This window comes from Massiliimalia timonensis (assembly GCF_900186585.1).
GTDB classification, from domain to species: Bacteria; Bacillota; Clostridia; order Oscillospirales; family Ruminococcaceae; genus Massiliimalia; species Massiliimalia timonensis.
Genome location: NZ_FYDD01000002.1, coordinates 346029 through 393683, shown reverse-complemented (window position 1 = coordinate 393683; position 47655 = coordinate 346029). Strand labels below are relative to the sequence as shown.

Sequence of the window (47655 nt, the reverse complement as noted above, 5' to 3'; positions counted from 1 at the left end):
AGCTCTCTCTTATTAAAATATTCTCTTATTTTCCTGTTCTTCTCTTTTTATTGAGAATGATTGTACCAACTAATCCAAGTGCGGAAATAGCTGCCAGGCTGATCCATAAGGTCATGCCGCTGTCTCCTATTTTAGGGTTATCTGTAGATTCATTTTCTTTAGATTGTCCAAGTGCTGGGATCATAGTATCATCTCTGCTGATTTCTTTAGTTAGAGTGGCATCGCTGAAGTATTTGCCGTAGTCGGCACAATACCAGTAAACGATATTACCATCTTCTGTGCAAGTTGGTTCCTGAGCCTTTACCTCAACAGAATCATTCACTCACAAGGCTGCAGACCAAGGGATGTATTGATTCTGCTATTTTTATAGAGCGAAGCAACCGTAACAACCAAAAAATCGAAGAATTGCGGCGGGAACTGCGGCAACTTCAAGGACCGGACGAGGTTAGTCGTGTCATTGACAGCATCAAACTGCTGCTGGAAGAAGCCCAGCCTATGCTGAAGTTTGAACCTTCCGTGTTCAAAAGCATGGTGCAAAAAATCGTCGTTTATCCTGAAAGGTTTTCTTTTCACCGTATCAACGGGCTGGAATTCGCCTAGCCTTAAAGCCCCCCTCCACACTGCTATACTGAAAGCCATCCGTTCTTTGATTCATAGGCAGCGGCGCTGCAGGATACCCTGATATACTGCATTGCCGGAGAAAAGGAAGAAACCAGCCCCATTGTGTTAGAGAACAAAATCAAGAAACTGGAAACAGAATTTGACCGGCTGCCGGTTCTGGTGGTTGACGAAAATGACATCATCAACCATAAACTGAAACAGATCAGCGAAACCACCTTCAAGTTGAAACAGCAGGAAAGCGAATCGAATACGCCGCAGAGCGTTCCGATTCATCGGCGGATTTGAAATCACACAGCTTCTTAGCATTGCATTTTATATAGACTTGTAATATTCTATTATTATATAATATTTGAAAAGGAGGACTACCTATCCTCAAAAGATATTTTCTTTTAAAAAATTACATATCTCATGCAACCAAAGTCTAAAAAATCTGTCTTATATTATAGATGGTAACTTGCTAACAGAAAGGAGCGTAGGTATATGGACGATCAAAAAATCGTCGATCTTTATTGGAGGCGAGACGAACAGGCCATCAAAGAAACCGCCGACAAATATGGTGCATATTGTTTCAAAATTTCAATGAATATTCTATCCGATCTTCCTGAAAGTGAAGAAAATGTCAACGACACCTACATGCAAACCTGGAATTCCATACCACCAAATTTCCCTAGTTTATTGGCGGCATTTGTAGCCAAAATCGCTCGCAACCTCGCATTAAATAAATATCAAGCAAAACATGCTCAAAAACGCTTAACGAACGAATTTACTCAATCACTCAGTGAACTGGATATTTATATTCCCTCAAAAATATCAGTTGAAGATGAAATCGAAATCAAAAAACTCAGCCAGTCGATTAGTAATTTTTTATATACTGAAAGCTTGGAAGCCCGTAATATATTTATTCGGCGATATTTTTATTGTGATTCAATCAAAGACATTTCCACTCATTGTCAATATAGCCAGAGTAAAATAAAATCAATGTTGATGAGAACGAGAAAACGTCTAAAATTATATTTAGAAAAGGAGGGGTACTATGAACCATGAGGTGTTTTTGAAAGCAATGACACAGATAGATGACGAACTGATTGTTTCGGCATCTGATATGATGCAAAAACCGAAAAAGAAAAATCCTTTTCTGATTTTCAGCATAGCAGCCTGCCTTACTTTGATTTGTGGCATCGCCCTATTCTCACGGTTTTCTGCAACAGTAGAGATCTCAATCTATGACAGCATTCTTTCCAACCAGACTATTCGTGTTGATCTTCCTGCTCCCGCAGAATCTGATATCCGAGTATCTACCCCTGAGCTTATCTCTATTCCTATTCAAATCAATGCCGATCGGATAGTACATATGAGCACGAAAGACGGGACAATAGAAGTGTATTCTCCAGACTACAGTGAGTTGTTGTATACTGGGCAAAGTTATCAAAGTAAAGAACTCGTATATATTCAATGGAAAATTGAGCAACCTAATATTGGAAAGACATATACTCTTATCATCAATAACAATATCGATATCTCGCTTTTTTATGACGAAACCCAAAAATGTTGGACAATCCAAAAACAATAATCGGAGGTTTTATATTATGAAAAAATTAACAGCTATTCTTTTAGTGGCAGTCTTATCATTTTCTTTCACCGCTTGTTCTAAAAACTCTGGCAGTGACTTTTCTTCCAATCCAGAATCAAATAACAGCCAACAGATAACAGCCAAAGATGCTGTAGAGCTTCTGACTGCAGTTTGGAAGGGCTATCCTGAGGACAATAAATTTGCCGCTATGGGTGGGGATCTGTCTGAGGAAAATGCCACCACAGATGCTCCCGGAAAATTTGATCTTTCTGACCCTACTGCATTGGATTCGACACTCGGATTTCCATCTGCTTTAGTAGATAAAATTGATGATGCTGCTTCACTTATTCATATGATGAATGCAAATATTTTCACCTGCGGAACTTACCATGTAAAAAGTTCTGATGATATCAACAATCTTGCCAAAGCAATAAAAGACAATATTCTTCAGAAACAATGGATGTGCGGATTTCCTGATAAACTTATCATTGTTTCTGTTGGAGACTACATTGTTTCTTTTTACGGAAATAATGAAGTATTAGGCACTTTTCAAGCACAGTTAACTTCTACCTACCCATCCTCCAAAGTAATTTTGGAAGAACCTATTGCATAACAGGTACTGAGTTATGTTATTTTCTAGCATCCCTTTCTTATATTATTTTCTGCCCTGTGTGTTAACGTTATATTTTATCGTTCCCAAACAGATGAAAAATGGTGTCTTGTTTTTATCTAGTCTGGTTTTCTATGGTTGGGGGGAACCAAAATACCTTATCTTTATGCTGATTTCCATTACACAGGGATACTTTTTTGGAATCTTGATTGAAAAATATCGAGGGACAAAACGGTCAAAACTCTTTTTGGCCGTTTCTGTGATTTTGAGTTTATTTATGCTGGGATATTTTAAATATACGGATTTTTTTATCAGCAATTTCAATGCTGTTACTGGACTATCTATCCCACTGCTTAAGGTAACTCTTCCAATCGGCATCAGCTTCTATACCTTCCAGATTTTGAGTTATTCTGTAGACGTTTACCGAAACGAAGTTAAAGCTCAAAAAAATTACTTAGATCTTGCCACCTACATTGCGATGTTTCCACAGTTGGTTGCGGGTCCAATCGTACGGTATTCAGAGATAGAAAAACAGCTGAAATCAAGAACTCATACCGTCGAAAATACTGCAAAAGGAATCCGCAGATTTCTAATTGGATTGGCAAAAAAAATATTGATTGCCAATCTTTTAGGACAAGGTATTGCATCATTTCAGGCTTCAGATAGCAAATCTGTGCTGTTTTGCTGGCTTTATGCCATTTCTTATATGCTCCATATTTACTTTGACTTTTCAGGCTACAGCGATATGGCCATTGGACTCGGACAGATATTGGGATTTCATTTTCCGGAAAATTTCGATTATCCCTATATATCCAAAAGTATTACCGAGTTTTGGCGAAGATGGCACATTTCTCTGGGATCATGGTTTCGGGATTATTTATATATCCCATTAGGAGGAAATCGGGTCGGTAAAGCAAGATGGTTTTTAAATATTTTTCTCGTTTGGGCGGCTACCGGTTTTTGGCACGGCGCTCAATGGACCTTTATTTTATGGGGAATTCTGTTTGCAGTATTACTGATTATTGAAAAAATGTGGCTTCTTCCATTTTTGAAAAAAGCAAAAGTTTTCAACCACCTATATGTTTTATTAATAGTTGCAATCAGTTTTGTAATCTTTGACGCGCCCAGTATTACCCAAGCATTCTCATTGATTGCAGATATGTTCGGCGTAGGCGGATTGCCTTTTATTTCCTTAGAATCCGTATACTATCTCCAAAACTATGCGGTTATTTTGATTTTAGCAGCAATAGGTGCTACCCCTATCGTGAAAAAACTTTTGAATTCAGCGAAAAAAAAGAAATTTCTAAACGTGATACTTCAAATTGTTGAACCTGTCTTTTTAGTCATTCTTTTGGCATTGTGTACTGCATTTTTAGTGGACGGTTCATTTAATCCATTTTTGTATTTCAGATTTTAGGAGGGGAATCTTATGTCGGAAAAAATCAAAAATTTCACAATAATTTTGCTGACCGGTTCTTTTCTTGTCTTATTCCCCCTATGGGGTATCATCCAGTCGGATCAAAAGGAATCTATAAGTGAACGAAGACCACTCGCCCAGCTTCCAGAAATAACGAAAGAATCTGTCTTATCCGGAAAATTTATGACCGATTTTGAAAAATATACCTTAGACCAATTTCCCCTCAGAGAAAATTTCAGAACAATAAAAGCATTTGCAACTCTGAAACTTTTCTCCCAAAAAGACAATAACCATCTTTATCTTGAAAATGGTTTTATCTCTAAGCTGGATTATCCAATCAACATCGAGTCGATCGAATATGCAACCAATCGATTTCGATTTATCTACAACAATTATATTTCTGGAAAAGATATAAACGTCTATCTCTCCCTAATTCCTGACAAAAACTACTTTTTGGCTTCAGAATTTGGATACCCATCTATCAATTATCAACAATTCTTTGACTATGTAACAGAAAAAATGGATTATTCTCAATATATCGATATTGTGCATCTTTTAGAAGTTCATGACTATTATCGTACCGATACTCATTGGAGACAAGAAAGAATTGTTGACGTTGCAAAATATCTGGCAGAAAAAATGGGTACCAAAGTAACCGGTGTATACCAGAAAAATAAGGTTCCCCTTCCTTTCTATGGTGTTTATTACGGGCATCTCGCTTTACCTCTCCCGGCAGATGAATTATACTACCTAAATAATCCGGAAATAGAGGGAGGTACGGTATATGACTATGAAACAGATACTCATATCCCAATCTACGACTTTCAAAAAGTTTATGGAAAAGATCCCTATGAACTTTTTTTATCCGGTTCTAAATCCCTGCTTAAAATAAACAATCCCAATGCCGCAAGCGAAAAAGAGCTGATTGTTTTCCGAGATTCTTTCGCAAGCAGTCTCGCACCTCTTCTCATGGAGGGATATTCCACGATTACTCTCGTCGATATCCGCTACATCTCTCCAAATATTCTAAAAAAATTTATTTCTTTTGAGCATCAGGATGTTCTGTTTCTATACAGTACCTCTGTACTAAATAATAGCAATACATTAAAATAAATCATTTTAAAAGCTGGACTTCGATCTGTGGATAACATGTATTTTGATTCGTTCATTTCAATTCCTATAAAACTATAAAAAACGAAAAGGTTTTTGAACTTCTTTCACGTTTACCGCCCGAGGCTATACGCCTTCTTTTACATTTAAGGCCCCAGTCGTACCGGCAGCCTTGCCAATATTGGATCTATACTAAAAAAGTGGACACGAAAATGCATTCTTTTTTCGTGTCTCCTTCCTTGACTATAGTTCAGACCGAAATTCTGTGGGGATTCGCCTAGCCTTAAAGAAACCATCCTCCACACCGCTATATTGAAGGCCATCCGTTCTTTGATTCATGGGCAGCGGGAAGAAATGGCTGCGGCGCTGCAGGATACCCTGATATACTGCATTGCCGGAGAAAAGGAAGAAGCCAGCCCCATTGTGATAGAGAACAAAATTAAGGAACTGAAAACAGAATTTGACCGGCTGCTGGTTCTGGCGGTTGACAAAAATGACATCATCGACCATAAACTGAAACAGATCAACGAAACCACCTTCAAATTGAAACAGCAGAAAAAGTGGATCGAATACACCGCAGAATGTTCCGAGGTAATGGAATTCAAAGCTAAAGAAGTCATGGGGCTAATTTCCGCAGAGGACCTCGCCCAACAGAATACTCCGATACCTTAGTGTACCGCATCATTGAAAGAATCACCGTACTTTCCAAAGAAAAAATCTGCCTCCGTTTCATCGGCGGATTTGAAATCACACAGCTTCTTAGCATTGCATTTTATATAGACTTGTAATATTCAAATATTATATAAATATAATATTTGAAAAGGAGGGTTGCGCGTCCCGAAAAAATATTTTTCTTTTCAAACAAGAGGGTATCTTTTTGTAGCGTAAACCAAAAAAGGTTGAATCTGCTCGCAATTCGCGTTCTGGGTTCAGCCTTTTTATTTTGCTTCTACACTTACGCTGATTGCACTTTCATTTTTGTTTCTAAATTCAAAAAGGTCTAGGGATATTCCTTAGACCTTTTTATATATAAAATCATTCTCGAGGAAAATTAAAGTCATTTTTCCCTTTCGTGTGCTTTTCAATAAATTTTTTGGGCGATAATCCAAAGTAGCGCTTAAAGCATTTGCTAAAATACCCAACATCTTCATATCCGCAATGATATGCCACAACGGTGATACTTTCTGCCCCATTCAATAATTCTTTCTGTGCATTTTCCATCCGAACTTCTAAAATGTAATTTCCAATCGTAGTGTTTCGATGTTTTTTAAAAATCAGGCATAAATACTGGATATTGATATAAAATTCTCCCGCAATGATCTCCAGCTTTAAATTTGGATTCCCAAAATTAGAATCAATATATTCCGCCACCTTCTGTGCCAATTTTGCCTGAGAATCGATATCCTTTTGATTGATCTGCATCATGATTCGATCCACGGCATCTATTACAAACTCTTGAAGCTGATCTAAACTGGGGGCAGACATAATATAGGAAAACAAACCCGCGTTTTCATTTGGTTTTTGTAGTTTAGTTTTATATTCTGCGGCAAATTCAAGAACAACTGAAAAGAGTTCTGCAACGTGCATGTAAACCATATCCGGATCCAGATTGCCTTCCATCATCTTAATAAATATTTTGCGGATCAGTCCATGTACCTCATCGTGGTCATTTGCACGCATAAAGGACAGCAGAGATTTCCGCTCTTCACGAGAGAAAAATTCTTTAGACCATGATTGCTTCGTTTGAACAGCCGAATAAAAATATACGCCTTTTTTATCATGAAATAGCTGGTACTTTTTTAACGCCAACGCTTCTTGGTATGATTCACATACCTCACCGAGCGAGCCCCTTACATCCCCAAAGTATGCGGTAACCACTAAACCAAGGTATTCTTCTGCCATAACGCAGACCTGCTCCATCCGTTCCCGAAGCTGAATTTCTATTTCTGTTTCCCTAAATGGACGAAACACTATACAGACCATACCCTCCTCGTTGATGCAGGCGCCGTAACTCATTCCATCCTTAAAAATATCTCCTATTATATTACAGACTGCATAATGGCATAATTTTTTATCTTCCTGGTTCCAAATCTCCGGACTTTTAATATAAATATCCAGCACAGCCGCTACATATTTACAATCATTTTTGGGGAAACTAAAGTTTTTCATCAGCTCCGCTTCATCATATAGCCCATTTAACAGCAGCTTACTGATCAAACTTTCCTTATAAGCGGAGAATACACGCTGTTTTGTTCTTAAAATCAAGTTCAGTGTGTTTTCTGTTTCCCGTTCCTGATCGATTATCTTACCTGCCTTTTGAAGGCTTTGATAAAGCTCTTCGCTCTGAAGCGGCTTTAAAAGATAGTCCTGGACCCCTAACTGGATGGCTTTTTTTGCATACTCAAATTCTCCGTATCCAGTTAAGATGATCACTTTTGTATTAGAGTGTGCTTCCTTCGCCTTTTTGATTACAGTAATCCCATCCATAATCGGCATAGTAATATCCACCAATGCGATATCTGGCTTCAGTTCTAGTATTTTTTCCAATCCGTCTTGTCCGTTTCTCGCCTCTCCGCATACTTCAAATTCTTCATCATAAGAAGTGATATATTTCTTCAATGCCTGTCGAAAATAAAACTCATCCTCAATAATGAGAATTGACTTACTCACCCTCGTACTCCCCTTTCTGATCCTTCTGCAAATCTTCAGGAATATTTTTAGGAATAAGAATTGTTACTTTAGTAAATTCCCCGTACTCGCTCTCAATAACAAAGGAATAGTTTTCCCCGTAAAGTAATTTTAACCGTCGGTTAACACTGGCCATCCCAAATGATTTTGGAGATTCTGACTCTTCTAAATCACTGGATGACTTTATCGTCTGCTGAAGATGGGACAGCATTTCTTTTGTCATTCCAATCCCATTGTCCACTATTACAAAGCGAAGGGAGTCCCCGTGTTCCGTAAGTTCAATTTCCACGATCCCTTCTTCTTGTTTTTCTTTGATCCCATGATAAATCGAATTTTCTAAGATCGGCTGCAATGTCATTTTGGGAAGTTGATATTTTGTCAGCTCTTCCGGGATGTTGAAGCGATAATCCAGATATTCAATATACCGTAATTTTTGTAAATACATATACTGCTGTGACAGCTTTATCTCATCATAAACGGAGATAATATCATTGCCCCTATTAAGGGACAAACGGTAAAATGAGGCCATTGCAGAAATGCATTGACTGGCAGTTTCTCCTTTTTCCAAATCAATCAAGGATTTGATCATTTCCAGCGTATTATAAAGAAAATGGGGTTTAATCTGAGCTTGTATCAAGTGGAACTGATATTCACTTTTTTCTTCCTGTTCCTGATACACCCTCCTTAATAGCCGATTGACCGCGTTCATTAAGTTATTAAATCCCTCATAAAGAATCTCGATCTCACCGGCAGACTGACGGTTTGCTTTCTGACTCAAGTTACCCTCTGCCGCATCATGGATCGTACTGGCCAGTTCCATGATCGGGCGGGAAAGAGATCTTGCTATGATATAAGAAATAAATAATGCCACCAAACAGGCAACTGTACCAATTACCAGAATCCATTTATTCAAGATTTTTTGTCCTATTAAAAGGCTGTCCAATGGCTGACAGCTGATCACGGTCCATTGAACAGGATCTTTTAATTCCTGTGAAATCGTATACAGCATCTCTTGTCCCCCAACGTTTTTCGTCAAAGAACCTTTTCCGTAAAGCACTTTGAGTTCCGCTTCACTAAAGGTACCAATTTTTTGAATGTTTTGGGTAATGATCGTTTTGTCAGAGGAGGAAATAACAATTTCCTCCTCATTAAGGATATAAAAAGAAGATTCCACATTTTGAGGCATATTATTTTCAAAAATAGAAGCAAAATTAGATTCCTTGATCACAAACATCACATAGCCATAAACTGTTCTTGAATCTAAATCAACAACTGGTTTTGTAACCAGGAATACCGGTGTAGTACGCTCCCCTTTGTTATGGAGCTGATATGGACCCGAAATAGATACTCCCCAGTTTTTCCGTACTTGTGTAAAATATTCGTCGCTGAGCAATGCCTCTATTTCAGACATGTCATATCCGCTTACCCCGAAAAAGCTATTATCGGCAGCAACTAAATCCCACATATAAACATTTCGGTTAAGGCCCATAATACTGCCGATGATCTTATTCAGTTCCAGCCGCAGTTTATACCTTTTCGCCTCTTCCACCGGGGGAGATGGATGCTCCTTGGCCTCGGCAATCACACGCGGGTCCACCGCAACAGAAACTGCATAGTCCTGAATATGGGTGATTTTGGTGTTGAGGTTATTAATAATCAGCGCTTGCTCCCTGCGTGCAGAACCGAGCGCATTGTTCACATTGACTGTTGTTGATACTGTATTGATCAGAATCGCTGTAACGATCAAGGATATCAGAATCAATAGAGAACTCCAGCAAAAAATTTTATTTTGCATAGATATACCAAATTTTTTCTTTTTTTGTTTGATCATTTTTTTACCTTTCGTTGAGTTCGCAGGTCAATTTTGGATGTTAGTCAGAGTGGTTATTTGAAAGAATTGGCAGACTTTTCCGTTCTGTATAATAAAGGTTTATTTTAAGCCCTTTCATGGGCTTTTTTCATATTATTTTTGATGAACGGAAAAGTCTAACATACCTCTCAAATTGTATAGATCATATTCCGCAAAACACCATGTGTTTTCTATGTCTAAATTATACACAAAAGTGACAGCAAAACCTATAACAAATCGACAACTAACGAAGATTTTACCACTTTAGCGATGATTTTCTATATACCTTCTACATATTTTAATTTATAATCATGTACATCTTAGATAAATCCAACAATATCAAAAACAAATTAGGAAAGGAATAGTATTATGAAGAACACGAAAAAATTATTGTCCACTGCTTTGTGCGCTGCATTGTGTACTGCTATGTTGGCAGGATGCGGCGATTCTAAAAACAATGGAAACAATTCTGCAGCCGGAGGAGATAATTCCCAAAGCGGTTCCTTGACCATCAACTATCTGTCTTCCCGCAATACTACCAGCGAGGCTGTTATGCTTGCTCTCCAAGATGTGGCAGATAATTATGCCAAAGAAAATCCGGATCTGGATTTTTCTTATGAAGTGGAAAGCATTACCGACCGTGCTTCCTACCTGCAAAAGCTGAAGATCCTGGCATCCAGCAATGAATTGCCAGAATGGTTTGAATCTGACCCAGATACATTTTTCGCCAGTCTCGTGGAAAATGATCAAGTTTACAATATGGGTGACCTGTATGATGAATTAGGGGTAAGTGATAAATTTTTTAATATCGCAAAGGAATATGTGAAATTGCCCGGCTCGGATGAGATCTATTTAACTGCATGGCAGGCAAACGCAGAATATTTCTTCTATAATAAAGACCTGTTTGCACAGGCTGGCATCACAGAAGTTCCCAAAACCATGGATGAATTGTTGGATACCTGTAAAGCCCTGAAAGATGCGGGGATCACCCCAATTACTACTCTTGGTTCGGACTGGCCGGTACTCCGTTACTTTGCCATGATCCCATTCCGTCAGTCAGGCAACGACTATCTGGAAAAAGCTTGTGCTGGAACGGAATCATGGGGTACGGAACTTGGAATTGAAAATGCAGCATATATGCAGGAGTTGGCTCAATATTTCCAGACAGGCTTTTCCTCCGGGGACACCGATACTATGGAAGACCTGTTTGTCGGAAACAAAGCCGCTATGCTGTATGACGGTACATGGGTACTGCCAAAACTGATTGACGAATCCACCGGGGATCTGAGAAGTGACTTTTCTTATTTCACCATGCCGACCTACAAAGATAACGATACCACCGGTGCTTCTGATTACTTTGCAAATTGCGGGATCGGTATGGCGATCCGTAAAGATGCTATGACACAGGAAATGAAAGACTATATGAAATACGTGTTTGACAATTATGCGGATATTACTTTAAATGATTACAAACAGCTCCCGTCTATCCAGCCTTCTTCTACCGAAGGGCTTCCTGCCGTTTATCAAGATATTCTGGAGGATGTCACCAACGTTAATACTTTTGCAAAATGCTGGGATGTTGTGATCGATTCCGCCTCTTTGGAAACACTTCACAAATCTTCTACAGAGCTATTAATCGGCGAAATGACCCCGCAGGAATGGGCCGACTCTCTGGACAAGGCTGTTGCAGCCAACAATAAATAATCCCATAAACGGGTAGAGATCTCCCTTCTGCGGGATGATCGAAAGCAAGCTTCGGCAACTGCTTTTGCGGTTGCCGAAACCTGCTTCATGAAGAAATTGATCCGGGGATACTATTTTTCCCCAGCAAACGGAGGGTAAACAATGAAACCAAGAAACAAATGGGAGCCGTGGCTCTTTTCTGCTCCGGCGTTGATCGTATATATTTGTATTGTATTGATCCCGGTAGTCTGGTCAATCGTATATAGCGTTTTCGATTGGAATGGGATTGGGGATATGAAATTTACAGGCCTGCAAAACTATACACGCATGTTTGGGGATGAAGTTTTTATTACGTCCTTTTTCAATAACCTATTTTTTATGGCGGTCGGGACAATATATCAAGTATTTACCGGCTTGATCATGGCCATTATCCTGACTAATATCACAAAAGGCAATAATATCCTGCGGGTTATTTATTTTATTCCCTGTATTATTTCCTCCATGGCGATCTGCAAAATCTTTGAAAAGCTGCTTTCCGTTGAGCCGCAGGGCGTTCTTGCTGCCGTGATGGAAGGACTCGGGATGGAACCGATCGCGCTGCTTTCTGAGCCAAAATGGGCGCTACTTGTCGTCACCCTAGTTGACGGCTATAAATTTTGCGGGCTTTATATGGTGATTTTTTATTCTGCATTTATGGCAATCTCCAATGATGTCGTAGAAGCCGCCTATATTGACGGGTGCACATGGGGACAGCAATACCGCTATATTAAGCTTCCAATGATCAAAAATATCTTCTTTGTTGTACTGGTGATCGTAATCAACGGTACTCTAAAAAGCTTTGATGTATCTTATATTCTGACCAGCGGTGGTCCGGGAAGTGCAAGCGAGCTAGTTGCCACCTATACTTACAAAACCGCGTTTAGTTCTGCACAGTTTGGCTATGGCAGCGCATTATCGGTATTTCTTCTGGCCGAGTCATTGATAGCAGTGGGTATCATACGGTTATTCCAGCAGCGTGCTGCGAAGCGAGATTAACATCGGGAAAGGAGAAATTGTTTATGCAGCGTCTTACCACCAGCAAATGGCTGAGAATTTTATTTTATATCTTCCTGATCGTCGTTCTGGTAATTCAAACCTATCCCATGTTCTGGGTATTGATGTCCAGCTTTAAAACCAAAGACGATATGGCTTTTTTAGAAGCATACAGTATGCCGTCAAGCCTCTATCTCGGCAACTATATCACTGCGCTATTTGAATCCAACTTGATCCGCTATTTTTTAAATAGTGTGATCGTAGCAGTTGGCACCTTAGTGGGGATCGTGATTTTAAGCGCGCCTGCAGCTTATGCGATCAGCAAGATCCAATTTAAACAGAACGAAAGGCTTTTATCCTTTTTCCTGCTTGGAATGATGATCCCGATTTTCGCATGTCTGATACCTATGTTCCAAATCTACAATGCGGTAGGTTTGCGCAACACCTACCTTTCCCTTATTTTACCGCAAATCGGTTTCAGTTTGCCCATGGCGATCTACCTTTATACTGGATTTATGAAGTTTGTTCCCAATTCGTTATTGGAAGCGGCCACCATCGACGGCGCAAACAGCTTCCAAATATTTTCAAAAATCATGTTTCCTATGGCGAAAAACTCTACTATCACAATTATTATCTACAATTTCGTCAACATCTGGAACGAATTTACTTATGCCAATACCTTTATGACAAAAGGGATCATGAAGACCCTGCCAGTTGGATTAAACGATTTTGTCGGTGAAATGGGACGCCGCGACTGGGGCGGGACTTTTGCCGCGATTGTGCTGGCGATTTTACCGACACTCATCATCTACTTCTTCCTCAATAAAAATGTTATGGAAGGGATGGCAGCAGGTGCAATTAAAGATTAAAGGGGATTTATGCTGCTAAGATCCTTACCAAAATAAATGCAAATTCCAAATAACTGATGAAAGGAATGACTACCAAAATGAAGCTGAATTTAAAACAAGGCTGGAAGGTCATGCAGGATGTACATAATACTGCGGAAAATCTCAAATTATATCAAGATGAAACGGTCCTGTACTCTATGGGGGCCCAGCTCTCCGAATGGGAAGATCTTGAGGAGTTAAAACATCTGCAACTGATTTTTTCGGATCAGCCGTACTGGGGACGTGAATTGCGTTATTTTAACCAGGCCCCATGGTGGTATAAAAATGAATTTGAAGTGCCGGAACATGCAGGCAGCCATTGCGTAATTAGGTTCTCCAACGTCGACTATTACTGCAAAGTATGGTTTAACGGCGTCCTGCTTGGTGAGCACGAAGGTTATTCGATCCCATTTGAATTCTGCGTTGATGATCTTTTAAAAAAAGGGGAAGCAAATACCTTGATGGTAAAGGTTTGGTCCCCGTGGGATGATACCGTGGACGGGGACAAACAGGAGCGCCGCACATTTCTCATTCTGCGCAACATGGTAAAGGGGACTTATGAACACTCGGATACTTTTATCCAGCGTGATGTCAATCCCATTGGGATTTATGGGGATGTCACGGTGGAAGTAACTGAAAAGGCATCCTTTCAAGGGCGGCCGGAAATCACCTATACACTGGATGAAACCTTAAAAAACGTGTCGCTCAATGCAAAAGTCAGGGTGACCAACGTATCAGAAAAATACAACCTACGATTAGTTTGTGTAGATAAACTCACAAAAGAGATCATCTGCAGCGAAACTGTTCCGGTCAGCAAAAATGGCGAGGTAAGCATCTCCGCTGCGGCAAAAAATATCCACTTGTGGAATACATGGGATCGCGGAGGGCAATGGTTATATGACTTGATCACTGTCTTAGAGGACCAAAACGGGAATGAAGTCTACCGGTATCATGAGGTGACTGGTTTTAGAAAAATCGAAATGGTCCGAAATGAAAAAGAAACCACCTTCTATCTTAACAATAAAAAGCTGTATATCCGCGGTACTTCTTATTTTCCAGATGTTTACGTTTCCGCAATGAACAAGGAGCGCTATAAACGAGACCTGCTTTCCATAAAAGCCTGTGGATTTAATCTTGTCAGAGTACACGTCCATGTGGAATTCGAGTTATTCTACGAGTTATGCACAGAAATTGGAATTGCCGTTATTCAGGATTCTGAATATAACTGGGCGCATCCGGATAACGATATTTTTGCGGATCGTTTTATTGACGTATTTTTACAGACTGTTGACTTGTTAAAACGACACCCGGCTATTATTTGCTGGATCTGTATGAATGAGCCGGGACTTCTTGACGCAGAACAGGCAAAAGAAGCCGAGGGCGATGCCGCCGCTGGAATGCGCGGACATAGCCGCTCTATGGATGTCAATCCCGGACCAGCTCTTTACAAGGCAACCTGCGAACACGATCCTTCCCGCCCGGTTATTAAAGGGTCTTTCTGTGAAAGCGACCCATTCAGCGGAGATAGCCATAATTATATTGGTTCCCTACATGGAGACGGCACCCACTATCGGGAAATTTACGGTACCATAGAAAAATTTAATACAGAATATGGCTTTGATGCCCCGCCATGTGCAGATAGTCTCAAAAAAATGCCGAAACTCTACCGCCGTTTAAACGGACTTGTAGACCGCCTCGATGAAATTGGACATTATCAATATCTCCTTTTAAAATACTACACCGAACATTATCGGATCCAAAAATATTCACCGAATTCCGGGTATGTTCAATTTTTGTATAACGATATCGGCCCGCAGAGCTTTTATGGAATATTTGATTGGTGGGGACTCCCAAAAGACGGATTAGACGCGATGTTAGAAAGCAATATGCCCACTGGGATATTCCTAAAATTTAACGAAAAACTTGACGGTATCTATGCCGTCAATGATTTGCTCACCCCTATCGGCAGCTGTACTGTAAAATGGGTCATTACCGATGGCAAAGGAAACGTGATCCAGAAAGAGGAAAAGCAGATCGAAATTGGCGCAGATGATATTGTGAAAGTCTGCGATCTAAATGTTGACACCTCCTCTTTTGACCGAGTCGATGTTGCGCTCGTTGTCCTAAAAGATGGTGAAGCAGTTTGCTCCAACCATTATGAAGATCTCTTCAATATGCCAGAGCACACCCATGGGCATCCTTCCCGAATCACCCACGAAATGGGCATGCGGCTTTATTTTGCTTAAATCAATTTTACCGGGCAGTCCAAAAAGGGCTGCCCGGTAAGTTTTTGGCATAGAAGTGAAGAATATTCTTAAGCTTCCCTTCTATGCTTTTCCATATTTATCTTAGAAGCGCTTGACGTCATATTCAAGATAATTGGCCAGCGCTTCTTCTGCCGCGTCGCAAATGTGTTCTGGCACCACCGCCATATGATGACGGTAACCGTTCTTCCCGATATAATCCAAAATACCGTCTAATCCTTTTGAATACAATACAGAACCCGTCCCAAAAAACTCTGGTTCGATCGGTTCCTTTGTTAATTCTCCACAGCCAAGGTAGGCGCAAATTTTCCCATCTTCTGTTTTCATGCTTCCAAAGGTGATTTTTCCCTTTCGCAGTTTCCCTTGGTTTACGCCTACGCCGGAGCCTTCCCCATAACTTTTGACAAACATTTTATGTTCTACAGTGGTCCCTTTTCCTTCCATCAACGAGATCGGGATCGGGCCACAATGGAATAAAATACATTTGTCCGGATTATCCCGGTAATTATTGTTAATGTCCAAAAGCATCGACGGCATATTCCCTGCTAGAGCCAAGGCCTGCATCATAAGGGTATTGGTAATATCGACTTCACAGGAGGCGGCGATTCCACGTTCATTTAATTCCCCCAACACCATACAAGGGGCGATGCCAAACTCCAACTGAAATTCATTCCAGCATCGCAGAGCTATCCCATTTAGATGATACTCCAAAATAAGATCATCCACTACAGCCCCTAATCGTGCGATATTATGTAGTTTTTCGATCGGAAAGTCAAAATGGGTTATTTTCAGATATGCAGCCATTTTCTCCTCGATCCGATCAGATGAAACGTCACGCATCCGGCGAAATATTTCTCCAAGGTCAAAAGTTTCAATGTTCACGCCCGATCTTTGCAGTCCAATCTCGTCGACCCGGACTGTTTTGAAAGCAGTTGTTCGGGCGCCTATCGCTCCAAGGTTATACCGTTTCAAACCGTTTACGATCCGGCATACCCCGGCAAAAGTTTCGATCTGTGCCTGAAATTCATCGGAAGAAGGATGAACGGTAAATGGTTTAAGCAAGGTATATTTGATTCCGCACTGCCGCAGTACATTGCACATGGCAATCTTTCCGCACAGCGCATCACGGCGGTGGGCAAAATCCATCTTTCCCACTTCATCCGGATATGCCTGTACTAAAATTGGCACGCCGGCATCCTTTAATGCAACACAAGCCCCATTTTCATCTCCAAAATTTGGCAGACACAGGATGATTCCCTGATACTTTCCACGGTTCCCGGCCAGAAAACGGGCAAATTTTTCTCCTTCCTCAATGGTTTCCACCGCGCCGTATCGGGTTTCGGTTTCTTCCATCATTATGGAATGATAACCGGCTTTCTCCACAGCCTCTGTCAATTCCTTTCTTGCATCTGCAATCAGCTCCCCAGGAAAAAAGCCGCGGTTTCCAAAAAACAAAGCAAAGGTAATATCGGGCATATTCATAACCTCTTTTCTATTGCTATATCAGCAGTTCCATACGTTTGATGATCTGATCCTGATACACGTCGTCAAGCTCCACAAAATATCCGCTCCAACCCCAAACACGGACGATCAAATTTCGGTATTTTTCCGGATGTTTTTTGGCATCCAACATCTTTTCCCGGTTAACTGCATTGATCTGCATTTGGTGTCCGCCCAAATCAAAAAATGTTTTTACAAACATGGCAACTTTCCGGATGCTGTCATCATTTCTAAATAAGGTGTCATGCAATTCGATTGTCAGCGGACCGCCGTTGCAGACCCGCACAAGATCGGGTTTTGTAAAAGATTTCATGATCGAAAACGGCCCATTGCACCGTGCAAGCAGACTCGGAGAATAATTGCAGGCAAATTCCTCCCCGTATTTTCTGCCGTCTGGTGTTGCCATTAGGTGCTTCGATTGCCACACATAGTACATGGCAGAGCCGGTACCGGGGCGGAAAATCCCGCCTCGTTCATTCTGTTTCCCGTCTAGTGAATCAGCAAACCAGTCCAAAAGCCTAACCGCGATCTCGTCAACTTCATCCTTGTCATTTCCCATTTTATCAGCGCTGAAACGAAGCTTGGCACAGAACTCCTCATAACCGGAAAAATTATTTTTTAGCATTCTCAGCAGTTCTTCTTTTGACACTGCGTCATCGTCATAAACATATTTCCGTATCATTGCAAGGGAATCCACAGCAGTGGAAAGCCCACTTCCGTGCAATCCAAAGTTATTGTACCGTCCGCCTAGGGAGATGTCTTTCCCTTTTTGGGTACAATCAAGCATCATCAGCGATAAGAACGGCGCAGGTTCCATATACAAGTTGTGAACACTGGCGCAAAGGCGTTCTGATTCTTTGAAAATATTCTCCTTTACCGCCTCCATGCATTCCTCAAAGGTATTGAACTCCTCCAAACGCTCTATTGTTTCACTAACAACCATTGGGAAAGACAATCCATTGATATTTGGCAAATCCATCCCAGCCCCTGGAACAATAAATTCCCAACAGGCCGCGACAACATAATCATAGGCATCATCGTCAGAATATCCCCAGCGTTTTAACGCCTCGATCACAATGTCGTCATTCGCATATTGCGGGAATCCCAGCCCTTGTTTTGTTAGATGAGTCCCGCGTTCATAAGAAGAGAGCGGTGTTTTTTTGTGAACTCTCAAATTGATTTTTGGGTCGATCAGCTTCAGCTCCAGGCTCGCCTGCATGCAAAGCTCAGAAAGATCATTATAGGTTTCGTTTCCGTTTTTGTCCATTCCTCCCAGCACCATGCTCTGACCATTATCACCCTGCTGCATCCCGGTATAAAGATCACTGTCCTTATTAAAACTGATAAAAAATTCTTCCAGCAGTTCTAAAGCTGAATCTTTTGTGAGAGTCCCATTTTTTATATCTTTATCATAATATGTAAACATATATTGGTCGAATCGCCCCACCGTATTGTGATAGTTAAAACTCGCCCAAAGACAATAATGGATCAATCGGAAAAATTGTAGCGCCTGGGCAAAGGTTTTTGGCGGCTGCCGCGGTATGCGGGCAAATGCTTCCGCCACAGTCTGATTGCCAGCCCGCTGCGCTTCTTTTCGATAGCGTTCAGCAAATTCTTCTATCGCTTCCAGCAGTTGTATACAACAAGTTAAAAATTCGACTGCCTCACGATTTTGACCACTCTGATATTCCTCAATAAGGACCAAAATCTGTTCTTTTTTTCGGTCAAAGCCAACATCGATCAACTGGCTGTACAGTGGGTTCACATTACATACTTTTCCCTGTTCATGAATATAGTGCTCCTGTTGGATCGCCTCAAACTCCTCCTCGGTAAAAATTTCAGGAATAACCGATACTGTCCGAAGCAAGGCAATCTTTTCTTCCGGCAGGACCACCGGCTGTTCTTGATCCAGCATCCAAATCAGCCGTTTCGTTGCCCTTTGAAGGTCAGAAAGGCCTTGTTCTTTCCAGATTTTCGCCATCTCCCGGCATCCTATTTCGGGCTGACGGAATTGATGATGTTTCTGTTCTGCAATAAAATAGTTCCGTAAACGAGAAATATATTCTGTCATCTTCACACACCTTTCCTTTTATAATACGGTGCAAGAAATTCCCAAAGACTCAAAACAGGACTTCCTTGTATTTACTCCGCGCAACGGATCAAATTCCGGAGAATACTCTCTCCCAAGCATTTCGTATTTAGCTCCTGCTGTTTGGTGATAGGGTAGCAGTTCTACCTTTTGCAAAGATTCAGCCCCTATCAGCAGTTTGGCAGTTGCTGTCAGGTTTTCTTCGGTATCATTTATCCCGGGGATCAGCGGAATGCGAACCACAAAAGGTTTCCTAGACTGCTTCAGCCATTCCAGATTCCTTAAAATTAGCTGGTTATCCACACCGGTAAAATGTCGGTGACGCTCTGAATCGATCAGTTTCAAATCCATCATAATAAAGTCCAAACGATCGGCTACCTGGACAAAAACCTCCTCCTTGCAGTAGCCGCTGGTTTCTATTGCCGTATGCAAGCCTCCCAGCCTGTCAATAACATCCAATAAAAATTTTGCCTGCATAAGCGGCTCTCCACCCGAAAAGGTGATTCCCCCGTCATTCATCTCCAGAATCTCTCGATCCTTCAGTAAAATTTTCGCAAGTGCCTCATCTGTATAAACAGTCCCCGCGATTTTCCTAAGACGCAGAGGACACATTTCCACACAGTCAAAACAATTCTCGCATCCATCCGGGTGCTGGCAAACCATTTTACATCTGCCGCAATGAATACAGGCGTGATAACTTACCATTAGCTGCGGATAAACCTCCAGCCCCTCCGGATTATGGCACCATTGGCAGCGCAGAGGACATCCTTTTAAAAAAACTGTCGTCCTGATCCCGGGGCCGTCAAAGACAGCCATTTGTTTTACATCAAATACAATCCCCTTGCTCATAGGAAAGCCCCCTGCCACACAATTATAATGCTTTCATATAGAATTGGAAGCGATAGGTTTTTCCGGCAGGCATCCGGTATGGATCATGCGCTATGCCGCCCCAACTGTCATCCCCACCGACACCCATTTGATGCCAATTTACTCTGACATAAGTTCCGTCTGGCTCCGGAAGCTTATATGGATGGTCTGCTGCTTCGATCTGATCCGGCGAATATGGCAGCGCGCAAATCTCCAGCAGATCACGTCCCCAGAATTTTAGTCCTTTTTGTTCCCCATCTGTCACAGTCAGCCATCGTACATCAGTGATGTTTCCGCATTCCTGCGGCCGTACATATTGGATAAAGCGGTTTTCTACCGTATCTTTCCAAATCCCGGCATAGGTTCCGTCCTTGCGGTCCCAGTAGCTGTCGATCGGGCCGTTTCCATACCATTCCAGACGGTTCATGTTGGGGCTTAACTGCAGCATATAACCCAGCGATGGCAGTTCCGGGAGCCCTTCCGGCACCTCAAAATTCATTTCCACTGAAATTGTGCTGTCTCCCAGAATAGAATAAATAGTAATCAGCTTTGCGGCTGGGTCTGTTAGTAAATCATAACATGCTGTCACCAGCACACGGTCCTCATCCCTAACAAATTCAAAGCTTGTTAAGACAGGCTTCTTTGCTGCATATTTCCATGGCGCACAGCGGATCTGCGTCCCATTTCCCAAGTCGATATCAGTCATTGCCCTCCAAAAATTCGGTTTCATATCCTTTTGAAGATATTCCATCCCATTTTTTTGATAGGAGGCAAGGGTTCCCCAGACGCGGGCCGCAAAGACTATCTTAAAATCTTTCCCCTCTACAAAAAGGGAACCGAAGGTACGGGTCACCTTTAATTCTCCGCTCTTTTTAGCGCTGACCGTGTAAGCTGGATACGGATGGTTCAAGCTCATCTGATGTACGCAGTCAATAAATCCAATGTCCGAAAAATTGGTTTTCTTTTTCGCAGTCACAGAAACAGTCAACAGGTATTCGTGGCCGTCTGTTACATCTACGGGGCTTGTTTTCCAGAGATTGATACGTCCCTTTTTCAGCGGTTCCAAATCCATACAGGCTTCTCCCTGTGCGCAGGTAACGCCATCCCTCAATATTTCCCAAACAAGGCCGTATTCATTTAAATTAGTAAACAGAAATTTATTATATATTTCGATCCGTCCGGTCGCCGCATGGACCAACCGGATATTGACATTGCGATAAGCATGCTTCACAGCCAGCACTTTCGGCGTATCTGAACTGTCAGGCAAAAGCATCCCATTGCAGCAGAAAATGTCATCGTGCAAACGCTCGCCAAAATCACCGCCATATGCTGCGTAAGGTCTTCCGTCCGGGGCATAATTCAACAGTCCGCTGTCCCTCCAGCTCCACATATAAGCGCCTTGTAATTCTGGATAAGTGTCAAAAAGATCAATATATTCATCAATATTACCAAGACTGGTACCCGGGCAAACTTCGTATTCACAGGAGATAAAAGGCTTTTTCGGATCATTCTTGGTATATTCCAACATTTCCCACGGGCGCATGTACATCTGGTTTTCAAATTCGGTTACAAAGTCATATTCCCGGCAGTGAAAAGTTCCTTCATAAAAGGTTGGACGGGTTGGGTCATTTTCTTTAAAGTAACGGTACATAGAAGCAAGTACTTCCCCGCCAAAAGATTCATTTCCCAGTGACCAAAATACCACGCTTGGGGAATTCTTATCCCGTTCAAATAGGTTTGCGCACCGATCCAGCAAAACATCTTCCCAAATCATTTCATTGCCCGGCTGGGTGATTCCGATTTCCTTCTGATCGTTAAACCATGTCCCATGGGATTCCAAATTCACTTCATCGGCTACATACATCCCATATTCATCACAAAGGTCCTGCCACTCTTTCTGATAAGGATAATGACTGGTGCGGACAGCATTGATATTGCAGGCTTTCATCCGCTTAATATCAGACACCAGACGCTCATAAGGAACTGCCCGGCCGCGGTGCATGTCAATTTCATGCTTGCACATCCCCTTAATAATGATCCGCCGGCCATTGATATAGTAAACATTGTCCTTGATTTCCAGCTTTCGGAATCCGATCCTGCCGGAAACCGCTTCCTTGACTCTGCCCTCTGCCGTTTTAGTCAACAGGACGACCGTATAAAGATGTGGCTTTTCTGCGCTCCATTTCAATGGGTCAGCCAGCGCAAAAGGAATCTCTGCATTTTTATTTCCGCTGCCGCCTTTTGGGATCTCTGTTTCAAAAACCAAAACCCCATCAGGAGCAAAAATTCGCAGTGCAGTTGCCGGATGCTGCTGAGAAAGATAAGTAAGCCTGCAAACACCTTCCACCTCCCGGTAGCCGGGGTCTAAATCATAATCGATACGATAATCAATGATATGGTCCGGTTCTACAGCATAAAGGTACACATCCCGGAAAATCCCGCCAAGCCGCCACATATCCTGATCTTCCAGCCAACTTCCGGTACACCACTGGTGTACCCGCAGCGCAATTTTGTTTCTGCCGTTTTTTAAGTAATCGGTAATATTAAACTCCGAAGGGGTGTAGGTGTCCTCCGCATAACCGGCAAATTCTCCGTTTACCCAAAGATAAAATGCACTTTCTACTCCCTGCAAAGACAGGATCACCTGTTTTCCTATAAAATTTTCAGGCAATTCAAATTCGGTCACATAAGAACCTGTTTCATTATAATTTTGCGGTGCAAAAGGAGGCATTACCTCTTCTTCCTGCTCCCATGGGTACGCGGTGTTTGTATATTGTTTTCTTCCATATCCCGCCATCTGCCAGGACAGTGGCACCTCGATTTCATCCCAAGCGGATACATCATAACCCTCTTGATAGAATTCTTGCGGTGCCTCTTTTGGGCAGGTAACGTGCAAAAACTTCCAATTGCCATTTAAAGAATAATAATACGCAGAGTCTTTTATAATGTATCGCTTCGCAGTTTCCTCCGAATCATACGGAACAGTAACAGTATGGGCATCCATGCGGTTGATCTGATAAACCTCAGGGTTTTGCTGCCATTCAGAAAACGTACAATTTAGTTTATTCATAAGTGTCACCATGCTTTGTAAGGACAAAGCTTTCCTTTCTTTTAAAATCTCATTTCAAACGATAAAAAACATCCATAATATGATCTAGGTATCCCTTCATAGTGTCAACGGCAACTTTAGACAGCTCCTGAAACAAGCGGCTGTTTTCTGGATGTTCCCGCCCATATTCTAGGGCTTTTTGATAAGCACCGGCCCCCATATAAGAATAGTAATTGATCTTTCGTATCCCCTGCTTGATCGCCTTGACATAATCTTTATCATCAACACCAGAACCGCCGTGCATCACCAACGGAAGATCTGCGGCTTTTTTCACCTGATTGATAATATCAAAATTCAGCACAGGAGCCTGGGGATAAATCCCATGCGCAGTCCCGAATGCTATTGCTAAAGCATCTATCCCTGTTTCCGAAACAAAGTCAACAGCAAGCGCAGGGTCGGTGTAGTTTCCTTGCCTGCTTCCTGCCGTTGCCATACAACCCAATTCTGCTTCCAAGGAAACCCCATGCTGATGCACATACTCCACTGCCTTTTTCGTCTGTTTTTTATTTTCCCCATAAGAAAGTGCAGAACCGTCAAACATGACGGAAGTAAACCCCAGTTCTACTGCCTGTTCTAATACTCTCATAGAGGTACCGTGATCTAAATGAACACAAACCGGCACCTTTGCGCGCCTTGCAAAATCAACCATTGCCGGACCGATTTGATCAAGCGGGCCGCATGGGAAATGAACCTCTGCGTGTTCGATAATGACCGGTATTTTTTTATATTCGGCCATTTCGATCACTGCGCAAAGGCTTTCAAAACATGGCGTGTTAAACGCTCCAATCGCAATTTCCTTTTCCTCTGCAAATTTCATAATTTCCTGCAAATTAACCAGCATCTTTTTTCCTCCCATTATTGACCATATTTTTGCTCCAGCTGAACGATTTGCTCCAACCCGGTCAATCCGTTGATGGAATTATCCCCTGAAAGGGAGGCAGCTGCCGCGCCGTTCCCAATTTTTAAAACTTCCTGTGGGGATAGTTCGTGGTACAAACCGTACAGCGCGCCTGCGCAAAAGGCGTCTCCTGCGCCGACACTATTGACAATAAATCCCTCTGGGAGCGAAAGCGATTTTTGCATATAAAAGCTGCCGCTTCGCGACATATAATACCCCGCCTCCGGACAATGGATCACGACACACTCCCCTACTCCATAAGAAAGTAATTCCCTGCAAATTTTGGGAATCACTTGTTCCCGAAGCGTCCCATCTTGTTCTCTGGCAGGGATCCCCGCTATCATTCCCGCTTCAATTTCATTGACGATCAAATAGGAACAATATTTCAATGATGGAATAACCACTTTCTGGAAACGTGCCCCGGCCTCACTGACAACGTCAATAGATGTTTTGATACCTCTTGCCTGTAGATCATGTAAAACATGAGCCATTACTGTACCATATTCCGGTTCTTCCCGGTCCATGGCATCTAAAAGCAGAGCATATCCCAAATGCGCTATTTTAACGTTAATGGAAAAAGTCGGTATATCCTTTACGCCAAAGTCAGCGTTTGCCCCCTGTAAGTTAAAAAAGGTACGAGTATGTTTCTTCTGCGAAACAATCGCATCCGTAAACCCGGTTGCTTGATCTTCTCTGACAAAAATATAGTCTGTATTCACTCCATATTTGCGCAGCACACTGATCAGATAGCTTCCGTCCTGATCCTTTCCTACGCATCCTACCGCATAAAGCGGGGCTTCTGTTTCCAATCGGGACAAATTGATGATCGTATTGCTGACACATCCACCGACACAACAATCCTGTCCACGGATATTAGCCAGCATCCCTTCTTCTGGAAAGGTATCAACCATTTTGACATGGTCAATAAAAATATTACCGCAGACCGCAATTCCATTTTTCATAACAATCACCTTCTTAACAATAACATTAACGTTAATGTTATTGTACGAAAAAATAAGCCAGCTGTCAAGAGCTGACCTATTTTTTGTCACTATGTTCTAAAGATCATTCTCTAGTTTTGGTGGTTTCTCTGATCTTGATTTCTGCTGGAAGCACCAAGCGAATCGGTTCTTGCTGCCGGTGTTTGATCTGATCGATCAACAGATCAACTGATTTTTTTACCATCAACGATTTTGAGCTGCTGACTGTTGTCAGTTGGGTCGGCAGCAGATAATTGGATTGGATATTGTCGAAGCCAACCACTGAAACATCTTCCGGAACAGAAATATGTTTTTCCTGCAGCAAGGATATGACCTCTAAAGCGATCATATCGCTGAACGCTACCACAGCAGTATAATCGTATTCTTCAAATAGAGCTTTTCGAAGCTGTCCTAGCCTTTGATCTGGCGCTAAGGTAACAGTAGCTGTCTGCACTTGCTGGATCCCGGCTTCTGAAAGAGCTTCAAGGTGCCCGTTTAACCGTTCCTGCGCACTAGAAACAGAAAGCGGCGCATTGATAAACAAGATTTTCCGATGCCCCTCCTGCAAGAGATGGCGGGTCGCTAAATAACCGCATCGTTGATCATCATACAGCACAGCGCTGGTATCCATATCCCGAAAATATCGCCCATGCAATACAAACGGAACCCCACATTGCTGTAAAAATGCAACATTTTCCCGCCCTTTTGGAGATGGGCAGAGGATAATACCATCCACATTTTTCTCCAGTGCCATTTCCAATGCTCTGCGTTCTGTTTCCTTATTTTCCTCGGTATTGATGACAAAGGAGACATAACCCTTTTCCTTTAGCCGTACCTCCAGTCCCTTTACCATAATGGCAAACAGGGGATTTGAAAGGTCTCCTAATACAATGGCGATAGATTTACTGATACCGGAGCGCAAAAATACAGCAGAAGAATTGCGGATATATCCCATCTTCTGTGCTGTTTTTTGAATCAGACGTTTCGTTTTATCAGAGATGTCTGGCTGGTCTTTCAAGGCATGGGAAACAGTATTGACTGAAAAACCTGTTTCTGCCGCAATATCCCGCAATGTGACCCGTTTCTTCTTTTTATCCAGTTCCATCTCATCACCCTTCCTTCATTTTATGATATCCACTTTCGTCAAAGTTGTCAATCAAGATTCTTAAAAGGTGAAAATTGAAAGCAGAAAATACCGCAAGCTCCAAATAAAAGCTAGTGCTAAAATCATATCAGCAAAAAGGCGAAGCATCCCCCTAAAAACACGGAATAAGCTTCACCTGTAAGTTTCCTGGCTGCAATTACGAAAGAAGATAAGCCAAAATCTATTTTTTATAATGAGTTGCAGGATTCAACTTTTATGAAAAATCCTTAGTTTAGAACCACGATCAAGTTCTTTTGAACGGACTGAGCCATAGAGAGTAATTTTACGATTCCCTTTATCCGATCCAATGAATTGGATCAGATGAAGGGAAAATTTGTTTTGCCGCCTTGCTATGTCTTCCTTGTTTATGGAATCGCTTGAAAATCTACGTCACGAACCCGGTACAGCCTTGTCAATTCAGAAGTCTCCCCTATAGAATAACAAGCCTTTTGGGCTTTATCAAGATAATAATAAGCTGTAGAAGAATAGCAGTATGGCTTTAGACGCTCTTTTTTCCATGGATTGATAAAAGCCATACGAAAACCGGAACGAAAAAGAATGCGGTCTTCATCATGAAAACGATACATCGACACCATAGATCTCAATGGATCTTTTAACGGAACGCCGTGGGTCTGTGCGCAAAATTCTCCATTGCGGAAATACCAGCCTCCGTTAAAATAGTCCTCCAGTCCGGTTCCAACAATCGTTGGTTCTGTTTCGTGATCAAGATAAATGTATTCCGGCGCCTCTAAAAAAGAAAGCTCGTTGAGGTCCTTTCCCTGAATAGAAACAGCACATCCGGCAAAGTGCCCCTTTCCGTTAATATCTGCGATTTCCAAAGGATCTCCCCCCAGATGTTCGCCGTGACAAAACGCGCAGTGAAATCTCCCTATATCCTCCGGAAGCTTGTCTAATTGGGTCCAGTTAAGATTGAAGAAAACTTCTGCCGTTTCTGTTGCATGCAGGTTTTCCAGTTCTAACCGAAAGCCATGTTCAAACGGCATCGGAAAATAACTGTAAAACCCCCCGCTGCTCATTCCTAAATAACGCGATGTAAAATGGCGGTATTCACAGTGTCCCACCCCAAAAAAATCACCGATCGGCGCTTCTACAGATGGATATTCACAGCCGTCAAAATAAATCCTCATGATCGTGAGCCGAAGTACAGTGGGATCTACCGGAGCATCTGTATCCCAATGACGCCAAAACCATCCGGGCATTGTCATCCAAAGCCGGGTGACGATCCCAGTGTCCCGACATTGCGCTATGGTGATTCGTTTCCCCGGAGGGATTAAAACTGTCTTGTTCCCGGTATCCGGCTCAAATGTGGTAAACTGCCTGGAAGATCCCGAAGTAATGGTGCAAATGCTTTGTAAATCCATATGATTTCTCCTTTTACTGCTGTGTGGAATTCTATCATGTTGGGCCTATGTCTTAGTCATCATAGTGAACCAGTCCTTGAAGTCTGGGGATCAGCCGAAGAGCATTTTTATAATAAATCTTCTTCAGCACCCCGTCGGGCAGATAAACCCCATAAATATTCCAACGACCCTGGTTATGCTCGTCAAAGGAATTATAAGGGAAGAATTCATCCTTAGTTTCAAAGAAACGATAATTTCCACTGATATTGGCTGGCTTGGGAAGTAGATCTGTCCCGTAAACGATCCGGTCCTGATATTTCAAAATAAAGTCTCTGGCTGTGTAGGGTTGGCGCCCCAGCTCAGAGATCCGTTCAGCGGTATCTACATTCATATTGGGATAAGCGTCCAGCATGCGGGACACCTCTTTCAGATTTTCAGCATAAGAGCCGACATGCGCCACAATAAAGGTCGTATCCGGATTCTGCTGAAGCAGGTTTTCCTGTGCCTCCATTAGTTCCAGAAAGCGGGGACAAGGCCGTTTGCCATAAGACCAATGCGGGTGAGCCGCCAATTCCTCATACCGCTCATGAGTATGGTCAATGACGCAGTCGAAGAACGAGGGCGGGTCCGCAATATGGATGGTCACCGGCAGGCGATATTCTGCCGCAGTGGCCCAAATCACCTGAAGCCTGGGATCATCCGGTGTTAAATAGGAGCCGTTTCTGTCTGTGAGCTTTACCCCCAATGATTTGGAAAATTTCAGGCCGGCAGCGCCGCGTTCTACGCATTCGATCACCCTGTTTCGAGCTTGCCGTTCAAAATCAGGAGCGTCAATGTTAGAAACATCCACTCTTCCAAAAATTGAAAATTTTCCCGGATATCTTTCTACATAGTTCCTGATTTGAAAGTCCATGCGTTCATCCCAAAAGCCATCTAGATCAATGATATGCTTGATATGAAATCTCTCCATATCCTCTACCAACTTGGCCGAATCCTTGGTTCGGGTCAAATGATTATGGGCGTCGATCACCGGAAATTTCGGGATGAGGCGTTCCTGTTGGGGAATCTCTAATCGGCAAACCGGCCGAAATTCATTTAACGGGATCATAAAGCCAGTTCCTCCTTTGCAGCATTCCAAAGTTATCCTTTTGTTCTTCCTTCATTGGTATCTAGCCTTGTTGATCAGTTTATTATACCATTCTCGATCCTTTATGTCTACCATCTAAAAAAGAGCCCCCTTTTTACATTTGGACTGGTGGGTTCCAACTCCAGCGATTTCACTACACATTGATCAAGACATAAAAAGATGATAAGATAAATAAAATGGGGGGCTAGAAAATGGATAAACGAACAAAAATCAAAGCGATTACAACTATCATTTGCCTATTATTCAGCGTGTTTGCTTTGTATACTTTTATTTTTGTTTTAGATATTTCTAAAAGCTGGAAAGTAGTTTTAATTATCGTTGCACTATCTTGGATAATTTCTGGAATAAGTAATCTGACAGAGTATTTTGGAAAACGAAAATAATACAACTTCCAGTTTATTGGACGGTTGTTATCAGTGAATACGCCTCTCTTCGTCATTTTGACGAAGGGAAGTTTTATATATAACGGTCCAAAGGGTAAAAGTGTTTACACTGCAAGCCAAACAAACTCTGAAATCCATATTCCCATCCATTTAGCCGCTATGGAAAAATATTTTTTCCATAGCGGCTAAATGGATAACAGTTCGTCTACACGACCCTTTTTATAGATTGCGGCTATCTTTTCCCGTTATCCTATTTTTCCTTTACAAACTGGTCAAACAAGAATTTTTCGGAACAAGTTCCGGACTTCACTTTTTGGCATAGGATAAAGGGAAGCTCCCCTCTCACTATTAGGAGGAAACCGAATGGGTATTACAAACTCGAATAAACAGATCAACGTAGACCGCATTGACTGCGACGGAACGCTTAGAGTGACCCTCGCACTTTCTGCTTCTCCGGACATTTCAACCAACCCAACAGACATCGTTCTGGTACTAGACCGTTCCGGAAGTATGGCAGGCAGCCCGCTTGCCAATATGAAGGCTGGAGCCAAGACCTTTATTGATATCATTGATGAGGCTACAGACAGCGCCCAGGATGGTAATATTGGATCTGGCAGCCGGATCGGTATCGTAAGCTTTTCAGATACTGCTGTCGCTAACACACAGTTGATCACTTCTGTTGACACACTAAAGGCTGCTGTCGACAGTTTAACCGCAGGTGGCTCCACAAACCATGCAGACGCTTTTCAGCAGGCGACACAATTATTCGACCCGCTTTCTGCAAACGCCAAGGTAATCGTTATGTTTACCGATGGAAAAACAACTTCCGGCGTGCCGCCTGCTCCTATCGCCGCAGCGGCAAGAGCTTCGGGGGTGATCATTTACTGCATCGGCTTAATTGGGCTTGATGGGATCGACGTAAATGTCCTCAATGATTGGGCGACCGACCCGGATGCCTCGCATGTGGCAGTCACACCCAATGACGAGGACTTAGAGCAATTGTTCAAGGATCTGGCTGCCAACATCTCTAAAACAGGCGCTACCGATATTGTGATCGATGAGATCGTAAATTCCGATTTTACTATTACAAGCCTAACCCCGCCTACAAAGGGCACGGCTATGATGACCGATTCGCATACCATTCAATGGAAAATCCCAGAGCTTGGCGTCACCGCAAATGAAGGGGCTTCCTTGGAATTCTTAATTCGTCATACGGCACAGGACTCCGGGGAAAAACTGGTAAACCAATCCATTTCTTATTCGGATAACGAAGGAAATGTCGTTGTGTTCCCTGCGCCTTCTGTATTGGTGGACTGTGGGATCGTCGTCCATCCAGAGCCTTGTCCGATCCCCGTAGACCTAGCCACAGAAAGCTGTCAGGATTCCATTATCATAGATGCGGGGGATGCTTATCTGCAATCTTTGGGGCGAATCCTGCAAATGGATGTCACAGTAAAAAATGTCTGTCCCGGAAAGCGCGTAGCCCTAGCGATCGTTCTTACCGAGGTCGATCCCAATGGACTCGAATATTCGCGTGGGATGAAAACACTTACTATCCCCGCGCATGATTACCCAAGCTGCCGGGATGTTTTAGTCAAATGTGTCAAATTCGTACTCCCTGAAGATTTAGATGTATCTGGAGGAATTCCGACCGCAATGTGCAGTACAAGGAGCTTCAAGGTACGTCTGATCGCCCATAATATTGATACGGATTACCAGTGCTGTGATTCTATCGTCACCATCCTGTAATTTCAAAAAACAAATGAACTCATTGATGTATTCACAGCTATGGATCATAAAGAAGTACCCGGTGCATTTTCTGCACCGGGTACTTCTTCTTTGTATCAATATGGATACTCATATTCAAAAGAAGCCTTGGTGGTTTCGAAGGAAAAAAGCGTTTGACCATCTTGTTTCAGGCAATAAGCCGCCCGGCAGGAAGCGCTTTCATGAATCGTACGGCTCATTGTTCCGCTGACAGGAGCAAGCAATGGACACGCGTGCTTTTCCATCAGCTTCGCCGACAACACCAAGCTTCCTTGACGGATCACGATTTCGCCCTGTCCAATCTTTTCAATCTTCGCTCCAAGATAGGTTGCAAGACGATACTCCTTTCCGCGCCAGCAAATCACGCTAATCACCCCGGTAAAGTGAAACCGGCCCAACGGAATATCTGCCGCGCTTAGCATCAGTGAGCCTTCCGCAAAGCTGCACTGCGTCCACGCATATTCTTTTGGGAAGGAATACCCACGGTCTCCCTCGATATAGCCGGTATCATCCTGAAAATGATAGTCTGTTCCATTGACCCTGATATTCCCGGTCACGGTATGTCTCATACTCAGCACACTGTGCCGGCATTCCATAAGAGGAACATACCGGAACGGTCCCATAATATCATACCGGATCGGGGAAAATGCGCCGAACCGGACAGAGCCCACTGCGGAACAAGCCTCTGTTTGCAAACAAAGGCTGATCCCCTCTGTCCCAAAGTAATTTCCGCCGGCTAAAATATGAAAATCCTTTTTGGACTTGTGAAAATAATCATAGGGAAAGCTTGCGTTCCATGCGCCTTTGTCCGTAATAATCTGAACAGAACAGGAACTTTTCTCCTTTGATCTGTGTAAGGCGGGGATCACTGCTAAGGTCTGTTGGTCAGACTGGCATTTGAAATACCATCCGCAAAAATAACAGCGCATTTATGAAACCATCCTTTTCCCTAAATTTGTCTCATCGGCAGACAACGAAAGTCCTCTGACAAAGGAATAGTTTTCGCTTTTTGAGAAATTATATTCATGAATGAAACGTTAGGAGAGATGGACATGGATTCACTATGGGAACAAAAATCACCTGATTCTGGTTTTGAAAGCCTGGATCAGGATATCAAAACAGACGTGTTGATTATCGGAGGGGGAATGGCCGGGGTCTTGTGCGCATATATGCTGCACCAGTCAGGGACGCCGTATGTCCTTGCAGAAGCTGAAACGATAGGCCATGGCATCACCAAAAACACAACTGCCAAAATCACCTCGCAGCATGGATTGATCTATGGCAAGCTGATCCGGAAATTTGGTACGGATAAGGCGGAGAAATACCTGAAAGCTAATGATGCGGCCCTTAAAAAATACCGTGATTTATGCCAAACCATTGACTGTGACTTTGAAGAGAAAGAGGCTTATGTCTATTCCCTCGATGACCGCCAAAAAATAGAAAAGGAACTCGCCGCACTGGAACAGCTTGGTTTTGATGCACAATTCACTGATCGCCTGCCCCTGCCCTTTCCTGTGGCAGGCGCTGTAAAATATCCCCGTCAGGCGCAGTTTCACCCGCTGAAATTCCTGTTTTCCCTCTCAAAAGGCCTGCATATCTATGAACACACTAAGGTAACCGAGCTTATCGGCAGGACAGCGGTCACCAGCCACGGCAGGATCACCGCAAAGAAGATCATTATTGCCACCCATTTCCCGATCCTCAATAAACACGGCGGTTATTTTCTGAAAATGTATCAGCACCGCTCTTACGTGATCGCCCTTGAAAACGCACCAAATGTGCACGGAATGTATGTGGACGAGGCACAGAATGGGATGTCCTTCCGAAACTTTGAAAACCTGCTTCTCATTGGTGGCGGAGATCACCGTACCGGAAAACAAGGGGGGAACTGGCAGGAACTGCGTACATTTGCGCGTCAGCATTATCCCAACGCATCTGAAAAATACTGCTGGGCCACGCAAGACTGCATGACGCTGGATGGTGTTCCGTATATCGGCGCTTATTCCGCGGGTACGCCGGATTTATATGTTGCCACCGGGTTTAACAAATGGGGGATGACTTCCTCTATGGTCTCCGCGATGATACTATGCGATCTTGTTCAGGAAAAACAAAATCCATATGCCGAAGCATTTTCCCCTTCCAGAACGATCCTCCGCCCCCAACTGGCGGTCAATGCATGGGAAGCGGTTGTCAATTTGCTGACTCCTTCCGCGAAACGCTGTCCGCACCTGGGGTGTGCGCTGAAATGGAATCCGTATGAGCATACTTGGGATTGTCCCTGCCACGGTTCGCGTTTTACAAAAAACGGCCGCCTGATCGACAATCCGGCTACAGGTGATTTAACAAAGTAATTGGGGCGCCAACAATCCATTGATTAGAATATGACCCGGAAAGACAGGGGGTAAGGCCTGTCCTTCCGGATCATGGAAAAACGCTTCATCCGCTATAAAAATTTGTGTGCCCATGGCAGGATAAAAATGAAAAAGGAGCGCCAACATGAACCAAAAGCTTTACGAATTTGACGCGGTCATCCAAAAGATGCCTGAACTGGACGGCGCATATGTCCACTTTCCCTATCACGTGAAAGAGGAGTTCGGCAAAGGGCGGGTAAAGGTGCACGCTACCTTTGACGGCGAACCGTACGATGGCAGTTTAGTCCGCCGGGGAACAACAGATCATATCATCGGGATCCGCAAAGACATTCGCGCCAAGATACAAAAACAGCCCGGCGACACTGTGCATGTTACCCTCCGGGAACGGGAATAACTGTTAAACCCGGATCGAATAGCAGTGCATTAGCTTGCCATCCAAATAAGGCTTCTCCTCCACAAGCACCCCGCCGCAGGTTTCTATCGTGCGGACCGAAGCAATGTTATCCGCATAGCATCCCAATACCACCGGTGAGATCCCCATCCGCGCACAGCCTGCAAGGGCGGTCTGCAGCATTTGGACAGCATATCCCTTTCTTCGCTGCGTGGGACGGACTGCATACCCGATATGCCCGCCGTATTCCTTTAAAAACGGAGTGTCTAGGCTATGACGGAGATCGAGCATCCCAAGCATCTTTCCATCCGTTTTTCGCACTGCAAAAAAGGTCGTAGCTACTGCCCAGTCTGTTTGCACCGTTTCCGGATGATGATTGCGGTTAGCCCGTTTCAGCCATTCGTCAAAGTCCAGTTGGTCAAATAGAGCGCTTCCATTGATCGTAGCTTCCCCATGCTGAAAAAATTCCTGCTTCATCTCCTCCGCGGCGGCTCTGTGTAACTCAGCAGCCTGTTCCAAGCGGATCTCTCCCTCCTCCCAAACCAGCGGCGGTGTATTATGAAGCCGGAACAGCTGCCGTTCCAGATTCGCCTGATTCTCCGCTTCAGATTTTGTGGGTTCGGAGAGTTCATACCGTTTGCAGGGCAACGCCTTGCAAAGCCCGCAGTGGAGCAATTTTTTCTGGTGAATGCAGCAGTCATAGATCCCGCAGACGTCTTCTCCGGTAAATCCAAGCCAAAACACCTTTCCCTGAACCGCTTGGCAGCCGGCGCATTCATTGGGGTAATATTCGCATTCCGTGCAAATCGTGCCGCAGCAGCTTGATCTCTGTTCTCTCATAGGCCGCTCCTTTCAATAACCGCCCCAGCCTGTTCGTAAAAGGCGGGGCGGTCGTTTTATCTTATTCTAACGATATGGGAAAAGATGTCCGGCACATATCCCGTTAACCGGTTGGCATAAAGCGTGCAAGTCCGCGCTTTATTTTCCACGCAGCATCCGGAACAGCTTTGCGGGCGTAGGCGGGTTACCTTTGTAAAGGGCCATCATACGATACACCTTCCCAGCCAGGAAAAGCACAAGGCAGGAAAACGCCAAAACGACCAACAGAGAAATCAATCCCTGTACAGGGGAAAGTTCTCCAAGCAAAAGCCGGCCCGGCGTTACTAAAATCGCGGTAAACGGCACCCAGTCCATCCATGCGGCGCTGGCCGTATCGCCTGCCATGCTGATCCCACCGGCGTACAGCGTACACAAAAAGCTGATAACCAAAATCATGGTGAACAATACATTCGTAGAGGACAGGTCCTCCGGTTTTCCCGCCGCAGAGCCGCCGATCGATGCCAGCACGCAGTACAGCAAAAAGCCAGCGATCAAAATAAGGGCCGCGACGATACAGCCGGCTGGGGAAAACATGCCGCCCAGTTCGCCCATCATGTCAAAGAATTGGAGCAGCAGCATATCCGTCTGCGGGTTAATCGCACGGACCAAAGCACTGCCTGCGGCAAACCCGCCTGCCAGTGCGGCGATCCAGATAAAAAACTGCAGGATGCTTGCCAGCACAATGGCAAACACCTTTCCGAAAATCATGGCGCTTGGTTTTACTGAGATCAAAAAGGTGTCCATCAGCTTAGAGTTCTTTTCCAAGATCACACTATTGGCAACGCTTTGCCCATAAAAGAGCACCATAAAGTACAGGATCATAATCAGTGCAAACGGGAGAATCAGGCTGAAAACCTCTTTTATCATCTCAAATGGGGAATCACTTTCCGGGGAGATCACTGTTTCGGTGACCTGCTCAGTCTGCACCGGAGTTACGATCTGCATTGCCTGCTCAGCGGTAAGACCGGCCTTTTGTAGCTGAATCAGCTGGTAATTCTGCTGCAGGAACAGCTCCAGCCCGCTGACCTCCTCTTTTGACAGCCCGCTCCCTTCCGGAAGCAGAAGGTCCGCCTTTGTCCCCTGCTCAGTTTGGCTCAACACAAGGACCACGCTGTCCTCCGACTGCCGGGCCAGCTGTTCCGCCTGCTCTAAATTTTCACACAAGGTATAAGACAGCTCCGTATATCCCGGCTCACCAAGGGTATTCAACTGCTCAAAGCCCACAGCGGGTGTACCTGTTTGGTCTACAATATACACGCCCCTGACCGGGTTTTCATAGACAGACGCCTCCGGCTCATCGCCGCCGAACCATTCTACAGCCGCCATAATTCCGGCAGGAAGCAAAAACAGCAGTACCGCCAATAAAATGGTAGCCGCTCGATACCCGGTAGAACGGAGCTGATGGGAGAAAGTAAACAAAAATATTTTCTGAAATCCTTTAAACTCGTTTTTCATGTTAGCCCACCTCCTTTTTAGAAGATGCGTGTTTTGCCATAGACAGCATTTGCCCAAGCTTGACACGGCTTCCCCGATACAGCAATAAACTGCTGTAGATCTTTGCGCAGAACAGCGCGAGCAGCGCCACTACTGCCGCCTGGATCAGCCATGAGACCAAAAGCATCCAGAACGGGATCGCCCCAGTCATGTAATTGACCGGCGCGCAGAAAACCGAGAGGATCGGGCACAGGCTGGAAAAGACGGTGATCCCGGCGCCTCCGCCTCCCATCGTGCTAATAAAGATCGAGGCCATATAACCAGCCATGATCAGCAGGGTGGAAAGGGTTGCGGCGCTTTGGATGTCGTCCGTAGAGGAGCACCCTGTTCCGGAAAGTCCAGCGATAATAGAAAAGGTAAGATACCCCAAAATCAAGGAGATCAAAACTACAAGGACTGTATCCACCCCCAGATTTAAAAATCCGGAGGAGAGATCTACTCCGCTTATAGCGGAACCAAAATCAGACACATCCATAAAGAAGCCGCTGACAAAATAAGAAACTCCGAAGCCGAGCAAAAGCAGGACAAAAGTGCCGAACACATAGGCCATCGCGGCCAAGATCTTTCCAACGATCAGCGCCAGCGGCTTCACACTGACCATCAGCAATTCCACCAGCTTGGAGGCCTTTTCTTCTACCACGGTCCGGATAATATAGGTCACAGAAAAGATGCTGACAATAATGACGACAATTGAATAAAACAGCTGTACGCCATACTGCACCTCCCATGAAGGCCCTTGATCCTGCCGGTAATCACTGATACTGCCCACGCTTGTCTGAAGCGGTCCGACCGCTGTTTTTGCCTGTTCTTCACTCAGCCCAAATCCTTTCAGCTGAGACGATCTGACCGCCGCGGCCGCCAAGTCCTCTGCACGTGACAGATCATTCTCCGTCAGAACAAGGTCGGTCGCCCGCGTCACCTCTACCTGATAGGAATTTTCCTGTTCAGATACAGTAATAAGAAGCTGATCATCTTGCAGCGTCGGCCGGCTCCCCTCCGCCGCGTCCAGAAACTTTGTGTTTTCAAAATACGGGTCCCTTCCCGCAAGGTCATCTGCCGCAAGCGGCAGTTCAGTCTGGTTTTGCAGGTAAACGGCATCAACACCCGGCTGCTCTCCCATATCGATCTCCCCGCCTGAAAGCAGGGTCATGACCGGCACGCTTGCCAAGGAAAGGATCAACAAAAATATCAAGGTGATAAGATTCGCTTTGTTTTTAGCAAACTGGACAAAGGTAAACACAAAAACCTTTTTCGTGCCGCGCAGGGCGCTGTCATTCTGTTTCATGTCGTTCTCCTCCCACAGTTTCCACAAAGATCTCGTGCAGGGAGGGCTCCCGCAGGTCAAAGGTAATGATCGTTATCTTATTTTCGATCAGGCTTCCTAAAAGCCGGTTTGCCTGTTCTTCCCCCGTTACCTTCAGCTGGTATTCATATTCCTTTTCGCTGAGCACCGTTGCCCCAGCCGCCTGAATATACGGGGCAATATCCTGTTCCACCTTTAAAGACAGGTTGACCCTTCCGTAGCCTTTTTTGATTTCATTCAAATTCCCCTGCAAAACAGCGTTTGCCCGGTCTAAAATCGTAATATCGGTGCAAAATTCCTCCACGGTCGCCATCTGGTGGCTGGACATGATCAGGTATTTCCCTTTCGCGATCTCTTCCCGGATAATGTCTTTAAACAGATCGGTATTGACCGGGTCAAGCCCGGACATCGGTTCGTCCAAAATGATCAAGTCTGGGTTAGAGATCAGCGCCGTCATAAACTGGATCTTCTGCTGGTTCCCTTTCGAGAGCTGATCCGCCAGTTTTGGCTTCTGCGCCTTTTTGCGCTTCGCTCCGGAAAGCAGCCCGCCGCGCGCCCCTAACTGGGTGGAACCGTCTTCCTGCACCTGATCCGGGTATAAATATTCTTCCACCTGCAGGCGGTGCGCCCAGTATTTAATTCTTGTCTTTGCTTCGTGTTTGGATACGCCGCGCAGGCCCGCAAAGTATATTAACTGGTCCATCAATCCATATTTGGGATAAAGTCCGCGTTCTTCGGCCAGATAGCCTACATTGCAGGTCGCGGTGTCCAGCGGCCTGCCGTTCCACTGAACACTTCCCGTGTCCTTGGAAAGCATCCCCAGCATCATGCGGATCGTGGTCGTTTTTCCCGCGCCGTTGGTTCCCAGCAAGGCGTAAACACCTGGTTTTGGCATAGAAAAGCTGATGTGGTTGACCACTGTTTTCTCCCCGTATTTTTTTGACAGGTCTGATACGATTAAGCTCATTTCCATATTCCTTTCTGTGTTTGAAGGTCAGTTTCTGTCCGATCTATCACAAACTCCCGCCCATCTTTATCAAGTGGGAATGATGTCCTTTATTTTTCGCTGGTTTTATCATAACAGGCTGAAGCAAAAATCTCAATCCATTTCCTGAAATTTACAGCTATTTTACTTGTTTTAGTCGAAAAATAAATGTCTTTTTTAAAAAAATATTTTAAAAAAGCATAAATAATCTATCAAAAAACATATTTTTTATTATATTAACATAATTTATACGCTTTTTCAATGATATAAGCGTATATTTTTGGGATATTTTGACTACCCTACCCGATACAATGGGTATAAGGTGGTGAAAACATGGATACAAATTTTATTCGGGAACGCATTACACAGCTGCGGCTGAGCAAAGGCGTTTCAGAATACCAGATGAGCTATGATTTGGGACATAGCAGAAGCTATATCTACAATATTTCTTCCGGAAAAGCGCTGCCGCCCATGGCGGAATTCCTTGCCATCTGTGACTACCTGGGCGTAACGCCCAGCCAGTTTTTTGAGGAAACGACCGACGATCCGATCCTGCTCCGTTCCGCGATCGATGAACTGCGAAAGGTCAGCAAGGATGATTTGATGATGATCATCACGCTGGCACGCAGGCTCAGTAAAGATACCAAGTAAAAAGGCTTCCCGCGTTTTAGGCGGGAAGCCTTTTTTATAGTTCTCTGACAATCGTGACAGAGTGTGGGGGCAAATAAATTTCTTTTTGGGAAGCTTTCGTTTTCAATATTTCCCGTTCTACACGGACCGTTTCCGGGTGGTCTATGTCGTTATAGGAATCTTTGCTCTTTCCATTTAGGGTGAACAGCTCCAACTCCCCGGCCGAAGAAGCAAAGAAGACGCGGCAGGCTTCTTCCGGATGCTTATTCACCAGCGCGATCCGAAGCCGGCCGTTTTGCATGGTCGGAACTGCGTCGATCCAGTTTACGTTCTGTTCCTTTCCATTCACAGACAGCGCAAAGCGGTTTTCCTGATCAAACCAGCTATCCAAAATCTCGTCACCCAAAAGATTTGCATACAGGTCAAAAACAAAATAGGTCGGCCTCAGTACGATCCCGTCATCGTGGGTGTAGATCAGTCCCCGGCCATTCACCGTGGGGGCATAATTCGCCATTTTAACACTGTTGCAGTGCCGGAAGCATTCATTCAGGTAGCAGGCTGTGTAGACCGCATCCGCCATCGTATAGGTAGAATTATCGTCGTTTTTATCACGCGGGGTCAGGTAATCCGCGCCGGGGACATCTACATTCGGATGATGCCAGCCGCGCAGGTTCCATTCGTCGATCGCAATATGGATCTTGTTCCGGTACCCCATTAAATGGATCGCGGATTCTGCCTGCTCGATCCGTTCTTTCACATTATCCAGCCATAAGATGCACTGTTCATAGGAAGACGGTTCATTTACCTGTTGCAGCATATCGTCATAGCTGTGAACAGAAAGCCAGTCCAGCCGGTGCCCTGCCTCCGCCAATAAGCGCAGGTTCCATTCCAAGTTATTTGCGCAGGGGGCTAACAGCTCGATCCTGTCGTCGGCCCGCTTCATCATATGGGAGGCGCGGGAAACCAGTCGGGCCCATTCTTTTGGGTTACGTGACCCCAGTTCTCCATCAAAATAGTTTTCGTTGCCAATACTCCAGTATTTGACATGGAACGGCTCCTCATAACCGTGTTCGCGGCGAAGCCTTGCCCATTTTCCTTGGGTTTGGTTACAGTATTCCACCCAATCGCTCATTTCCTCTTCTGTTCCTGTGCCGGCATTACAACAGATATAGGGCTGCGCATGGATCTTACGACAAAAATCAAGGAATTCTGCTGTGCCGAAAAGATTGCTTTCCTCCACCTTCCACGCCTTGTCAAAACACGGAATCCGTTTTGGACCAATTCCATCCTGCCAATGGTATCCCGATACGAAACAGCCGCCCGGCCAGCGGATAACCGGCACCCCGATTCGGTTTAACGCCTCTATCACGTCTTTCCTCAAACCCTGCTCATCCGCAAAGGAAGAAGCCGGGTCATACACTCCGCCATACACACAGCGGTGAAAATGCTCAATAAACTGTCCAAACAGTTTTGGGTCACGCAGACCGATCTTTTTCTTTTTATCAAACCGAAGTTCCATTGCCAAACCTCCTCTTATTTTCTGGCAGCCATATATTCTTCCATTCTACGCCAAAATGCCAGCGCATGCCCAATTTCCACGGTATCCTGCCAGTTGAACAGCGCCTTTCTAAGCCCCTCCGGATCAGAGCCAACCAGCCAGTCGGCGATCCACACCCTTTGCTGAATGATGTCTTCCAGTTGGGCAGTAACCCATTCCGGAGCCTGTTCGGCGGTTTGCGGCGCCAGTTTGCCCTCTGTAAAACGGCAGGGGATCTCCAGCCATGCTTCTGGAGAAACACCGGTGTTTGCCTTCCCATTCTGTACCTGAAGCGGCAAGGGGGCGGTCGTGTGTCCCAGCAGACCCCTGATAAGCTGCGCAAAGGTCCCTTTTAAAGACGGATACATCAGCGCCTCGTACTGGACATGGCCATAAATACTGGTTTTCGGAAGCTTGCCAACTAACTCGCCTTTTTCAAGCGCTTCCCGGATATACGGCTGATACAGGTCAGAGATCGGCATTGGGATCTCATCCTTCCCAAGCCCGGTCCCCTCTACCCAGTCGAACCCGACTGGCCAACGGTGCGCGTCGCTGGTGCGCAGGTAGCCGGTTGCCAAAAACAGGTCTGCAAACCAGTTCCAGTACCTTGGCCAATCCGGGCGCTGCTTCCAGGCTTCCATCTGTTCGCGCAAAAGGGCATATCCGTCTTTTCCGCAAACTTTCAGAGAAGTGACCCAGCCAAAATGATTCACCCCAATATGCGACAGTTCGATCTCAGATTCCTTGACCCCCAGCAGATAAGCAAGGGTGGTGATCAGGTTCTGCACTTCAACGCACATGCCAATGCTGGTAATTCCATGCTTTTTCTGCATATAGGCCGCCAGCGTATCGGTCGGGTTCATCAGTGCGGCAAACATCGCGTCGGGTGCGATGCGTTTCATCAGCTCTGCGATCTGATCCATCAGGTCAAGGTTTGTCACCGCGGTCAGAGCTACCGCATAAGAACTTTCCAGATCCACCGGCTGTCCAATCAGGTCCCAAAATTCATCCTGATCTTTCTTCTTTTCAGGAACAGATAACACCACCAAATCCGAACCCGTGATCGCTTCCTCCATAGAACTAGTAACAGAAGCTATGATGGGGGTACCCGTTTTTTCGCGTACCAAATCCACATAGCGGCGCATAGCATCCGCGTTGTTTAAATTGATGTCCATCAGAGAAACATCAATGGACACGCCTTCCTTCTGTAATTCTTCCCGAATCTCCATGATCGCATGCGCCATGGTGCACACAAACATAGAGCCTCCTCCAATATAGGAGATCTTTAACTGTTTCTTCATTGTCCGCCTCTTTCCAGACTCCCATTTTCCGCAGGCAAGCCCTTATTCAATTAAAATTTTGTATATTATATCACAGACGATCAAAAACTTCATCGCAATTTCCTGTTATTTCTTAAAAGAAATGCCTGTTTTTTTACAAATATTTCCACAGGAGTAAAAAACTTTAAAATTTATGAGATTTCTTTTAAAAAAACGGCAAAATAAAACTACATTCAGGGATGCGGCAGGTTTTATGACAAAGCTTGATCACTGCAAGTATTTTAGAAAGCTTTCTAAAAAAGAGTTTTCATCTTTTGGAGAAAGATGGTATAATAACGTTAAACGGGTCGTTTAACGTCACAAAAAACGGCTCTCAGAATCAAGTTCTTTCCTGCCTTACGGCACCGCCGTTTTTATCACGGCAGGCCTGCGGGTATCACAACGAAGCTAAACGGGTCGTTTAGTGGATTGAAAATAAAAATCACCTTTAAAAAGGGAGGCAGTCTAACAATTCATGGATAAAGAATACCTGATACATCAAAACCCGATGAAAGCGCTGTTCATTTTCTCCCTGCCCATGATTATCGGCAACCTGTTCCAGCAGTTTTACACCATGGCCGATTCGGTCATTGTCGGGCGGTTTGTCAGTGAAAACGCCCTGGCGGCTGTGGGCGCGTCCTATTCCCTGACCAGCGTGTTTATTTCGATCGCAATCGGCGGCGGGGTAGGGGCTTCGGTGATCACCAGCCGTTATTTCGGTGCCAGAAGATATGGGGAAATGAAACAGTCTGCCTATACGGCGCTGTTCTCCTTTTTGATCCTCAGTCTTACGCTGGGAGCATTGGGGCTGGTGTTCAGCCGGCAGATCATGCAGCTGTTAAACACCCCGGAAAATATTCTGGATATGGCAACCGAATACCTAAATATCTATTTTATTGGTCTGCCGTTTTTATTTTTATATAACGTCCTTTCCGCTATGTTCAATGCACTGGGGAAATCCCGTATCCCGCTGTATCTGCTGATCTTCTCCTCTGTTTTCAATATCGTGCTGGATTTGGTTTTTGTGTGTTCTTTCAATCTAGGCGTTGCAGGCGTCGCTTGGGCTACCCTGATCGCACAGGGCATCTCGGCCGTGGTTTCCTTTTTCCTCTTCCTGCGGGAGCTTTCCGGCTATTCCACTTCCAAACAGGCGCTGTTCGACTTTTCAGAGCTAAAAACCATGACTCAGATTGCGCTGCCCTCCATTTTACAGCAATCTACGGTATCAATCGGTATGATGCTGGTGCAGTCTGTGGTAAACAGCTTCGGTGTAGAGGTCCTTGCTGGATTTTCGGCCGCTATGCGGGTAGAGGGGATCGTCGTCGTTCCTATGGCCGCGCTGGGAAATGCCATGTCTACCTTTACCGCCCAAAACATAGGGGCAAAACAGCAAAACCGTGTTCTAAACGGGTATCACGCCTGCTTAAAGCTGGTGGGGATGTTTGCGGTCTTGATCTGTGTGATACTGCAGTTGTTCCATGATTCGATCATCATGATGTTTCTTGGCAGCGAAGGAACACAGCTTGCCTTGCAGACCGGAAATAACTACCTGACCTTTATGGGGTGGTTCTTCGGGGTCATTGGCATCAAAATGGTGACAGACGGCCTGCTGCGGGGCGCTGGGGATATGCTGATGTTTACTATCGCCAATTTGGTAAATCTCACGATCCGTGTATCAGTTGCTTTGATTTTTGCACCGCAGTTTGGTGTAGATATGGTTTGGTATGCCGTGCCGTTTGGCTGGGCGGCCAACTTTATCGTTTCCTATCTGGAATACCGGACTGGGAAATGGAAGATAACCGGGCAAAGGCAATCTGGGACAAGCGCCTGACAGATTCTCCAAAAAAGAAAGGGGCATAAAACGATGGCTACCAGCAAAGAATACTGCCAATTTATACTAGAACAGCTTTCTGATACTGATGGAATCACCTGCCGGCCTATGATGGGTGAATACTTGATTTACTGCTGTGGAAAGCTAGTCGGCGGTATTTACGACAACCGCTTCATGGTAAAGCCGGTTGCTTGCGCCAAGGCAATGCTGCCGCAAAACGTTTTGGAGGAGCCCTATCCGGGCGCAAAACCAATGCTTGTCGTAGAAGACGTCGAGAACAAAGCGTTTTTATCAGCATTGGTTCGGGCAATGTATCCGGAGCTCCCCGAACCGAAAGCCAAAAAGAAAAAATAAAAATCCTCAGCAGGAACCCTGCTGAGGATTTTTTCTTCAGTTTAACAGCCATACGCCTAAATTCAGGTAACCCGCGAAAAGAAGCCAGATAAAATACGGAAGCTGCAACAGCCCCGCGGCTTTGTTCAACAGCATAAATTCCCGGATCATCCAGATTACCAGCCCTATCAGAAAAAGCAGCCAGAAAAAGGCAAACCCATACCAATGCAGACAAAAGAACAAAACCGGCCAGAAAAAATTAACCGCCAGCTGTAGGATATATGCCTTCCATGCCCGAGCGCGCCGGTGTTCCCGGTCAGAGGAAACCAAATAAGCCGAAATACCCATCAAGCAAAACAAGACCGTCCACACGATCGGAAACACGATTCCCGGCGGAGAAAACGGAGGACGCTGTATGGTTTTATAAACCCCCATGCTATTGCCTGTGATCAGCGCCGATAATCCGCCCACTGCCAGCGGGGCTGCCAAATTGAAAAGAAACCGTTTCCATGAAAATTGCATCACAATCATCTCCCTTGTTAGGGTATGCCAAAAGCCATATCCCTATGCGGAAAATGTAAAAAAGAACCCGGCAGCAATTTAATTTTGTTTGCGCACAATCCTGTATTCATCATGAAACTGGAAGTAAGGGCAGTTTGAAAAAGAATTGGTCAAAAATCTCGCCATTTCATCCTCGTCCAGATCGACTTCACAAAGATAGCATTGACAAATCTCATCAAAGATGTAGTGTGAACAATAATCACAGCCTGTGGTCTGTTTCCCCATAAACTTTTTTCCTTTCCAAGCTTTCCTTCAGCCGTTTTTTAATCGGTCCAATGTGCAGCTTTTGCCGCCAATCGTTTCGTAAATTTAATTTTCCCAAAGGGTGGTATGATTATAACCAACAATAGAAATCCAACGGCATCTTCAAAAAGCTGATATTGTCTATATTGTATCACGGATTGCCGTTTCATGCAAAAGGTCGTGCAAAGACCCTTCATGCCTTTAGCATTTTTGTCTTATAACCTTCGATTATTGCATATTAGGTAGTTTTTCTTTCCCCGCCCCCTTTCGAATAGAAAATTTTTGCATTGTTTTTTGTGGATTTATTAGAAAAACCTCTCAAATTCTTGTTTTTTTAAAGGGAAAGCAATAGAATAAAACAGGTAGATAAAATTTTTCCTATCGGGCAGGGAGAATGACATGAAACGTTCTTATGAAATCGACATGTGCAACGGGCCTTTGCTGGGAAAGCTTCTGCGCTTTGCGATCCCTTTGATGTTTTCCAGCATCCTACAGCTTCTTTTTAACGCCGCAGATATTGTGGTGGTCGGGCAGTTTACCGGCAGCCAGGCGTTGGCGGCCGTTGGGTCGACCAGTTCCCTAAATAATCTTATCATCAACATTTTTATGGGGCTTTCCATTGGCAGTAATGTCATCATGGCACAGGATTACGGCGCCCAGCACTGGGATGAGGTCCATGATGACGTACATACCTCCATGCTATTGAGCGCTGTTTCGGGTGTTATTTTGATCTTTCTGGGTATCCTTCTGGCAGAGCCAATGCTGCAGCTGATGGGGACCCCGGACGATGTGCTGGAGCAGTCCGTACTATATATGCGGATCATTTTTGTGGGGATGCCCGCATTCATGATCTATAACTTCGGCGCCGCTTTGCTGCGCGCGGTGGGGGATACCCGCCGACCGCTCATCTTTTTGCTGATCGCCGGCGTTTTAAATGTACTGCTCAACCTGTTTTTCGTAATCGTATGGAACATGGGGGTTGCCGGAGTCGCTTTAGCCACCATTATCTCTCAGGCTTTGTCCGCTGCGCTGGTGGTCATGTGCCTGATTCAGGACCACGGCTATTACCACTTAAGTATCAGGGAGCTGCGCATTAAAAAGAAAAAATTTCTTTCTATTGTAAGGGTGGGCCTCCCGGCTGGGATCCAAGGGGCTGTATTTGGGATCTCCAATGTTACCGTGCAGTCGTCTGTCAATTCATTTGGCTCCTTAGTAATGGCTGGGCATACTGCTTCTTCTAATATTCAAGGGTTTGTTTACAATGCCATGTGCGCCTTTTATCAAGCGTCATTGAGCTTTACCAGCCAAAATGTCGGCGCCCAAAAGCCCAAACGTGTGCTGGCAGTGCTTGGACGGTGTATGGCCTGTACCTCTGCCGTGGGGCTGGTGCTTGGCGGGCTGGCTGTCTTGTTTGGGCCTCAGTTGCTCAGCATTTATTCCCCAGATCCGGATATTGTCCCGTTCGGGATGCAAAATTTATATGTCCTTTGCTTAACGTATTATCTCTGCGGGATGATGGATGTTGCCTGCGGCGCGATCCGCGGACTGGGATATTCGGTCACCCCTACCATCGTTTCACTGGCAGGCGCCTGCGGGGTGCGAGTGCTATGGATCTATACGGCTTTTGCGGCAAACCGCAGTTTGTTTATGCTGTACCTGTCCTATCCGGTCTCTTGGGCAGTTGCCCTGCTGGGACATCTGATCTGTTTTATCATCTTTTTTCACCGCTGGAAAAAGAAAGCCGGCACGGTTTCGCCGCAGGAATCGAAAGGATCATCTAATATCTAAGCGCAAGGCCGTGGAAAACCGCGGCCTGTTTTTGGTAAGAAAGGATACTCTATGCTTCGTGTTCCCTATTATTATCCATCATTTCAATGTACTGGTTCCGCCTGCCGGGACAACTGCTGCATCGGCTGGGAGATCGAGATCGACCAGCAAAGCTTTGCGCGTTACCGTAATTTGCCCGGCACTATGGGAGAACGGCTCCGCCAATCTATTTCCGAAGCAGGCGGCCCGCATTTTCTGCTTCACGGGGAACAGTGCCCCTTTTTAAATCAAGAGCATTTGTGTGACCTGATCCTGTTTGCAGGAGAAGAACAGCTTTGCCAGATCTGCCGGGACCATCCCCGCTTTTTTGAATGGTTCGGAAGTTTTCAGGAGGCCGGGCTGGGGCTTTGCTGTGAGGAGGCCGGGCGGCTTTTATTTGCGCAAAGGGAACCGATCGCCTTTCTGGAGCTGGAACAGTCCCTGCCCGGAGAACAGAAGGAAGCTCCCCCTCCGCTTTTAGATATACTTTTCCAAGCCCGGAATACTGCGTTTCACCTTGCCCAGGAGCGCACGCTTTCCATAGAAGAACGGTGTGCCCTGCTGCTCGACTTTGCCGACCAGCTTCAGTCCGCATTGGATCTTAACAGCCCGGATTTGATTCCAAAACTTTGCAAACAGGCGGAAGACCCCATACAGCGTGCCGCTTTGCTGGAACAATTAAAACAGGAGGCCTGCTGGGAGCAGGAATCTGTTTTTCAGGGGATGCTCTCCTTTTATCAGGGATTGGAGCCGGACCGTCAAAGCTGGATGAAAAAGCTGAGGCAGTTATCCGTTGCTCTTCCTGAGCTGTTAAAGCTACAGTCTGCGTTTTTAGCGGCATGTCAAGAAAGGAACCATGAGTATGAGCACCTGCTCGTTTACTTCCTGTTCCGGTATTTTCTAAAAGCTGTCTTTGATCTGGAGGTACTGCCAAAGGTGAAACTGGCCGTTTGCAGTTTTTTGTTGATTTACCTGTGTGATCTGAGCACTTTTTC

General features: G+C 44.7%; 42 protein-coding genes (1 of these 42 cut by a window edge). 21 read left to right on the top strand and 21 right to left on the bottom strand.

Annotated features, from left to right (window positions below; translation table 11 throughout):
* Nucleotides 1-25: 25 nt before the first annotated feature.
* On the bottom strand, nucleotides 26-322 hold the full coding sequence (locus CIB36_RS01945) for a hypothetical protein (RefSeq protein ID WP_093987925.1): 297 nt from the start codon (nucleotides 320-322) through the stop codon (nucleotides 26-28).
* 83 nt (nucleotides 323-405) lie between these two features.
* On the opposite strand from CIB36_RS01945, the gene CIB36_RS01940 reads away from it, so the two are divergent.
* The 8 genes from CIB36_RS01940 to CIB36_RS01905 all read left to right on the top strand — a co-directional run bounded on the left by CIB36_RS01940 (nucleotide 406) and on the right by CIB36_RS01905 (nucleotide 6000).
* A complete protein-coding gene (locus CIB36_RS01940; RefSeq protein WP_093987924.1) occupies nucleotides 406-600 on the top strand; it encodes a hypothetical protein in 195 nt (64 codons plus the stop codon).
* Between the two features lie 123 nt (nucleotides 601-723).
* Complete coding sequence (locus tag CIB36_RS01935; protein ID WP_093987923.1) at nucleotides 724-906, top strand: hypothetical protein; 183 nt, start codon at nucleotides 724-726, stop codon at nucleotides 904-906.
* A 195-nt stretch (nucleotides 907-1101) separates the two neighbouring features.
* Nucleotides 1102-1665: an RNA polymerase sigma factor gene (locus tag CIB36_RS01930; RefSeq protein WP_093987922.1), complete on the top strand. Its 564-nt coding sequence runs from the start codon at nucleotides 1102-1104 to the stop codon at nucleotides 1663-1665.
* The gene (locus tag CIB36_RS01925) at nucleotides 1655-2191 is read left to right on the top strand and encodes a hypothetical protein (RefSeq protein ID WP_093987921.1); all 537 of its coding nucleotides are present in this window, start codon (nucleotides 1655-1657) and stop codon (nucleotides 2189-2191) included. Before CIB36_RS01930 ends, CIB36_RS01925 begins: the two co-directional genes overlap by 11 nt.
* Before the next feature lie 16 nt (nucleotides 2192-2207).
* Nucleotides 2208-2804 (top strand): bacteriocin transport accessory protein, encoded by a 597-nt coding sequence (locus tag CIB36_RS01920; protein WP_093987920.1) that lies wholly within the window; start codon nucleotides 2208-2210, stop codon nucleotides 2802-2804.
* 13 nt (nucleotides 2805-2817) lie between these two features.
* On the top strand, nucleotides 2818-4218 hold the full coding sequence (locus tag CIB36_RS01915) for an MBOAT family O-acyltransferase (RefSeq protein ID WP_093987919.1): 1401 nt from the start codon (nucleotides 2818-2820) through the stop codon (nucleotides 4216-4218).
* 12 nt (nucleotides 4219-4230) lie between these two features.
* Entirely contained in the window at nucleotides 4231-5331 is a 1101-nt protein-coding gene (locus CIB36_RS01910) for a DHHW family protein (protein WP_093987918.1), read from the top strand.
* Between the two features lie 327 nt (nucleotides 5332-5658).
* Nucleotides 5659-6000, top strand: coding sequence for a hypothetical protein (locus CIB36_RS01905; RefSeq protein ID WP_093987917.1), 342 nt, complete (start codon nucleotides 5659-5661; stop codon nucleotides 5998-6000).
* A gap of 363 nt (nucleotides 6001-6363) precedes the next feature.
* On the opposite strand, the gene CIB36_RS01900 is transcribed toward CIB36_RS01905, so the two are convergent.
* Entirely contained in the window at nucleotides 6364-7998 is a 1635-nt protein-coding gene (locus CIB36_RS01900) for a response regulator (protein ID WP_093987916.1), read from the bottom strand.
* Nucleotides 7991-9778, bottom strand: a complete 1788-nt coding sequence (locus CIB36_RS01895) for a cache domain-containing sensor histidine kinase (RefSeq protein ID WP_158662547.1) — start codon at nucleotides 9776-9778, stop codon at nucleotides 7991-7993. Before CIB36_RS01895 ends, CIB36_RS01900 begins: the two co-directional genes overlap by 8 nt.
* Nucleotides 9779-10234: 456 nt before the next feature.
* Here CIB36_RS01895 and CIB36_RS01890 point away from each other — a divergent pair, with 456 nt between their 5' ends.
* The 4 genes from CIB36_RS01890 (at nucleotide 10235) to CIB36_RS01875 (ending at nucleotide 15713) form a co-directional block, all read left to right on the top strand.
* On the top strand, nucleotides 10235-11569 hold the full coding sequence (locus CIB36_RS01890; RefSeq protein ID WP_093987914.1) for an ABC transporter substrate-binding protein: 1335 nt from the start codon (nucleotides 10235-10237) through the stop codon (nucleotides 11567-11569).
* Nucleotides 11570-11710: 141 nt separating this feature from the next.
* Nucleotides 11711-12583 carry a carbohydrate ABC transporter permease gene (locus CIB36_RS01885; RefSeq protein ID WP_093987913.1) on the top strand — a complete coding sequence of 291 codons (873 nt, stop codon included), beginning with the start codon at nucleotides 11711-11713 and terminating at the stop codon, nucleotides 12581-12583.
* A gap of 23 nt (nucleotides 12584-12606) precedes the next feature.
* Complete coding sequence (locus CIB36_RS01880) at nucleotides 12607-13449, top strand: carbohydrate ABC transporter permease (protein WP_093987912.1); 843 nt, start codon at nucleotides 12607-12609, stop codon at nucleotides 13447-13449.
* A 77-nt stretch (nucleotides 13450-13526) separates the two neighbouring features.
* A complete protein-coding gene (locus CIB36_RS01875; RefSeq protein ID WP_229408162.1) occupies nucleotides 13527-15713 on the top strand; it encodes a glycoside hydrolase family 2 protein in 2187 nt (728 codons plus the stop codon).
* Nucleotides 15714-15815: 102 nt separating this feature from the next.
* On the opposite strand, the gene CIB36_RS01870 is transcribed toward CIB36_RS01875, so the two are convergent.
* The 9 genes from CIB36_RS01870 to CIB36_RS01830 form a co-directional block, all read right to left on the bottom strand.
* A complete protein-coding gene (locus tag CIB36_RS01870; protein WP_158662546.1) occupies nucleotides 15816-17207 on the bottom strand; it encodes an L-fucose/L-arabinose isomerase family protein in 1392 nt (463 codons plus the stop codon).
* A gap of 22 nt (nucleotides 17208-17229) precedes the next feature.
* Nucleotides 17230-19212, bottom strand: coding sequence for a pyruvate formate lyase family protein (locus CIB36_RS01865; protein ID WP_229408161.1), 1983 nt, complete (start codon nucleotides 19210-19212; stop codon nucleotides 17230-17232).
* A gap of 108 nt (nucleotides 19213-19320) precedes the next feature.
* Nucleotides 19321-20169, bottom strand: a complete 849-nt coding sequence (locus CIB36_RS01860) for a glycyl-radical enzyme activating protein (protein ID WP_093987908.1) — start codon at nucleotides 20167-20169, stop codon at nucleotides 19321-19323.
* Nucleotides 20170-20191: 22 nt separating this feature from the next.
* Nucleotides 20192-23257 (bottom strand): glycoside hydrolase family 2 TIM barrel-domain containing protein, encoded by a 3066-nt coding sequence (locus tag CIB36_RS01855; protein ID WP_158662545.1) that lies wholly within the window; start codon nucleotides 23255-23257, stop codon nucleotides 20192-20194.
* 49 nt (nucleotides 23258-23306) lie between these two features.
* A complete protein-coding gene (locus CIB36_RS01850; protein WP_229408160.1) occupies nucleotides 23307-24137 on the bottom strand; it encodes a class II fructose-bisphosphate aldolase in 831 nt (276 codons plus the stop codon).
* Nucleotides 24138-24151: 14 nt separating this feature from the next.
* Nucleotides 24152-25156, bottom strand: coding sequence for a carbohydrate kinase family protein (locus CIB36_RS01845; RefSeq protein WP_093987905.1), 1005 nt, complete (start codon nucleotides 25154-25156; stop codon nucleotides 24152-24154).
* A 103-nt stretch (nucleotides 25157-25259) separates the two neighbouring features.
* Nucleotides 25260-26279 (bottom strand): LacI family DNA-binding transcriptional regulator, encoded by a 1020-nt coding sequence (locus CIB36_RS01840; RefSeq protein ID WP_093987904.1) that lies wholly within the window; start codon nucleotides 26277-26279, stop codon nucleotides 25260-25262.
* 404 nt (nucleotides 26280-26683) lie between these two features.
* Entirely contained in the window at nucleotides 26684-27700 is a 1017-nt protein-coding gene (locus tag CIB36_RS01835) for a glycoside hydrolase family 172 protein (protein WP_093987903.1), read from the bottom strand.
* A 52-nt stretch (nucleotides 27701-27752) separates the two neighbouring features.
* Nucleotides 27753-28787, bottom strand: a complete 1035-nt coding sequence (locus CIB36_RS01830) for an amidohydrolase family protein (protein ID WP_093987902.1) — start codon at nucleotides 28785-28787, stop codon at nucleotides 27753-27755.
* A gap of 230 nt (nucleotides 28788-29017) precedes the next feature.
* Here CIB36_RS01830 and CIB36_RS01825 point away from each other — a divergent pair, with 230 nt between their 5' ends.
* Both CIB36_RS01825 and CIB36_RS01820 read left to right on the top strand, forming a co-directional pair.
* Nucleotides 29018-29209, top strand: a complete 192-nt coding sequence (locus tag CIB36_RS01825) for a hypothetical protein (protein WP_093987901.1) — start codon at nucleotides 29018-29020, stop codon at nucleotides 29207-29209.
* Nucleotides 29210-29572: 363 nt separating this feature from the next.
* Nucleotides 29573-30958 carry a vWA domain-containing protein gene (locus CIB36_RS01820; RefSeq protein WP_093987900.1) on the top strand — a complete coding sequence of 462 codons (1386 nt, stop codon included), beginning with the start codon at nucleotides 29573-29575 and terminating at the stop codon, nucleotides 30956-30958.
* 95 nt (nucleotides 30959-31053) lie between these two features.
* Here CIB36_RS01820 and CIB36_RS01815 read toward each other — a convergent pair whose 3' ends face one another.
* Nucleotides 31054-31905 (bottom strand): tocopherol cyclase family protein, encoded by an 852-nt coding sequence (locus tag CIB36_RS01815; protein ID WP_093987899.1) that lies wholly within the window; start codon nucleotides 31903-31905, stop codon nucleotides 31054-31056.
* A 123-nt stretch (nucleotides 31906-32028) separates the two neighbouring features.
* Between CIB36_RS01815 and CIB36_RS01810 the strand changes: the two genes are divergently transcribed.
* Both CIB36_RS01810 and CIB36_RS01805 read left to right on the top strand, forming a co-directional pair.
* Nucleotides 32029-33327 (top strand): FAD-dependent oxidoreductase, encoded by a 1299-nt coding sequence (locus CIB36_RS01810; RefSeq protein ID WP_093987947.1) that lies wholly within the window; start codon nucleotides 32029-32031, stop codon nucleotides 33325-33327.
* A gap of 145 nt (nucleotides 33328-33472) precedes the next feature.
* Complete coding sequence (locus CIB36_RS01805; protein ID WP_093987898.1) at nucleotides 33473-33742, top strand: DUF1905 domain-containing protein; 270 nt, start codon at nucleotides 33473-33475, stop codon at nucleotides 33740-33742.
* A 3-nt stretch (nucleotides 33743-33745) separates the two neighbouring features.
* Here CIB36_RS01805 and CIB36_RS13645 read toward each other — a convergent pair whose 3' ends face one another.
* The 4 genes from CIB36_RS13645 to CIB36_RS01785 form a co-directional block, all read right to left on the bottom strand.
* Nucleotides 33746-34579 carry a GNAT family N-acetyltransferase gene (locus tag CIB36_RS13645; RefSeq protein ID WP_093987897.1) on the bottom strand — a complete coding sequence of 278 codons (834 nt, stop codon included), beginning with the start codon at nucleotides 34577-34579 and terminating at the stop codon, nucleotides 33746-33748.
* A 138-nt stretch (nucleotides 34580-34717) separates the two neighbouring features.
* Nucleotides 34718-36073 carry an ABC transporter permease gene (locus tag CIB36_RS01795; protein WP_093987896.1) on the bottom strand — a complete coding sequence of 452 codons (1356 nt, stop codon included), beginning with the start codon at nucleotides 36071-36073 and terminating at the stop codon, nucleotides 34718-34720.
* Between the two features lies 1 nt (nucleotide 36074).
* On the bottom strand, nucleotides 36075-37397 hold the full coding sequence (locus tag CIB36_RS01790) for an ABC transporter permease (RefSeq protein WP_093987895.1): 1323 nt from the start codon (nucleotides 37395-37397) through the stop codon (nucleotides 36075-36077).
* Nucleotides 37384-38382 carry an ABC transporter ATP-binding protein gene (locus CIB36_RS01785; protein ID WP_093987894.1) on the bottom strand — a complete coding sequence of 333 codons (999 nt, stop codon included), beginning with the start codon at nucleotides 38380-38382 and terminating at the stop codon, nucleotides 37384-37386. The genes CIB36_RS01790 and CIB36_RS01785 overlap by 14 nt, the downstream gene beginning before the upstream one ends.
* Before the next feature lie 351 nt (nucleotides 38383-38733).
* Here CIB36_RS01785 and CIB36_RS01780 point away from each other — a divergent pair, with 351 nt between their 5' ends.
* Nucleotides 38734-39051 (top strand): helix-turn-helix domain-containing protein, encoded by a 318-nt coding sequence (locus CIB36_RS01780; RefSeq protein ID WP_093987893.1) that lies wholly within the window; start codon nucleotides 38734-38736, stop codon nucleotides 39049-39051.
* Nucleotides 39052-39085: 34 nt separating this feature from the next.
* Here the strand turns inward: CIB36_RS01780 and CIB36_RS01775 are convergent, their stop codons facing one another.
* Complete coding sequence (locus CIB36_RS01775; RefSeq protein WP_229408159.1) at nucleotides 39086-40549, bottom strand: alpha-L-arabinofuranosidase C-terminal domain-containing protein; 1464 nt, start codon at nucleotides 40547-40549, stop codon at nucleotides 39086-39088.
* A gap of 14 nt (nucleotides 40550-40563) precedes the next feature.
* Complete coding sequence (locus CIB36_RS01770) at nucleotides 40564-41868, bottom strand: family 4 glycosyl hydrolase (protein ID WP_093987891.1); 1305 nt, start codon at nucleotides 41866-41868, stop codon at nucleotides 40564-40566.
* A gap of 493 nt (nucleotides 41869-42361) precedes the next feature.
* Between CIB36_RS01770 and CIB36_RS01765 the strand changes: the two genes are divergently transcribed.
* Both CIB36_RS01765 and CIB36_RS01760 read left to right on the top strand, forming a co-directional pair.
* A complete protein-coding gene (locus tag CIB36_RS01765) occupies nucleotides 42362-43717 on the top strand; it encodes an MATE family efflux transporter (RefSeq protein ID WP_093987890.1) in 1356 nt (451 codons plus the stop codon).
* A 33-nt stretch (nucleotides 43718-43750) separates the two neighbouring features.
* Nucleotides 43751-44071 carry a TfoX/Sxy family protein gene (locus tag CIB36_RS01760; protein ID WP_093987889.1) on the top strand — a complete coding sequence of 107 codons (321 nt, stop codon included), beginning with the start codon at nucleotides 43751-43753 and terminating at the stop codon, nucleotides 44069-44071.
* 36 nt (nucleotides 44072-44107) lie between these two features.
* Here the strand turns inward: CIB36_RS01760 and CIB36_RS01755 are convergent, their stop codons facing one another.
* Nucleotides 44108-44572, bottom strand: coding sequence for a TspO/MBR family protein (locus CIB36_RS01755; RefSeq protein WP_093987888.1), 465 nt, complete (start codon nucleotides 44570-44572; stop codon nucleotides 44108-44110).
* Nucleotides 44573-44650: 78 nt separating this feature from the next.
* Entirely contained in the window at nucleotides 44651-44836 is a 186-nt protein-coding gene (locus CIB36_RS01750) for a DUF6472 family protein (RefSeq protein ID WP_093987887.1), read from the bottom strand.
* 417 nt (nucleotides 44837-45253) lie between these two features.
* On the opposite strand from CIB36_RS01750, the gene CIB36_RS01745 reads away from it, so the two are divergent.
* Entirely contained in the window at nucleotides 45254-46642 is a 1389-nt protein-coding gene (locus CIB36_RS01745; protein WP_093987886.1) for an MATE family efflux transporter, read from the top strand.
* Nucleotides 46643-46693: 51 nt separating this feature from the next.
* Nucleotides 46694-47655 carry the 5' portion of a flagellin lysine-N-methylase gene (gene fliB / locus CIB36_RS01740; protein WP_093987885.1) on the top strand. 175 nt of this gene lie beyond the right edge of the window, so only the first 962 of its 1137 coding nucleotides appear in the window; its start codon is at nucleotides 46694-46696; the stop codon falls past the right edge of the window.

Bases quoted from the DNA above. Each gene is read 5' to 3' on its own strand.
- CIB36_RS01930 (WP_093987922.1), top strand. From the start codon at position 1,102: ATGGACGATCAAAAAATCGTCGATCTTTATTGGAGGCGAGACGAACAG.
- CIB36_RS01925 (WP_093987921.1), top strand. From the start codon at position 1,655: ATGAACCATGAGGTGTTTTTGAAAGCAATGACACAGATAGATGACGAA.
- CIB36_RS01920 (WP_093987920.1), top strand. From the start codon at position 2,208: ATGAAAAAATTAACAGCTATTCTTTTAGTGGCAGTCTTATCATTTTCT.
- CIB36_RS01915 (WP_093987919.1), top strand. From the start codon at position 2,818: ATGTTATTTTCTAGCATCCCTTTCTTATATTATTTTCTGCCCTGTGTG.
- CIB36_RS01910 (WP_093987918.1), top strand. From the start codon at position 4,231: ATGTCGGAAAAAATCAAAAATTTCACAATAATTTTGCTGACCGGTTCT.
- CIB36_RS01890 (WP_093987914.1), top strand. From the start codon at position 10,235: ATGAAGAACACGAAAAAATTATTGTCCACTGCTTTGTGCGCTGCATTG.
- CIB36_RS01885 (WP_093987913.1), top strand. From the start codon at position 11,711: ATGAAACCAAGAAACAAATGGGAGCCGTGGCTCTTTTCTGCTCCGGCG.
- CIB36_RS01880 (WP_093987912.1), top strand. From the start codon at position 12,607: ATGCAGCGTCTTACCACCAGCAAATGGCTGAGAATTTTATTTTATATC.
- CIB36_RS01875 (WP_229408162.1), top strand. From the start codon at position 13,527: ATGAAGCTGAATTTAAAACAAGGCTGGAAGGTCATGCAGGATGTACAT.
- CIB36_RS01870 (WP_158662546.1), bottom strand. From the start codon at position 17,207: ATGCCCGATATTACCTTTGCTTTGTTTTTTGGAAACCGCGGCTTTTTT.
- CIB36_RS01865 (WP_229408161.1), bottom strand. From the start codon at position 19,212: ATGGCGAAAATCTGGAAAGAACAAGGCCTTTCTGACCTTCAAAGGGCA.
- CIB36_RS01860 (WP_093987908.1), bottom strand. From the start codon at position 20,169: ATGAGCAAGGGGATTGTATTTGATGTAAAACAAATGGCTGTCTTTGAC.
- CIB36_RS01855 (WP_158662545.1), bottom strand. From the start codon at position 23,257: ATGAATAAACTAAATTGTACGTTTTCTGAATGGCAGCAAAACCCTGAG.
- CIB36_RS01850 (WP_229408160.1), bottom strand. From the start codon at position 24,137: ATGCTGGTTAATTTGCAGGAAATTATGAAATTTGCAGAGGAAAAGGAA.
- CIB36_RS01845 (WP_093987905.1), bottom strand. From the start codon at position 25,156: ATGAAAAATGGAATTGCGGTCTGCGGTAATATTTTTATTGACCATGTC.
- CIB36_RS01840 (WP_093987904.1), bottom strand. From the start codon at position 26,279: ATGGAACTGGATAAAAAGAAGAAACGGGTCACATTGCGGGATATTGCG.
- CIB36_RS01835 (WP_093987903.1), bottom strand. From the start codon at position 27,700: ATGGATTTACAAAGCATTTGCACCATTACTTCGGGATCTTCCAGGCAG.
- CIB36_RS01830 (WP_093987902.1), bottom strand. From the start codon at position 28,787: ATGATCCCGTTAAATGAATTTCGGCCGGTTTGCCGATTAGAGATTCCC.
- CIB36_RS01825 (WP_093987901.1), top strand. From the start codon at position 29,018: ATGGATAAACGAACAAAAATCAAAGCGATTACAACTATCATTTGCCTA.
- CIB36_RS01820 (WP_093987900.1), top strand. From the start codon at position 29,573: ATGGGTATTACAAACTCGAATAAACAGATCAACGTAGACCGCATTGAC.
- CIB36_RS01815 (WP_093987899.1), bottom strand. From the start codon at position 31,905: ATGCGCTGTTATTTTTGCGGATGGTATTTCAAATGCCAGTCTGACCAA.
- CIB36_RS01810 (WP_093987947.1), top strand. From the start codon at position 32,029: ATGGATTCACTATGGGAACAAAAATCACCTGATTCTGGTTTTGAAAGC.
- CIB36_RS01805 (WP_093987898.1), top strand. From the start codon at position 33,473: ATGAACCAAAAGCTTTACGAATTTGACGCGGTCATCCAAAAGATGCCT.
- CIB36_RS13645 (WP_093987897.1), bottom strand. From the start codon at position 34,579: ATGAGAGAACAGAGATCAAGCTGCTGCGGCACGATTTGCACGGAATGC.
- CIB36_RS01795 (WP_093987896.1), bottom strand. From the start codon at position 36,073: ATGAAAAACGAGTTTAAAGGATTTCAGAAAATATTTTTGTTTACTTTC.
- CIB36_RS01790 (WP_093987895.1), bottom strand. From the start codon at position 37,397: ATGAAACAGAATGACAGCGCCCTGCGCGGCACGAAAAAGGTTTTTGTG.
- CIB36_RS01785 (WP_093987894.1), bottom strand. From the start codon at position 38,382: ATGAGCTTAATCGTATCAGACCTGTCAAAAAAATACGGGGAGAAAACA.
- CIB36_RS01780 (WP_093987893.1), top strand. From the start codon at position 38,734: ATGGATACAAATTTTATTCGGGAACGCATTACACAGCTGCGGCTGAGC.
- CIB36_RS01775 (WP_229408159.1), bottom strand. From the start codon at position 40,549: ATGGAACTTCGGTTTGATAAAAAGAAAAAGATCGGTCTGCGTGACCCA.
- CIB36_RS01770 (WP_093987891.1), bottom strand. From the start codon at position 41,868: ATGAAGAAACAGTTAAAGATCTCCTATATTGGAGGAGGCTCTATGTTT.
- CIB36_RS01765 (WP_093987890.1), top strand. From the start codon at position 42,362: ATGGATAAAGAATACCTGATACATCAAAACCCGATGAAAGCGCTGTTC.
- CIB36_RS01760 (WP_093987889.1), top strand. From the start codon at position 43,751: ATGGCTACCAGCAAAGAATACTGCCAATTTATACTAGAACAGCTTTCT.
- CIB36_RS01755 (WP_093987888.1), bottom strand. From the start codon at position 44,572: ATGCAATTTTCATGGAAACGGTTTCTTTTCAATTTGGCAGCCCCGCTG.
- CIB36_RS01750 (WP_093987887.1), bottom strand. From the start codon at position 44,836: ATGGGGAAACAGACCACAGGCTGTGATTATTGTTCACACTACATCTTT.
- CIB36_RS01745 (WP_093987886.1), top strand. From the start codon at position 45,254: ATGAAACGTTCTTATGAAATCGACATGTGCAACGGGCCTTTGCTGGGA.